Origin of the sequence: Flavobacterium rhamnosiphilum (assembly GCF_004349195.1) — a bacterium.
Classification (GTDB): Bacteria; Bacteroidota; Bacteroidia; order Flavobacteriales; family Flavobacteriaceae; genus Flavobacterium; species Flavobacterium rhamnosiphilum.
Window position 1 is genome coordinate 1 of sequence record NZ_SMLG01000003.1, and the last position, 57,671, is coordinate 57,671.

The window sequence follows — 57,671 nt, forward strand, 5'->3', positions numbered from 1 at the left end:
TGTTTGTACTTGTTAAAGTGTTTCTCAAAGCGGGTGCAAAAGTGCAACTTCTTTTTTTAACTGGCAAGAAATTTTTGAAGTTTTTTTTGAAATTTTTATTTCCGTTTTTCTTCTCTTTTTCTTAGCAGTTTGTCAAGGAACTTCGCTTGTTTTGCGGGGTGCAAATGTAGCGAGCGTTTTCTAATCTCACAAGCTTTTTTGAATCTTTTTTGAAAATAAATTTTCTCTCTTAATTCGTATTACTTGCCAGTTTGTTAAAGAACGTCTGCGTCATTGCGGGTGCAAAACTACCACCTTTATCCCGTTATTCAAGCTTTTTAATCCCTTTTTTTTGATGTTTTCTTAACTCTCGCTTTAACTCACTGGAAACATGGTTTTTGGAATGAAAAGTTTTTTCCTCTCCCCGACCCTCTCCGAAGGAGAGTGAGACGAAATGGGTAAAAAATCGTGGATGCCATTATATATAGGGTATAGAAATATAGTATTCTAAGTAGATACTTCGTTCCTATATATAAGGTAACACATACCATACTGTGAATGAGCTTCCATTTTTGCCTAAATCACATAGTCGATGAAACGCTGCCCGCGTTAGGGATAAAAGCGAAAAGCCCACAGTAAAACGAAATGAAATGGAGTTTTGCGAGGACTTGTAGCGGATAGCCCGACTCATTATATAAAGAGAGGCAACTACCCGCTAAGATAATTGCCTCGCTTTATATAATCAGGAACGCCAAAAAGAATATTCTAATCGAAACGTATGGCTTTGACCGGTGAAATTTTGGTTATGATATAGGACGGAATTAATAATACCAGAAAACAAACGGTCACGGTAAGCAGATTTAATAAAAGTATGTATCCCCAATTGAGGTAGACAGGCGCTTGATTGACATAGTAGTTTTCAGGATTCAATTGGATTACGCCAAACTGTTGCTGGATTAGCAATAGTGATATTCCGATTAAATTTCCCCAGAGCAGTCCTCTTACTATAAGATAGAAGGCATTGTAAAGAAATATTTTTCTAACAGACCAATTATTAGCACCTAAAGCCTTTAGAATTCCTATCATTTGGGTTCGCTCGAGAATCAGCACCAATAGCGCCACTACCATATTTATTGTGGCAACAAGAATCATGACTGCTAATATTACGATGATGTTGAAATCGAATAGCTGAAGCCACTCGAATATATAACTGTATTTCTCGATTATGGTTTTGCTGTCTAATGTCGATGCTGTTTGTGCATAAACCTGCTCTCCGGTAGATTCTATAGTATTAAAATCGTCTACAAAAACTTCGAAAGCACCGATTTGATCTGGAGCCCATTTGTTGATGCGCTGCATGTGGCGAATATCTCCTATTATATAGGTAGCGTCGAATTCTTGAAAACCAGAATTGAAAATTCCAACAACATCAAAATTCCTCAGGTTATATCCTTTCTCTTTCATGAAGAAAGTATTGAATGCGTCACCTACTTTTAAATTCAATCTATTTGCAATAAACTGAGAAATCACAACTTCTTCATTTAAATCCCCTTTGCTATTTGGAATTCTCCCTTGAACAATGTACTCCTTTATATTATCCCATTTATAATCGTTCCCCACTCCTTTGAAGACAATTCCTTCGAAAGCAGTTTCGGTTCTAATAATTCCAGCTTTACTGGCAATGGCTTGGATATGGTTAACTTCAGGAACAGATGTGAACTTTGGATAAAAATCCTGTTTTTTAGAAATTGGAACTAATGTGACTTCGGATTGATTATTGTCGTAATTCGAAATAATGATATGTCCATTAAAGGCTGAAACTTTTTCACGGATTTTTTGCTGCAGTCCAATTCCGGTTGCTACCGAAACAATCATCATAATCATACCAATGGCAATTGCCGAGATTGCAATTTTTATAATTGGCGCAGATATGCTACTTTTATAATCTTTAGCAGTTATAAGTCGTTTGGCGATGAAATATTCTAAATTCAATTTGATTGCGTTTCTAATTTGGATTTGCTTCGCCAGTTTGCGTTGCTAAAGCCAAAAATACAGCTAAAACACGAATTACACTAATTGACATTAATTTTATTTGAACCTATATATGAACTCATTTTTTAAAATATCGCTTAGCTTTATATTCTTAACAATCATTTCGACTTCCTGTTCTGCCAGAAAAACAGATGCAAGGGAAAATGTAAAATCGGATTTAGAAATAGTTAAAGACAATCCAAAAACAGAAATAAAGACTGGGGCAGATAATTACAACAACTATTTACCATTATTAAAGGACAAGAAAATTGGAATTATAACCAATCAAACCGGTATTCTCTCTAACAAAATACATTTGGTCGATTTTCTTTTAGAAAAAAACATTGCTATCCAAAAAATATTCGCACCAGAACACGGTTTTCGTGGAACTGCTGATGCAGGCGAACATGTCGTTGACGGAAAAGATTCCAAAACTGGACTGCCGATTATTTCGCTTTATGGTGACAATAAAAAACCGAAAGCCGCGCAATTAGCTGGAATTGACATTATGGTTTTTGATTTACAAGATGTAGGCGCTCGATTTTACACCTATATCTCTTCGTTGCATTATATAATGGAAGCCTGTGCCGAAAATAATATTCCACTTTTAATTCTTGACCGACCAAATCCTAACGGAAGTATTGTAGACGGACCCATTTTAGAAACAGCATTTTCGAGTTTTGTGGGTATGCATCCAATTCCTTTGCTTCACGGAATGACAATTGGCGAATATGCTAAAATGACAAATGGTGAGAAATGGCTAAAGAATGGTGTACAATGCAAATTGACAGTAATTCCATGTATCAATTACAATCGAAAAATGAATTATAGTTTGCCTATAAAACCTTCGCCGAATCTTCCGAACGATCAAGCCATAAATCTTTATGCGAGTTTATGTCTTTTTGAAGGTACGAATGTAAGTGTAGGACGAGGAACTGAAAAACAGTTTCAAATTTATGGCTCTCCTTATTTACCGAAAAGTGGCTTTAGTTTTACTCCAAAACCAAATTTTGGCGCACAAAATCCTGTTTACAACGAAATCGAATGTTACGGAGAAGATTTATCTACAGCTCCAAAAGTAAATCGACTGGAATTAAAATGGTTGATTAAAGCCTATGCGTCGACAACTGACCAATCAAAATTCTTCAATCCTTTTTTTACAAAACTTGCAGGAACTAAAAAATTGCAACAGCAAATCGAAAATGGAATATCAGAAGATCAGATCAGAGAAAGTTGGAAGAAAGGGTTAATAGAGTTTAAAGAAATGAGATTGAAATATTTGATTTATTAAAAGAAGTAAGACCCTGCTATGATTAGTTATAATGGCATTTTCTTCTTCATTTCTTCTACAATATTAAATGCAGCTGGACAAATAGCTACGTTTTCCAATGTTAAGTCTGTGATTTGCTGAAACTTTTTTCTATCCGTATGCGGAAATTCTCTGCACGCTTTGGGACGGACATCATAAATCATACATGCATTTTCATTATCCAGAAAAGTACACGGCACACTTTGCAACACATAATCCCTGTCTTCGTCGATGCGAAGATATTGCTCAATAAACTGTTGTGGTTTTTGTCGTAAATATTTTGAAACACGCTCAATATCTGCATCCGTAAATAATGGCCCAGTAGTTTTACAGCAGTTCGCACACTTTAAACAATCCGTTTTCTTGAATTCAGCGTCATGCAAATCCTGCATCACGTAATCCAAATTCTTTGGCGTCTTCTTTTTCAGCTTATCGAAATACTTTTTGTTTTCGATATGCTTATCTTTGGCTTCTTTAGGAAGATTATTTAAAATATTGTTCATTCTTAGATTTGTTTTTTCGGTTATTCGATAAAACATTTCGCGAAATTACTTAAAACAAATCAACAAATTACCAAATTAACACATCAACTATAATGAAAGACCTTTTTGGCAAAGCCATACTTGATTTTCAAACTAATAATTCCCCAGAAGATTTAATCACTGAAACCTCCATTTCCGAAGAAGATGAAATGAGTGTTGAATATCTATTTCGTTCTTATAATGAAATGCCAAAACTGGAGCAGAAAGCCTTACAACTTGCGAAGGGAAAAGTTTTGGATGTAGGTTGTGGCGCGGGAAGTCATAGTTTGTATTTACAAAACGAGAGAAAACTTGACGTTCATTCGATTGATATTTCTCAAAATGCAATTGAGGCTTGTAAACTAAGAGGTTTGAAAAATACTCTAGTCCAAAACATTCTAGAAATGGACTCTGATAATCCTGAAAATAAATTTGACACCATTTTATTATTAATGAATGGTACCGGCATATTTGGAACACTGAAAGAGACCACTAAATTTTTACAGAAACTAAAAAGCTTGCTAAATCCAACCGGACAAATTCTTATTGACTCTTCGGATATAATTTATATGTTTGACAATGACGAAGATGGTGGAAAATGGATTCCAAGTAACGGATATTATGGCGAATTGACTTTTACAATACGCTATAAAAATGAAAAAGAAGACCAATTTCCTTGGCTCTACTTAGATTATAACACTTTACAAAATGCGACTTTCGCCAATGGATTACAAAGCGAGTTAATTCTTGAAGGGGAACATTATGACTATTTAGCGAAGCTTTCGATTTAACAGAACACATTATAGTATGGAAAATTCAACATTAGAAAAATTACGTTATCCTATCGGCAAATTTATTGCCCCGGAAATTTATTCTAGCGATTATCTCAATACTAAAATAGCAGAAATCGCCAGTTTCCCAGAACGCTTGAAGAAAGAAGTACTTCATTTAACCGAGGAACAACTCGAAACACCGTATCGACAAGATGGCTGGACTATTCGCCAAGTGATTCATCATTGCGCTGACAGTCACATGAATTGTTTCATTAGAATCAAATGGGCACTGACCGAAGATAATCCAACAATAAAATTCTATCATGAAGATCGTTGGGCAGAATTACATGATAATTTAACAATGCCCATCCAGCCTACTCTTTCTTTTCTGGACGGTTTACACTTTCGCTTGGCTTATTTAATGAATAGTTTATCTGAATCAGATTTAGAAAAAACCTTTATTCATCCTGAAAACAACAAGGAATTTAAAATTAAGGAAATAATAGGAACTTATGCTTGGCATGGAAACCACCACTTAGCACATATTACAGCATTAAAAAAACAAAAAGGTTGGTGATTTAGGAGCTTTTTCCAGCTATCCACTATATCTTTTTTATCTCATTAAAAAAATGAGATAAAAAAGGCTACTATCTGGGCTAGGCAACAAGACAGCAGGAAGTAAACATGCCGAAATTAATTAGTAAATTATATTAATTTTAAAACCCCCAAACAGCAATTGTTGATTGGGGGTTTTAAGTTTTAAGGAATATTCAAATATTTATGTGTTTGTAAAGAAACGCGCCATTTCGGATTGTTCATCACATAATCTACAATCAGCGGAGTCATTTCTTCCTTTTTACTCCATTCTGGCTGCAGGAATAAAATAGCATTGTCATTCACTTTTTCAGCTTGCTCTTCGGCAAAAATAAAATCGTGTTTATTGTAAATAATAACTTTCAACTCATGTGCATTATCATAAACAGTTTGTGTCGGTAATTTATTCTTCTTTGGAGACAAACAAATCCAATCCCAAGTTCCAGTAAGCGGATACGCTCCTGAAGTTTCAATATGAACTTTTCTATTATTTTCTTTTAACTTTTGCGTCAGCAAATTCATATCCCACATCAAAGGTTCACCACCAGTAACGACAACAGTTTCTGAATATTTGCTTGCATTTGTAACTATTAAATCAATACCTGTCGGAGGATGTAATTCAGCATTCCAGCTTTCCTTAACATCACACCAATGACAACCCACATCACATCCGCCTATTCTAATGAAGTATGCAGCAGTTCCTGTATGAAATCCTTCCCCTTGAATAGTATAGAATTCTTCCATTAACGGAAGCATAGCACCTTTATTAACTTCTAATTGTATTTCTTTTGATAACATTATTTAATTTTAAAGTGCAAAGATAGTTAATTTGAAAATGAGACAATTTGAAAACAGGAACTAAAACAATAAACTTTAAAAAACAGAAGTTTACGGTCTATAATGATTCAACAAAAAAGAATCTAACTTGGTTATTTTAAAATAGTATTTCGAATACCACTAAAAATAAAAAAACCGATAGTCAAAAAACTATCGGTTTAATATGTAAGGAACAAATATCTTATTTCAATGTTTTCAATGATTCAGTTGCATAAGCATTAGCAGGATCAAGCGCTAATGTTTTTTTGAAATATTCCATCGCCTTTGCTTTATCGGTATTAGCATAACTGGCTGCAATATTATTGTATGACTCAATGATTTTAGCTTTCACCGCAGGTTTTGCAGCTTCTTCAGCACCTAAAGCAGTAACTTTAGCTACATACTCTTCATAATTTTTGGTCATAACATCATCTTTTTCAAGCAATCTATTCGTTCTTGCTCTGTAAAGGTATGCTTCATGATATGTTGGCGATGCCACTAATACTTTTTCGAAAGCAGCATCCGCTTTTTGTAAAGCAATAACATCTGGTTTTGCATCTTTACTGTTATTAGCATAATAATTTGATAAACCATAATAAACATTATCATCAAGATATGTTTTTGAATCCATAACATTAGATCCAAATTCAAAAATTGAAGCAGCTTCTTTGTACAATTTTTGTGAAAATAATTTTTTACCAACTTCACTTAAATCTTGAACTGCCAAAGGCTCCATTTCAACTGCCTTTTTAATATCTACTAAACCAGCGTTAAGAGCAACTGGATCAATTGATAGTCCATCAGCACTAGTTCCTTTTTTAATTTTGGTTAAACCCAAATATAAATAATCTAAAGCGATTGCTTTATTTCCAGGAGCATTGATAAAGCTTTCCAATGATTTAATAGCGACATCAACATTACCATTTTTATAAGCAGCATATCCTAAATAACGGTAGATTCTTGGATTAACTTTATCTAATTCAATCATCTTATTTGCTTCAACTTCAAGAGCTGCATAATCTTCTACCAAGATAAGGAAGTCAGCACGACGCATTCTTGAATGAATAGAATAATCTGTTAAAGACATGTATTTATCATAATACCCTATCGCCGTTTTATAATTTGCAGCAGCTTGAGAAGGCTTGTTACGTGCAATTTTATAATATGTTTCAGCTAATTCTCTGTAAACTGGTCCATAATTAGGATTTATTGCAATAACTTCATTGTATGCTTTTAAAGCTTCGTCATAAGATTTAGCACCTTTCAACAAAACACCTAATTGCATTTTAGCTCTTAACAAAGTATTATCTGTTTGAAAAGCACTTCTGTAAGCTACATAAGCTTCATTTTGTTTTCCATCACCATAATAAGCATCTCCTAAGGCAAGTTGCAATTGAGCATCTTGAGAATTTTTTATCGCAGCTTGATTCAAAATTGCAATAGCACTTTTATAATCTGGTTTTGCAACATTCATGTAAGCTCTAGCAATATAAACATACTCTTGTACGTCTTTCTTTTTTATGTCTTTAGTAGCCAAATCAAATTTAGCTTTTGCACCAGTCACATCATTTTTATCTAGATCTATTTGACCTAAACCAATATAATTCAATTTAGCCCCTTCAGATGTATTTAATCCGTTTTGAAAATAAATTTTTGCAGAATCTTCCACACTTTGAGTAAGGTACACATTTCCTAACGTAAAGAAAGCTGCACCATTACTTGGTTTTGCTTTGATAATCGATTTTAATATCGATTTAGCACTTTCAAATTGCTCTGCATCGATAGCCTTTTTTGCCTGATTAATATCTTGTGCTTGACTCGCAAAAGCGGAAGCCAACAATGCAACACTAAAAATTTTTAATTTATTCATTTTGATTGTAGTTAATTTATTTTTTATCATTTTCGTTTTTACCAATTATCGTAAACTTCCTTGCGGGAATACGAACAGGTAATAATCCAGATTTTAAAATTATTCTTTGTCCGACATCTCCGGCAACAAATGAAGCAAAGCCCATTCCTAATCCAGAAAAACCTTGACAATTGATTATATACAAATCACGTGCCAAAGGATATTTTTTTTCTGCTATGTTATTTTGTGATGGAATATAATAGTTATCACTTTTAAGCCCTTTTACACCTAAAGTATTAACATTATCAACGTGTTTTTGCATTGCCGGAAGTGGTTGAGAAAGCCAATTAACACCCACTACTCCAATCATACCATCATTTTCTGAAACATATTTTATGACTTCATCATTAGATTTAAATGAAAAAACACCCTTTTCAGGGATTGCGTTTATTCCAGCCAAAGAATTCATATAACGTACCGTACTTGAGTTTAGGTTATCAAAAACTAATCCTTTAATTGAAGCTACTGGTTTCCCTTGCATAAAACTAATAACATCTTTTAACGCTACAAGAGTATCTTTATTGTTTTTATTAGAGATAAAAGCTACAGCATCGGTAGCAAAAACAGTTATTTTTGGATTAATTTTTCTTTGCTTAAAAATCTTCAATTCTTCAGTTGTCAAATTTCTAGACAAAATAGCTATTGCAGCTTTTTCATTAAATAAAGAATTAACCGTTTCAGATTCAGATTTAGCAACAAGTTTTACTTTAGCCTCATATTCATTTTCAAACACGGCTACTTGATCTTCAATAATAGGAGCTAAAGTCTCATCTACATAGATTGTGGTTGAACCTTTCAGTATAGTTTCATTTCCTTTTTTATTATTCGTTTGATTACAAGCAAATACCAATATTATTACTGAAAATAAAACAAAATACGGAAGTTTAGAATAATTTTTCATTATCTAGTTATTATTATCATTAATAATTCGAAAGAATCTAAAAGAAGCATATACGATAAGTAAAACTCCAAAAGCTACTCTATAAGTAGACCCCATTGCTAAAGGAAAATTCTTCATAAAGATAATAAATAAACCCAAAACAAGGTAAAGTAGAAAAAACAAAATTCCTAAAACAAGAAGAAATCGCTCTTTAAGCGATTTCTTCTTAATATTATTAAGTATGTTATTTAACATTATTCTGCAGATTGAATAGTAATTGGAAGAGAATAAAGCACTCTCACTTTTTTACCATTTTGCTCACCCGGTGTCCATTTAGGACATTTTTTCAAAACACGGATTGCTTCTTTTCCTGTTCCGTAACCGATATCTCTAATAACTTTAATATCAGTCAAAGAACCGTCTTTTTCAACTACAAAAGTAACATAAACTTTACCTTTTAATCCGTCTTCTTCTGGAGTTTGATAGTTATCCCCAACAAATTTGTAAAATTTATTGATACCTCCCGGAAAATCAGGTTTAACCTCAATACCTGCTGTGTTATAAATCTGGTTATCAACCTCTTCTACTACAGCTGCAGTTCCAGTACCTACCGGTTCAACCGTTAAAACAGCATCTGGATCTCCTTTTATAGTTTCAGCACCTAATTTTTTTTCTTTTAACTCGACAGTTTTAGGTGGTTCTTCAGTAACTTCCTCTGCTTTTGCAACCACTGGCTTAACAAATTTCACCTGATCCACTTTTGGTGGCGGTGGCGGTGGTGGCGGTATATTTTTCTTTATTTCCTCTTTGGGCGGCAACTTAATACTAACAATTTTAGTATCTAAAGTATCATCAACTTCCGAAGAATCAGGTAGTAAACTTAAAATAAGTGGCGCACTAACAGCTAGAGCAAAAACAATTGCACCAAAGATAAGTGCTCTAACAGCAGTCTTGTTATTTGATTTTCTTAGTTCGTAAGCTCCATACGCTTTGTTACGCCCCTCGAATACAATATCAAGCCATTGGTTTGTGAATATATCTAATTTCATTTTTCTTAATTATTAGGTTATAGAGTAAATACTAAAATCTTATTTACCTTCTAACAATTTTAGTTCCTCTGGAGAAAAATCATTTACAATCGCATTTGAAGGCACTCCTACAATAGCCATCTCATCTAGTATATCTACTAAATTACGATAATTTGATTTCTTACTTGGTTTGATAATTACTATTAAACCTTTGTCTTTGTTCCCAGTGTATTCAACTACTGATATTTTTCTTTTCAATAATTCTTTACGAATACCCTCTTTACCATAAGAAATGTCTTTAGGACCAGCAATTGGAGTTGCTAATAAACCCATATAATAAACCATCTTATCATTGTCTCCCAGTAAAACCGTTAAAGTACGGTTTTCATCAACCTTGATTGGTTTATCAGTAGGGTCATCTTCTTTATCAGGCAAACCCAAAGGCATCGATTGTGGTTTAGACAACGTAGTCGTAAGCATAAAGAATGTAATCAATAAGAATGCCAAATCCACCATAGCAGTTAAATCTACTTTTGAGTTTGACTTTTTACTTCTTACTTTTCCACCTTTTTTGCCTCCACCGTCGCCGGTATTTAATTCAGCCATTTTAGTGTATTTTTTTAATTATTTTTCTGTTGCTCTCAAACCTGTAACTAGAAAGAAGTTATTGATTTTTTGGTCTTGTAAAATATCCATAACTTTTTTAATTGCAGGATATTCTTCTTTTGCATCACCTTTTATAGAAAGTTGCAATTCTTTGTCATTCACATCAATATTTGCAATACGAGAATTGTATATCCACTCATGCAATTGATTATCCAATGAATCTTTAGGAATCCCTGGTTGTAAACCCGGTTTACTTCTGTCTGCAGTCTTCATTGCAATCAGTTGCTTAAGATTGATAATTGGAACTCCAATACCTTCCATTAAAGCAAATTTCGTAGATTCTTCTTCCGTAAATGCAATTCCGTACTTTTGACCCATTAACTCAAGTGCCTTTTTTCTAACTTCTCTACCCTTTAAGTCAAAGAAAACTTTTCCTTTTCCAACAGTTATAGTAGCTAAATTATCTTCCGGCAACTTTGATTGAACTTGTGACGCAGGCGTATCCACTGGCAATGCTTCCGGTATCTTAGCTGTTGCTGTCATTACAAAGAACGACAACAAAAGAAAAGCCACATCACACATAGCTGTCATATCAGTAGACCCTGCTTTTTTTTGCATTTTTATAGCCATTAATATATTTTTTTATACTTACAAGAAAATAGAATCTGTTTTACAGACCTCTATTTCCTTGTAAATTAAATTATTAATTATTTTTTTGTACTTCTGTAGTGTCTGTAAGTATTTACAATTGTATTACCAGCCTCATCAATAGAGTAAGTCAAAGTATCAATTTTAGAAGTAAAAAAGTTGTAAGCAATAATTGCCAACGCAGAAGTTGCAATACCTGTTGCGGTATTAATCAACGCTTCAGAAATACCGTTTGCAAGTGCAGCTTGATCCGGAGTACCAGCAGCAGATAATGCACTAAATGCTTTAATCATACCAGTTACCGTTCCTAACAAACCTGCAAGTGTACCTAATGATACCATTGTAGAAAGAATAGTCATGTGTTTCTCTAACATTGGCATTTCTAATGAAGTTACCTCTTCTATTTCTTTGTGAATCGTTTCAGCAGCAGCTTCGCTATCTAAACCTTCATTTTTAACTTCTTGGTATTTCAATAAAGCTGATTTTATTGGATTTGCAACAGATCCTTTTTGTTTGTCACATGAAGCTATAGCTCCTTCAATATTACCATCTTTAATATCTTTTTGTATGCTTGTCATGAATTTATCAAGATTTCCTGTACCTGCCGCTTTTGATATCACAGCATAACGCTCAAATGAGAACACAACAACCATTAATAATAATCCTAATAATACTGGTACAATAGGACCTCCTTTGTACACCATTGCTAACATATTTCCTGGTAATGGGTGACCTGTATTAACACCGCCTTCAAAATTTGCGCCATTACCCATTATAAATTGCCATATTAACCATCCTACAAAAATACATGCTACAATAATGATTCCTGAAATCATTCCTCCACCTTTTGAATCGTTTTGTTTTTTAACGTTTGCCATTTTTTTTAATTTTAATAGTTTTAAATAATTTATCTTTAGTTATAATAAACTTGTAGAGGAGCAAATTTATATTTTTAGTTTAAATAAAAAAACTTTTTTCAATTTTATTATAATTAAATTTATTTCAAAAATAGATTTACAATTCACAACATTACATTTATATCAAAATACTCAAACAAATCTACTCTTTTACAAAAAATAACGTATTTTTTTATGAATTATTAACATAATATTTCAATAACCACCTCTAATTAATCAAAATTAATATTTTATATTATTAACAATAAAAAAGCAGGAAAACTGCAGTATACACTAAAATTTCAGGTTTTAGAAAAAATATAATACCTTGCAAATGATTTAAATCTAAACCTATTATGAGCAGAAAAGAAGATTTTATACAGCAAATTACAGATGGATATAGTTCTAAAGGAGAAAGCATTACCCTTGGCGGAGCTATATTAGATGGCGAAGCTTTGCCCAATGCATATGTAAAAATACCCCTAAAAACCTTAAACCGTCATGGATTAATTGCTGGAGCTACCGGAACCGGAAAAACCAAAACTATCCAAGTACTTTCTGAACAATTATCATCCTTTGGAATTCCTGTATTAATGATGGATATAAAAGGTGATTTTAGCGGCATAGCCAAAGAAGGCGAAGAGAAACCATTTATAACTGAACGACACGCTAAAATAAACATCCCTTATACAACATCTCGTTTTCCGGTTGAATTATTGACTTTATCCGAACAAAATGGAGTTCGTCTTCGCGCTACTATCTCTGAGTTTGGACCGGTTTTGTTTTCAAGAATCCTAAATTTAAATGATACTCAAGCTGGCGTCGTTTCTGTTATCTTTAAATATTGCGACGACAACAAAATGCCTTTATTAGATTTAAAAGACATCAAAAAAATAATCAACTATATCACCGAAGAAGGAAAAGACGAAATTGAGGAACACTATGGCAAGATTTCTACTTCAACAACAGGCACAATTCTTAGAAAAATAATAGAATTAGAACAACAAGGAGCCGATTTGTTTTTTGGAGAAATGTCTTTTGACGTGGAGGATTTAATGCGCATTGACGAAAATGGGAAAGGCTACATCAACATCTTACGATTGACTGACATTCAAGACAAACCGAAATTATTTTCGACATTTATGTTGAGTTTATTGGCCGAAATCTACCAGCAAATGCCTGAAAAAGGAGATTCAGATCAACCAGAATTAGTTATTTTTATTGATGAAGCTCATTTGATTTTCAATGAAGCCAGCAACGCATTATTAGAACAAATAGAAACGATTGTAAAACTAATTCGCTCCAAGGGAATCGGGATTTACTTCATCACACAAAATCCAATGGACATCCCAAGTGGTGTTTTGGCACAATTAGGCTTAAAGATTCAACATGCATTGAGAGCTTTTACAGCAAATGATCGAAAAGCCATCAAACAAACTGCTGACAACTACCCTACTTCTGACTATTACAAAACTGATGAAGTTTTGACAAGTCTTGGAATTGGAGAGGCATTAGTCACTGCATTGAACGAAAAAGGAATTCCAACGCCACTTGCAGCAACGATGATGCGTGCGCCTATGAGTAGAATGGATATTTTAACCGAAAGTGAGATTCAGGAAATTAATAACAAATCTAAACTGGTAAAAAAATATAGCGAACTTATTGACCGTGAAAGTGCTTATGAAATGCTGAATAAAAAAATCACTGTTATTGAACAAGAAGTTGCTAAACAAGAACAGGAAAAAGCATCTGAAAAAGAAGAAAGTAAAGGCCCGAGTACAGCTAGTGTAGTAGGGAAATCAGTTTTAAAAGTATTAACAAGTGCTACTTTTATAAGAGGTGCTTTTGGTGTTTTAACAAAAATGTTTAAAAAGTAAATCCCAATGCAATATCAATGGCAATTTCAAAATTCAATTAAAAAAAACTAAATAATAACCAATCTTATTCGGATTGAATTTTGAAATTGCTATTCTAATAACTCTAAAATTTTCTTTTCTACCACTTCGCTATCCCAAATATTCTCGATGTTTTCCATTTTCAAAACTTCTTCCATAATAGCATTTTGATAATCCCCAATAGCCAAAGCTTCAGCATAAGGACGATCACTAAAGGTTACTCTGCTATAAAGCGGAATCCATTTTTCAGGATATTTATCTGAGAATGATTTTTCGATTTTCTTTTGCAATAGAAATTTTTCATCAGCCGTTTTAGAACTCATTTCCATAAAATTACGATAAGAAAGTTCCGCAATAGCATCTGCATTTGGTTTACGGGATTTTTGGTATTCAGAGAAAATCGTTTTCCAATCATCTCCATACTTTTCAATCATTTCATAAAGAATCGAAATATCCTCAAAACCTGCATTCATTCCTTGTCCGTAAAAAGGAACAATAGCATGACAAGCGTCGCCAATTAAAGCAATTTTATCTTCGTAAGTCCACGGAAAACATTTCATGGTCACTAAAGTACTTGTTGGATTTTTGAAAAAATCCTCCGTCAATTTTGGAATAACATCAATGGTATCCGCTAAGTTTTTCTCAAAAAAAGCTTCTACCTCTTTTTGGTCTTTTAATGAAGCGAAAGAATTTTCTCCTTCAAAAGGCATAAACAAAGTACACGTAAAACTACCATCTAAATTGGGTAACGCAATCAACATATATTCCCCACGTGGCCAAATATGAAAAGAATTCTTGTCTAATTTATGAGTTGCATCCGCGTTTGCAGGAATGTTTAATTCCTTATATCCAATAGGTAAAAATTCTTGCGAATAATCAAACATGCTTTGACGCTGCATGCGATGACGAATTCTGGAAAAAGCACCATCGGCACCAAAAACCATATCATACTTTTTTTCTTCCCAAGCACCTCTTTCGGTTTCACCGATGTGCAAAGTAGCATCATCTAAAGTTACATCCCAGATTTTATGTTCGAAAAAGAATTCCGCTCCTGCAGCTTCCGCCAAATCGATCATTTTTCTATTCAAAGTCCCTCTGGAAATCGAGTAAATAGATTCGCCTTCTTGTCCGTAATTTTGAAAATTAAGTTTATCTACAAGATGAATGGCGCGTTTGTCCATTGGAATTGCAATGGCTCGCACGGCATCGCCTACTCCCACACCGTCAAGTGCTTTCCAGCCTCGGTTAGACATGGCTAAATTAATAGAACGACCTGAAAACTGAATTTGTCTAATATCTGGGCTTCTATCGAAAACATGAACCGTATGACCCGCTTTGCGAAGATAAATAGCTAATAAAGATCCAACTAATCCAGAACCTACTACCGCTATTTTTTTGGAAATTTGCATTAATTTTTTATAAAAAGTTAGGCAAAATTACTGATTTTATTAGACTAAGAACTTTAAAACTATTAATTTTTATGTGGAATAAAAACCAATTTTGTTGAAGTTCTAACAATCTCTTCCTTGTTTAGCTTCATTCTTCTAAATTTTCCAGCATTATATAGCTCCGCTTGATCACTGTAATGCGCACTTAATGGATTCCCTGATTGCCCCGTCGGAAGTATACTCCAGCTGTTTTCTATATCCGAAAAATCAATAATCCTTCTCGTTGACGGACCTCCTTTTACAACATAATTTCCATCATCAGTAAAATCAAAAAACAGGTTATTAATAACTTCAGTGGAACCCGAAACTTCAAAAGGACCTACATTGAAAATTCTTCTTAAAGCAGCCACTTTGCCCAATGGATGCTGATGTTCTACCGTATGAACCTTATTCCAAGTCCAATCAGCAACCGAAGTTCCCAATTGTTTTCCTAAAGCTACAATCGACTCTTTAAACGATTGTGATATAATTTGACTTCGGGTTTCTTTTTCATTTTTAGTACTTACATTATCCCACCAAAGCGATTCTTTATTCCCGATTTGTTTTGCAATAATTTGCTTCATAATATGTGTCTCCAAAAATTGCTTGAAATTAGCTGCGCCAAGTTCGTCCTCGAAAGTATTTTTCAAATAATTAAAAACCCATTTATTGTAAATTGTTGGCGCTACATCAGTAAGATTATTGGAACCTTTCCAACTTTTCAGTATAACCAAAGCTTCTTTTTCATTTTCAGAAAGTGATTTCTGGTCCACATCCAAGATTAAATGCCTAACCACTTCCGGAGCAACTAATGACGTATTATCGAAAATCATTCTTCCCACAGCCGCTTTATCCCAATCCGATTTTGGATTTAATAACTGCGTGATTCGTTTTGCTCGATCTTCAGGAAGGTAATAGCCTGGATATAAAAATCCGTCTATAGGTTCCGGCTGGTTATTCGCAGAATACACATAATCCCATTTTGGATTTACCGCCGATGGGTTTTTGGAGAAATCCAGATATTCTTTAATATCATCTTTACCACTGGCGCCATCCAAAATAAAATTAGGATTTACTCCCGCATTATGCTTGTATAATTTTCCAGTTGCCCACCAAGCCACATTTCCTTTGGCATCGCCATACATTATATTTAAACCGGGCGCCGCAATCAAACTGACTCCTTTTTGGAAATCGGCTTTACTTTTAGCATGCGAAATTTTATAAACAGCATCCAGAATTTGTATGGGTTGTTGCGTATAAATCCAAGACATCGCAACGGGTTTATCTTGCTGCAAACCATCAATCAAATCATTCACGATTGGTCCGTGGCGCGTGATTTTTACATTCAAAACCACATCAGTAGAATCTTTTACTTTTATAATTTTTTTTCGAATTTCATACGCACTGAAACCGTTTGGTGTCTTGTAAGCATTGGCATCATTTGGATTATTCTCCTCTTGGTACAAATCAAGATCATCATTCTCAAACATCGTTAAACCATACGCATACTCGCGATTATGTCCTAACAAAGGATACGGAGTTCCAGCCAAATAACAGCCGTATAATTCAAAATCTGGCGTTACTACATGCGCTTCATACCAAGTTCCCGGTTGTGAAAACCCAATGTGTGGATCATTAGCAAAAATAACTTTCCCATTTTTAGTTTTCTTTGGCGCAATAACCCAACTGTTACTTCCTATAAACGGAGAAATTGGAGATTGTTCCAATAGCGAAGCTACCGACTTTGAAATAGCGATATATTCTTGTGATGTCTCTTTAGCATTTTTAATGCGGGTGGTATTAAACGAACCATCGATTCCAAAATCCTTAAGATATTCCATTCCGTATTTATTTCGAATATCAGTCAATAACGGGTCTGTTTGTTGAGCCATCGCAAAATTAAAAGACATGTAACCAAAAATATTATAAACGTCTTTAATCGTAAATTTCTCTTTCTTAACTCCTATTAAACTAAACTCTATTGGCGTTGTCCCTTCTTCCAAATATTGATTAATTCCATCTAAATAGGCCATTGTCAATTGATAACTTGGACTGTTTTTATCCAAAGCTGCAATCGCTTTTGCGGATGCTTCTTCGATTCCAAGTCCTGCAAAGAATGTATCATTTTTGAGTGCCACTGAACCAAAAATCTCCGATAATCGTCCCGGTGCAATACGACGCATCAGCTCCATTTGCCACAATCGATCTTGTGCATGAACATACCCCAAAGCCATCATCGCATCCTTTGAATTGGTCGCATAAATATGTGGAATCCCAAACTCATCAAAATAAACTGTCGTTTCTTTTTGAATATTTTTCAGTTGCAATTCACCTTCATATTTTGGTTTTAGATAAAACCCATAAATAATTAAAGCTACTGCTAAAACTGCTACTGTTGAAAGTAAAACGAGAAGAACTATTTTAAGTTTTTTCATATTTGAATAAATTGATAAACAAATATATAGGATTTGAAAGTTATTTAAAACAATTTATTTTCATTGTTTTTTTGGTACTAAACAAAAAGAGTGTTTAAATTCTATACGAACTTAAACACTCTCAATTATAATAAGAATAAATTTATTCCTTTTTACTTCCGTCTATAATAGCACCTGTTCCCGCACCTACACCAGCACCTGCGATACCGCCAATTATAGCTCCTTGAACCTTTTTCTTACTTATGATTGCTCCCGTTGCAGCACCAACTCCAGCACCAATAACAGCGCCTTTAGCAGTTCCGCTCCAACCTTTCTTTTTTGCCGTAGTGGTAGTTGTTGTAGCAGCTTGTTGATGGACAACAACAATTTCTTTTTGAGTTTCAATTTTGGCTTCTTCAATTTTAGCCATTTCAACCTGCATCGAATCAATAACTCTTTGTTTCTCTATTTCAACTTTCATGGAATCTACTGTAGCCTGTTTTGCCTTTTGAATTTCCATTTTTCCTTGATTTTGACAAGAAACAACAACTGCGGCTATAAGTATAAAATATAATGCTTTCATAATTTTAAATTTTTATAATTTTTAATTATACAAAGAAACACCTTAAGTGCGCCATAAACTTTATAGAATTTAAACTATTTCTTATATAATTCTGCGTCTGACTTATTTTAGAATTCCAGATTTCAATATTTGTCCAAAGTGATACATATCTTCAAAAGAACAATACAATGGAACTGGCGCTAATCGAATAACATTAGGTTCGCGCCAATCCGTTATCACACCATTTTTCATAAGATAATCAAACAAACTGCGTCCTTCCCCATGAAGCAACACTGATAATTGCGACGCTCTTTCCGATGGATTTGACGGCGTTATAATTTCGAAAGTACTATCGACTTCTTTGTCTATTTCGTGCAGAATGAACTCTAAATACGAAGTGATTTTATCTCTTTTTTGAATTAAAGCATCCATTCCTATTTCATCAAACATTTCTACTGAAGCCAAATAAGGTGCCAGAGAAAGTACCGGTAAATTACTGATTTGCCAACCATCAGCACCATGAACAGGATCAAAAGTTGGTTCCATCTTGAAACGACGTTCTTTATTGTGTCCCCACCATCCTGCAAATCTTGGTAAATCGTTATTGTTATGATGTTTTTCGTGAACGAAACATCCTGAAGCATTTCCAGGTCCAGAATTCATGTATTTATAACTGCACCAAGCTGCAAAATCCACATTCCAATCGTGCAATTCCAGTTTTATATTTCCTGCAGCGTGGGCTAAATCCCAACCTACTTTTGCGCCCGCTTTATGACCTGCTTCAGTTATCGTTTTAATGTCAAAAACTTGTCCTGTGTAATAGTTCACACCGCCAATTAAAACCAAAGCCAACTCATCACCTACTTCTTCAATTTTAGCCAAAACATCTTCTAAGCGAATGTTGTGTTCGCCTTCGCGACGCTTGATCTCAACAATCGCATCTTCTGGTTTGTAACCATGAAAATGAACCTGACTTTGAAACATATATTGGTCCGAAGGAAATGCTTTTTCCTCACAAATAATTTTATATCTGGTTTTTGTAGGTCGGTAAAAGGAAACCATCAACAAATGAAGATTGACCGTTAACGTATTCATCACGGTAACTTCACTTGGCAAAGCACCCACAATCTTACTCAACGGATTTGCAAATCGTTCGTGGTAATCCCACCATGGTTTTTCACTGTAAAAATGACCTTCAACAGCCAAATTTGCCCAGTCATTCATCACTTCATCTACATACGCTTTAGTACGTTTGGGCTGTAATCCCAATGAGTTTCCTGTGAAATAAATCACCTTTTTCCCATTTACCTGCGGAAAAATAAATTCATCTTGGTATTTATGTAATTGATCTTGTGAATCAAGTTGTTTTGCAAATTCAAGGGTATTTTCGAATGTCATGGTTTGTATTTTGTTTTGTAAAAGTAGTAAAAAAAGACAGATAGATAAAAGACTTTTAGTCGATTGACGACAGATAAAACAGTTAAAATTCCGGGTGAGAAAAAATAGTTCCCGAATACTATACGGAATTAAAAAACAACTCGTTATTTAACTATATTTGATTGAATTTAAAATTCTTAGCCATGCTTAAAAACAGTTTAAACGTTATTATTATTGCTATCGCCGTGGTAATTTCCTCCTATTTATTTTCGAATGCTTTTCAGAATCGAAATAAAAGTAATGACACCATAAGCGTAACCGGTTCCGGAAAGAAGGATTTCGTGTCGGATTTAATTGTCTGGAGTGGTTCTTTTTCTAAAAAAAGCATGACTTTGAAAGAAGCCTACGCAGCATTAGATTCCGACAGAGAGAAAATAAAAAGCTATTTATCAGGCAAAGGAATTGCTCCGAATGAAATGGTATTCTCAGCGGTGAATTTTAATAAAGATTTTGAAACTACCTATAACGAAAACGGAACGACAAGACAGCAAATTTTCACTGGATTTACCTTAACCCAAAGCGTGAGCATCCAATCTAAGGAAGTAAATAAAATTGAAGAATTATCTAGACAATCAAGTGAATTGATCAACTCAGGTGTGGAATTCTATTCTTCTCCTCCTGAATATTATTACACAAAACTTGCTGAGTTAAAAATAAAAATGATTGCCGAAGCTACAAAAGACGCGAGTATCAGAGCAAAAAGCATTGCTGAAAATGCAGATGCGAGTTTAGGAAATCTAAAAAAATCAGATATGGGTGTTTTTCAAATTACAGGTCAAAACTCATCGGAAGATTTTTCTTATGGCGGTTCATTCAATACGCAATCCAAAAACAAAACGGCTAATATTACGGTGCGACTCGTGTATCAAGTGAATTAGGAATACAAATCATAAATCATCCCGGAATTGTTTTGTGTGAGGGATGGAAGCGGCATCCTTTATTTTCTTTCTTTAAAAAAATAAAGATACAGCGTACAGCCCGACCCTTGGGGCACACCAAAAAAAATCTCGCCATTACTGACGAGATTTTGTTATTTAGAATCTGAAATAAATTCAGATTAAATTCAGATTAGATGATTAACATCGCGTCACCGTAAGAATAGAATTTATATCCTTCTTTGATTGCTTCCGCATACGCTCTTTTCATTAAATCATGTCCGCAAAATGCTGAAACCATCATTAATAAAGTTGATTTTGGCGTGTGGAAATTGGTAATCATACACGTTGGAATCGTAAACTCATGAGGAGGAAAAACGAATTTATTTGTCCATCCATCAAAAGGATTCAAGGTGTTTTGTGACGATACTGAGCTTTCAACGGCACGCATAGAAGTAGTTCCTACGGTACAAATACGTTTCTTTTTAGCTTTGGCTTCATTCACAATATCACACGCTTCTTGAGTGATTTTTAGTTCCTCAGAATCCATTTTATGTTTTGATAAATCCTCAACCTCAACTGGATTGAAAGTTCCTAAACCTACGTGAAGCGTTACTTCGGCAAATTTGACTCCTTTGATTTCCAGTTTTTTCAATAAATGTTTCGAGAAGTGCAATCCTGCAGTTGGCGCCGCAACAGCTCCTTCTTCTTTAGCATAAATGGTTTGGTAACGTTCCGCATCTTCCGGAGTTACGTCTCTTGAAATGTATTTTGGGATTGGAGTTTCTCCAAGTTCTGTTAATTTATTTCTGAATTCTTCATAAGAACCGTCGTAAAGGAAACGCAATGTTCTTCCACGAGAAGTCGTATTGTCGATAACCTCAGCAACTAATGAGTCGTCATCTCCAAAATATAATTTGTTACCAATTCTGATTTTACGGGCCGGATCAACTAAAACATCCCAAAGTCTTTGCTCAGAATTTAATTCTCTAAGTAAAAAAACTTCGATTCTTGCTCCTGTTTTCTCCTTGTTTCCATACAAACGTGCTGGAAAAACTTTGGTATTATTCAGAATTAAAACATCTCCGTCATCAAAATAATCGATAACATCTTTGAACATTTTATGTTCTATAGTTTGTTTCTTACGATCAATAACCATTAGACGAGCTTCGTCTCTGTTTTCAGCTGGATATTCGGCAAGAAGTTCTTTTGGTAAATCGAATTGAAAATGTGATAATTTCATTTGATAAAGTTATGAGTTATGAATTATAAGTTATGAGTTAAGCCTCAATAAATTATAATCGTTTGCAAATATACGATTGTGAGATAGGCGTTGTCAAGTGTTTTGCTGTTTATTTTCAAAAGTCCGTTGCCACAAAGGCGCAAGGGCACTAAGCAAAATTTCATTTACAAAATTTCAGACACATTACATCCTAATTTCTTCATGTCTTCCCAAAAATCAGGATATGATTTTGAAACTACTTCGGCATTTTCAATAATTATAGGCACTTTTAAAGCTAATGGGGCAAATGCCATCGCCATTCTGTGATCGTTATAAGTAGCGATTTTAATATTGTGATTGATTTCATCTGAAGCCACAAGTGTCAAGCTATCATTGGTAACTGCTATATTTGCTCCAAGTTTTGTCAGTTCAATTCGTAGTGCTTCCAGTCTATCAGTTTCTTTAATTTTCAAGGTATGAAGTCCTGTAAGATGGCAACCAATTCCTAATCCAAGGCAAGTGACAACTATTGTTTGGGCGATATCAGGCGTGTTATTTAATTCTAAGTTTAAAGTTTGAGGTTTAAATTCAGGCTGTTTAACCAAAATCATTTTGTTTCCTTCAAAATGCGTTTCAACTCCCATTTGTTTGTAGATTTCAACCAAAGCCGAATCGCCTTGCAAACTGGTTTCTTTATAACTCGTCAATGAAATAGAAGCATTTTCAGCCAAAGCAGCCAAACTAAAAAAGTACGACGCAGAACTCCAATCGGATTCTACGGTCATTACTTTTGATTCTACTTCTTGTTTTGGATAAACGGTAATTACATTTCCTTCAAAACTGGTTTTAATATCCAAATCATTCAACAAAGCCAAGGTCATCTTGATATAAGGAACCGAAGTGATTTCACCGACTAAAGTGATTTCAATACCGTTTTCCAGTTTTGGTGCCACTAATAACAATGCCGATATGTATTGACTGCTTACATTTGCAGGAATAGTAACCTTAGAAGCTGTGATTTTTTGTCCTTTGATTCGAATAGGCGGATACCCTGCTTCTTTCTCATAGGAGATTTTCGCACCCAATTGCTCCAACGCTTCCACCAAAACTTTTATTGGACGTTCGGTCATTCGTTGAGAGCCAGTCAACACTACTTCGCGACCTTCGTTTACTGCAAAATAAGCCGTTAGAAATCGCATCGCCGTTCCCGCATGATGAATATCTACTATTTCCTCATTTCCTTTCAATGCTTTTTGCATGACTTCACTGTCATCTGAGTTGGATGTATTGGCTAAAGTGATATTGGGAAACAACGCTTGCAACAATAATAGTCGGTTGGTTTCGCTTTTTGAACCAGTAACTGCAATTTGAGCTTGTAAATTGGAATGGGAAGTTTGTAACAGTAAATTCATTTTTGGTAATTGTTTGGTATGTTTTGGCAAATTTATTTTAAAAAAAGCATGTACCAAAGCTTTACCTCGACATATAACATTATTTTAGTTTATCGTTGTTTTTGTGGCGGTCTTTGTCGCGAATGGATTTCAAATCCATCTTTTTATCGAATGCAGCCTGCAAATCGATTCCGGTTTGATTCGCTAAGCACAATACCACAAAAACCACATCGGATAATTCTTCACCAAGGTCTTTATTTTTATCGCTTTCTTTTTCGGATTGTTCTCCATAACGGCGGGCAATAATTCGGGCCACTTCACCTACTTCTTCCGTAAGTTGTGCCATATTTGTGAGTTCATTAAAATAACGAACACCGTGTTCTTTTATCCAAGTGTCAACGTCTAGTTGGGAATTTTTCAGGTTCATCTTATTCTCTATTTTTACTGTCAATTACTATTGTTACTGGACCATCATTTAATAAAAGTACTTTCATATCCGCACCAAAAATACCCGTTTGTACTTTTTTACCAATTTCTTTCTCCATCTGAATTACAAAGTTTTCGTATAACGGAATGGCAACTTCTGGTTTTGAAGCTTTTATATAAGACGGACGATTGCCTTTTTTGGTGGAAGCATGAAGCGTAAACTGGCTTACTACAATTATATCACCATTTACATCTTTAACCGATAAATTCATGACATGATTTTCATCGCCAAAAATGCGAAGATTTGCAATTTTACCAACTAACCAATTACTGTCTTCTTGCGTATCGGTATCTTCTATTCCCACTAAGATCAATAATCCTTTTTGGATATCGGCTACAATTTTATTATCGATGGTTACGGAAGCAGAGGAAACTCTTTGAATTACAACTTTCAAAATAATGGTGAATTATGAATGATAAATTATGAATGGTAAATATTCATAATTATTTTTTTAAATTGTTTTTAGTTGAAATAATAATTGAAGCTAAAATTTTATTAATCTCAACTATGTCGGAGTTTAAAGACTGGAATTGAGATTGGTTCAAATATTCAGATTGAAACAATAATTCTAACCAATAATCACTTTCATTAGCTTCTTTTTGTGCAATTGCAAGTTTATGAATAAAATCTGATTTACTTTCTGCGTGTTCTGACTCTCTTACCAATGCACCAATTGAAGTCCCACTACGTAATAATTGTTTACTTAAAACAAATTCCTTCTTTTCAGTACTTAAAAATTGATATAATTTTACAATTCGTAAAGCAAAATCAAATGATTTTATTTTTATAATATTACTTGCCATAATTCATAATTTACCATTCACAATTCAGAACTATTCCCTCGTTTTATCACTGATTATTCGATCCTCATTATGAATATCAGTACGATAATGTTCATCGTCTCCTTCCAGAATTTTAAGATAACTTCTATAACGTGACCAAGCGATTTCGTCTTTTTCTAATGCGGCTTTAATAGCGCAATGCGGTTCGTCTTTATGCAAACAATTATTGAATTTACACTGATCTTTCAACTTAAAAAACTCAGGAAAATAACCACTCACTTCTTCCTTTTCCATGTCCACAATTCCAAAACCTTTGATACCCGGCGTATCGATGATTCTGGCATTAAAAGACAAATCATACATTTCTGCAAAAGTCGTTGTATGCTGTCCTTGTTTACTTGCTTCAGAAATCGTTTTTGTTTTTAAATGCAAAGAAGGTTCCATTGCATTTACCAAAGTTGATTTTCCAACACCGGAATGTCCGGAGAACATGCTCACTTTTCCAATCATCATTTCTTTCAACTCCTCAATCCCTTTCATTTCAGTAGAAGAAACACGCAAACATTTGTATCCAATTTCCTGATATACATGCTGCATGTACAATTGTTCGTCAAGCGTGGCATCGTCAAAAGTATCTATTTTATTAAAAACCAATATCGTTTCAATTCCGTATGCTTCGGCTGTAACCAGAAAACGGTCAATAAAATTAAAAGTTGTTGGCGGATTATTAATGGTGACTAACAAGAAAACCCGATCAATATTAGACGCAATAATATGCATCTGATGGGATAAATTCACTGATTTACGTACGATATAATTTTTTCTGTCGTGAATTTTATAAATGGTTCCCGTAACGGTGTCTGATGTTTCTTCGAGTTCATAATCCACAATATCACCAACAGCAATAGGATTGGTGCTTTTGATTCCTTTAATTCGGAATTTCCCTTTCATACGGCATTCGATAAAATCACCTTGTTCGGATTTTACCGTGTACCAACTTCCTGTAGATTTGTATACTAGTCCTGTCATTTTTTAATTTACAATTTATGAATTCGGTTTTTTGATTTAAAACCTTAGACTTTGCAAAGGTAATTCTTTGTTTTAGGTTTGAAGTTCAAAGTTTAAAGTTTTTCACTTTGAATAACATTACTCCTAACTACAAATAGAAAATCCCCACAACTTTTTTGACAAAAGCTGTGGAGATTGTTTAGTCATGAATACAGATTCCAAAGGTTAATCCAGTACTGCGTCCGCTTAACTTATAACCTCTAATTCTAATTTATGCGTTCAATACTTTTTCTTGGTGACCAATACTTTCCTGGTGAATTGCTTTGAACATTTTTAGCACAAACTCTTCAGTCAATCCTTTTTTCTCCCCTTCTAAAATCATTTTTCCTAGAATTTCGTTCCAACGATTATTTTGTAATACAGCAACGTTAGCGTCTTTTTTCACCTGACCTATTTCGTCAGCTACTTTCATACGTTTTCCTAATAAATCCAATAAAGTAGCATCTAAAACATCTATATTAGCTCTTAATTTAGCCATTTTTTGAGTAAACTCATCTGATACATCATTTACTTTTCTTACTTTCAAATCAATAAAAATTTGTTTCAGTGCAGTCGGAGTTACTTGTTGTGCAGCATCACTCCAAGCATTGTCTGGATCAAAGTGTGTTTCGATAATCATACCGTCATAATTCAAATCCAATGCTTCTTGCGTTACTTCAAGAATCATGTTACGGTCTCCCGTAATGTGCGAAGGATCGATGATTAATGGTAAATCAGGGAATTTGTTTTGTAATTCGATAGCAATCTGCCATTCTGGAATGTTTCTGTATTTTGTTTTTTCGTACGTAGAAAAACCTCTGTGAATTACCCCTAATTTTTCGATCCCCGCATTGTGCAAACGCTCTACTCCGCCTAACCACAAAGATAAATCTGGATTTACCGGATTCTTAACCAATACGATTTTTTTAGTTCCTGCTAAAGCATCTGCAATTTCCTGCATTGCAAAAGGATTTACAGTTGTTCTGGCACCAATCCACAATACATCGATATCATATTCCAAAGCTAATTTTACGTGAGCCGCATTTGCCACTTCCGTTCCCATTAACAATCCTGTTTGTTCTTTAGCTTTTTTCAACCATTTCAACCCTATTTCTCCCACTCCTTCAAATCCTCCCGGACGCGTTCTTGGTTTCCAAATTCCTGCTCTAAAAACACTTACATCAGAATCTTTCAATTCATGTGCAATTTTCAATACTTGCTCTTCTGTTTCAGCACTACAAGGTCCTGCGATCACAAATGGATGAGTCAAATTGAATTCATTCAACCAATTTCTCATTTCTTTCTTGTTTTCCATCTTTTCTAAATTTTATTTTTTATTATGTGTTGTTCTTCTTTTTAAAACTGTTTTCTGAGACTGCGCCTCTCTACTGAAAACGGCTTACTTTTTTACATTAATTCCGTTTAATATTTCTTTTATTTTATTGACACTTTGCATTTCATTATAAATTGCATCGTAATCTTCTTTTTCTAATAATTCTTTAAATTTTGATAAATTCGAAATGTATTCATCCAATGTTTTTACAACCTGTTTCCTGTTTTGTTTAAAAATAGGCGTCCACATTGCTGGGGAACTTTTGGCCAAACGAACCGTACTTTCAAAACCAGAACCTGCCATATCAAAAATATCCTGTTCGTCTTTCTCTTTATTGATTACCGTTTTCCCAAGCATAAAGGCGCTGATATGCGATAAATGAGACACATAAGCGATATGTTTGTCATGTGATTTTGGATCCATGTAACGGATTCTCATTCCCATTGCCGTAAAAAGCTGCAACGCCTTTTCCTGTAATTTGAAAGTCGTTTTCTCTACTTCACAAATGATATTCGTTTTCCCTTGAAACAATCCTTTTATCGCTGCCGATGGCCCTGAAAACTCCGTTCCTGCAATAGGATGCGTGGCAATAAAATTCCTTCTTTTAGGATGATTGGCAACCACTTCACAAATCGGCATTTTAGTAGAACCTACTTCAAAAACAATCGTGTTATTATCAACAACATCTAAAACTCTTGGTAAAACAGTCAGCGCTACATCAACTGGAACCGAAACGATTACAAAGTCTGCATCAACTAAATCATCAAAAGTAGCGCCCGCATCAACAACTCCTAATGCAATTGCTTCCTGTAAATGGCTTTCATTAGTATCAATTCCATAAATTTTGGCTTCCGGATGCAGCGTTTTAATGTCCAATGCCATCGAACCTCCAATTAATCCTATTCCTATTATGTATATTTTCATTTTTTATTCAATTTCAATGTCAATTGCAAAAATCAATGTCAATGTCAAAAATTAATACGGACAAATCTAAATCCCTTTTTACCCGCTTCGGCTCCCCCTCCTTCGGAGGGGGTTGGGGGGAGGACTAAATTCTCTCTATCGCCTCTTGTACTTTTTCCTCTTTTACACAAAGTGCAAATCGTATGTATCCTTCTCCATTAGAACCAAAAATGGTTCCCGGCGTAATAAAGATAGATTTGTCATATAAAATTTCATCAATGAATTTCTCTGCTGATGTAATTCCGTCAGGCAATTTTGCCCAAACAAATAATCCAACTCCTTCCTTATAAACTTTACAACCTAATTTCTCAGCCAATTGTTCGGTAAGGATTCGGCGTTTTCTATAAATCGTATTCATCGATTCAAACCAAGCCTTGTCACTTTTCAAAGCTTCAATTGCTCCTTTTTGAATCCCGTAAAACATTCCGCTGTCCATGTTGCTTTTTACTTTTAGTACGGCATCAATACAAGCTGCATTTCCTAAAACCATTCCAACTCTCCAGCCGGCCATGTTAAAAGTCTTGCTCAAAGAATTCAATTCTAAAGCCACTTCTTTGGCGCCTTCCACTTGCAACAAACTCATCGGATTGTCATTCAAAACAAAACTGTACGGATTGTCATTGACTAATAATATCTGATGTTTTTTGGCGAAAGCCACCAATTTTTCAAATAATTGTAGACTTCCTCTTGCTCCTGTTGGCATGTGCGGATAACCAATCCACATGATTTTCACTTTCGATACATCCAATTTTTCCAAAGCTTCAAAATCAGGCTCCCAATTATTCGCTTCTTTTAAATCATAATAAACCGGCACAGCTCCTACTAAATTCGTCACCGAAGTATAAGTGGGATAGCCTGGATTTGGAATCAACACCTGATCGCCTTCATTCAAAAAAGCCAGTGAAATATGTATAATCCCTTCTTTGGAACCCATTAAAGGCAAAATTTCGTTAGCTGGATTCAACGCTACCTGAAAGTTGTTCTGATAAAAATCAGCTATACCTTGTCGCAATTCCGGCACCCCTTGATAACTTTGGTATTGATGTGCATTTTCATCTTGCATGGCTAGAACCACTGCATCAATCACCGCTTGTGAAGGTTGCAAATCAGGGCTTCCAATTCCCATATTGATGATTGGTTTCCCCTCAGAAGCCAGTTGTCTTACTTCTCTTAACTTGGATGAAAAATAGTATTCTTCAATTATATCCAGACGTTTCGCTGTGTTAATCATGGTTTTGTGTTTTTATATTCGCCTAAAACTTTAAAATATTCTGCCATAATCGCTAATAATGCTTTGGCTTTGGCATAATCTTCATATTCTTCAAAAGTGACATCTACAAAAAAAGAATATTTCCACGGCGTTTCTATTTTTGGCAAAGATTGTATCTTGGTCAAATTCAATTTGCAATCACTCATAACATTCAGAACTGCTGCCAAACTGCCTCGTTTATGATCCAGTTCGAATTTAATAGAAGCCCTGTTAATTTCTTTTTCTGCCACAAATGAATTCTCTTTTTTCAAAATTACAAATCGAGTCATATTATTATTAATCGTTTGTATTTCGGGGAACAAAATTTCTAAATCATACAATTCCGAAGCCGTTTTACTCGCAATTGCAGCAATTCCTTTCAATTGTTTTTGGTGTATTCTTCGTGCTGTTTCGGCAGTATCCTTGTCTTCAACTAATTTTATGTTTGGGTATTTTTTCAGGAATTCCATACATTGCAATAGTGCCATAGGATGTGAATGTACTTCCTGAATATCTTCCATTTTTTGACCTTTTAATGCCATTAAATTCTGATGAATATTCAAATAATGCTCACCTATAATGTGCAAATTATTTTTATCTATCAAAGCGTAATTTGGTATTATCGGCCCTGCAATAGAGTTTTCTATCGCCATAACCGCCTGATCTGACTTACCTGATAAGAGGCTGTCAACCAACTCTTCAAACGACAAACATTCATCAACAGCTACATTCTGATTGAAATATTCCTGTGCCACCTGATGATGAAAAGAACCCGTTATGCCTTGTATTCCAATTATTTCATTCATTTTACAAACTTTTAAGCAAAAAAAAATCCCGATTTGCATCGGGATTGTATATTTATATTATCAATTTAATTTTATAATTAAATAACCATACAACAATCCCTTTCAACTTTCCAGAAGAAATAATAAGAGTTGCTAAAATAAAATCGGTTATTCAACATGATGTTGTTTTTTGTATTAATTTCTATGCAAATGTAGAACATATTTTAACCCAACCAAAAAAAACATTTGATTATATGTAACAAAAAAAGAATTCTTTGTGAAAACTACTTTTTATTACAAAATACCTAAAAAAGAGACTTCTAACCTACCGCTTATTACCGATTTCTAAATGCTTTTTTCAACTAATTCTAACTCAAAAAGCATTTAAACGGTTAAATTCGCCGAAAGCCATTTTTTTCCTTCAGAAATTCGGGTTACTACCATTGCCGAAACCAAATCGCCATTCGCGTTCAATAATGTTGCCATAGGATCAACCAAAGTCCCCACTATCATCGCGGCCGGCAAAGCTTGCTCCATAGGAAACCCATAGACGGTTATCGCCAGAATTTCTCCTATATAACCTCCATTTGGAATTCCGCCCTCGACTACTGAAACAATTACCGTAATTCCCAATGCCACTAGTAAATTATAAGGATCCGTGAAATCTTTACCAAACATGGCAAAAATAACCGCGATTTTTATAATGGACGACATACTCGAACCGTCTTTGTGCAAAGGTGCACCAAGTGGAATAACTACATTCCTGATATGACTCGGGATATTCATTCGTTCCGCGCCTTCCAGATTAGCAGGAATTGTCGCAATGCTGCTGCAGGTTCCCAATGCTGTTAATGAAGGCGTAATATTATTTTTCCAAAATACTTTAAATCCTAATTTCCCTCCGGCGATAAAAGCATACAAACTAAAAAATACGACAAAGTAAAAAGCACAAACCGCATAATAAAGTCCTAAAGGTTTTGCGTAAGCACCAAATAATTGCGGTCCAAAAATCCCGACCTGATACGCAAAATAAGCACCCAAACCTATTGGAGCCGTTTTCATAATCATGTGTAACAATTGCTTCATCACTTCATTTCCTGAATTTAGGAAACGACTGAAATCTTTCCCTTTTTCTCCCGAATGCAAACTGGCAAATCCTATTAAAAAAGAAAATATAATGAGCGCCAGCATATTTTTTCGAGACAACAGTTCAAAGAAGTCACTTGCAGTAAGCAACTGGGTAATTTGTGAACCCGCAGAACTTTCCTGAATGCTTTCCAATGGAATTTTGGAAATGATAATGTCTTGCTGAATGGGAAATAACAACACACCAACAATCATCAAAATGGCCGAAATCAATACTGTACTTAAAAACACGCCAATGACAATTACAAACAATTTTCCAAGTTTCTCTGATTTTTCTAAATTAGCAATCGAAGATGCAATCGTAAAAAATATCAATGGAATGATTGCTGTAAACAATAAATTCAGAAATATATCTCCCAAAGGTTTAATCACTTCTACTCCTTTCCCAAAAACTAAACCTAATATACTTCCTGCCAGAATACCGCCAAGTAGCAATAAAATACTTTTGTAGTTTTTCAAGAAACTGCCCGACTGTGTATTTTTCATATTTATATAGTTTATGGTAAATATATAAATCTAAAATAGAATATCATCTCGCTTTGTAAAACTTTGAAAAAGGTCTTTTTAGCTATTGGGCTACAAAAAACAATAAATCAATACTTTTTCTGTTTACTTTTGTAACAAAATATATTCCATGTCAATAGAAGTTAATAATATATCCAAAAGCTATGGTGCCCAAAAAGCACTGGATAACATTTCATTTTCCATTAATAAAGGAGAAATAGTTGGATTTTTAGGTCCAAACGGAGCCGGGAAATCGACTTTAATGAAAATATTGACCACGTATATTAATGCTGATGAAGGTTCTGCAATCGTAAATGGAAACGATGTAAACACCCAACAAAAAGCCGTTCAGCTTTCCATTGGCTATTTACCGGAACACAATCCGTTGTACTTGGATTTATATGTACGTGAATATTTAGCTTTTAACGCTGATGTGTACAAAGTAGCTAAATCCAGGATCGAAGAAGTAATTCAATTGACAGGTTTAAGTGCCGAAAGTCATAAAAAAATAGGACAATTATCCAAAGGATATCGCCAACGCGTAGGTCTTGCCAATGCGTTATTACACAATCCCGATGTTTTGATTTTGGACGAACCAACAACTGGTTTAGATCCGAACCAATTGATGGAAATTCGTAATGTTATTAAAAACGTAGGAAAAGACAAAACCGTTTTTCTATCTACGCACATTATGCAGGAAGTCGAAGCCATTTGTGACCGCGTTATTATCATCAATAACGGTAAAATTGTTACCGATAAAAAACTGGACAACTTAATTTCTGAAGATGCAGTACAAGTTATCGAAGTAGAATTTGATTATAAAATCGAAGAAGAAGCTATTGCTAAAATCGAAAATCTTGTTTCTTATAGAAATACGCACGATATGATTTGGGAATTGACTTTCAAAGCGGATAAAGACATGCGCCCGGCAGTTTTTGATTTTGCCAATGCCAATGGTTTGAAAACTTTACAACTCAATCAGAAGAATAAAAACTTGGAGGCCGTATTTAGAGAGATTACGAAGTAGTTTACAACTAAAAAAAGCTCGTTTAAATTCATTTTAAACGAGCTTTTTTTTTATGAAATACGATTGAAAATTAAAAAACCTTACTCGCTATTTGTCGAATATTCTCTGATTTTCCCATTGAATAATAATGCAAAACAGGAACACCAGCAGCCTTAAGTTCAAGCGATTGTTGGATTGCCCATTCAATTCCTACTTGTCTGATGTCTGCATTATTTTTGCATTGATCCACGGCGTGAATCAAATCTTCGGGCAAATCGATTCTAAAAATTTGCGGTAATATTTGCAAATGTCTTTGTACCGCAATAGGTTTTATTCCCGGAATAATAGGAACCGTGATTCCCATTTCTCTGGCTTTAGCGACAAACTCGAAATATTTTGCATTGTCAAAAAACATTTGGGTCACCACATAATCGGCACCTGCATCTACTTTTTCTTTCAATCTTTTTAAATCAGATTGTAATGACGGAGATTCCAGATGTTTTTCTGGATAACCCGCAACTCCAATACAAAAATTGGATTTGTTGTCCACCTCCATTACATCATGCAAGTATTTCCCGTTATTCAATTGATAGATTTGTTTTACCAAATCGACTGCAAAATCATTCCCTCCTTGTTTTGGAATAAAATATTGTTCGTCTTTCATGGCATCACCTCGCAAAGCCATCACGTTATCAATTCCCAGATAATGACAATCGACCAATAAATACTCCGTTTCTTCTTTGGTGAAACCTCCACAAAGTACATGCGGAATAGTATCTACATTGTATTTGTGTTTTATGGAAGCGCAAATTCCCAGTGTTCCGGGGCGCATTCTGGTCAGTCTTTTGTCTAATAAGCCGTTGCCTTTGTCAATATAAATAAACTCTTCTCTCGAAGTCGTTACATCTATAAAAGGAGGTTTGAACTCCATCAACGGATCAATATTATCGTATAATTCCTGAATACTTTTTCCCTTTTGTGGCGGAATAATTTCAAATGAGAATAATGTTTTCTCTTTTGCGTCTTCTATATGTTGTGTTACCTTCATGTTTTTAGTTTGTTGTTTATGGTTTGTTGTTGTTCGTTCTGGTTCTAAAACCATAAACTATAAACCAACAACCATAAACCGTTCTTAATCTGCTATATTCGGATTCAGCCATTTCATGGCTTTATCGGTCGAAATACTTCTTCGTTTGGCGTAATCAATGACTTGGTCTTCTTTTATTTTTCCGAGTCCAAAATACTTGCTTTCGGGATTTCCAAAATAATAACCTGAAACAGAAGAAGCAGGCCACATCGCCATACTTTCCGTTAAAGTCACTCCAATTTCTTTTTCAACATTTAATAATTTCCAAATCGTTGGTTTTTCTAAATGGTCGGGACAAGCCGGATAACCTGGTGCTGGACGAATTCCTTTGTACACTTCATCAATCATTGCTTCGGTAGTTAAAGCCTCATCGGCAGCATAACCCCAAATTTCTTTTCTTACTTTTTCATGCAAATATTCGGCAAAGGCTTCCGCAAAACGATCCGCCAATGCTTTGACCATAATCGAGTTATAATCGTCTAAATCTCTTTCAAATTCAGCCGCCCATTCATCTACACCAAAACCGGTCGTCACACAAAATGCACCCATATAATCGGTTTTACCGCTGTCTTTCGGAGCAATAAAATCAGACAAAGCAATGTTTGGAGCTCCTTTCGTTTTTTGTGATTGCTGACGCAACGTCAAGAATTTCTCTAATACTTTTCCGTTTTCATCACTCAATTCAATATCATCATCATTCACTTGATTGGCAGGAAAAATTCCGTAAATACCTTTGGCAGTTAGTTTCTTTTCTCTCAAAATCACTTCCAACATTTCCTGCGCATCCGCAAAAACCGAAGTGGCTTGTTCGCCTACCACTTCATCCGTTAAAATCGCTGGATATTTTCCGAACAATTCCCAAGTTCTAAAAAACGGAGTCCAGTCAATATACGGAACCAAAACATCCAAATCGACTTCGATGGTTTGTTCTCCAATTATATTTGGTTTTACAGGAGTAAAATTCTCCCAATCCAATTGCAATTTATTTTTACGAGCTTGCTCAATGGTCAAGAAATTTTTGTCGCGCGAACGGTTCAAAAACGTCTCTCTAAACGCATCGTATTCTGCTCTAATATCACTTGCGTATAATTTTTTATCCTTGTTCAATAAACTTCCAGCAACCGTTACGGCTCTCGAAGCATCATTTACGTGAATAACCGTTTCTCTATATTGTGGCGCAATTTTCACCGCTGTATGCGCACGCGAAGTCGTTGCCCCACCGATCATTATTGGAATTTTCAGCCCTCTTTTATCTAATTCCTTGGCGAGATAAACCATTTCGTCTAGTGACGGTGTGATCAATCCGCTTAACCCGATAATATCCACATTGTGTTCTATGGCCGCAGCAATAATTTTTTCGGGAGGCACCATTACGCCCAAATCTACAATCTCATAATTATTACACGCAAGCACCACGCTTACAATGTTTTTACCAATATCGTGTACATCTCCTTTTACGGTTGCCATCAGGATTTTTCCATTCCCTTGTTTGTCGCCAGCCTGTTTACTTGCTTCAATATAAGGCAACAAATAGGCCACGGCTTTTTTCATTACCCGAGCCGATTTTACCACTTGCGGCAAAAACATTTTACCCGAACCAAACAAATCCCCAACAACATTCATTCCTGTCATTAAGTTGATTTCAATAACTTCGATGGGTTTTGTAGCTTCCAATCGAGCTTCTTCAACATCAATTTCTATAAAGGCATCAACCCCTTTTACAAGTGAGTGCGTGATACGCTCTTGAACCGTTCCCGAACGCCATTCTTGAACCGCTTTCTCATTGCTCTTTACATCTCCTTTTACATTTTCGGCAAAGTCCAAAAGTCTTTCCGTTGCATCGTCTCGTCTGTTTAGAATTACATCTTCAACGTGTTCTAATAAATCCTTTGGAATTTCGTCATAAATAGACAACATTTCAGGATTTACGATTCCCATCGTCATTCCGTTTTGAATTGCGTGGTATAAAAACACCGAGTGCATTGCTTCCCGAACCGTGTCATTTCCTCTAAACGAGAACGAAACATTACTTACGCCTCCGCTAATATGCGCATGAGGAAGATTTTCCCTAACCCATTTTGTCCCTCTAAAGAAATCTAAAGCATTCAGGCGGTGCTCCTCCATACCTGTCGCAACTGGAAATATATTCAAATCGAAAATGATATCCTGTGGAGGAAAACCAACTTTGTTTACCAAAATGTCATATGACCGTTGGCAAATTTCTACTCTACGTTCGTAATTATCGGCTTGCCCGACCTCATCAAAAGCCATAATAATTGCCGCAGCTCCGTAGCGTTTAATCAATTTGGCGTGATGAATAAATTGTTCTTCCCCTTCTTTTAATGAAATAGAATTTACGACACTCTTTCCCTGAACTACTTTTAAACCCGCCTCGATAATATCCCATTTCGAGCTGTCAATCATTATCGGAACTCTAGAAATATCAGGTTCCGCAGCGATTAAATTCAGAAATTTTGTCATTGCATATTCACCATCAAGCATTCCTTCATCCATATTAATATCGATGATTTGTGCTCCTCCTTCCACTTGTTCTTTAGCTATGCTGAGTGCTTCTTCGTATTTTTCCTCCTTAATTAATCGAAGGAATTTTCTAGAACCCGTAACATTGGTTCGTTCACCAATGTTTACAAAAACGCTGTTGGGCGTAATGATTAAAGGCTCTAGTCCCGATAATACCAAGTTTTTTCTAGTTTCTGCGTGTGCCATTTTTGTTTTGTTTGATCCTGCAAGGTTTCTAAAACCTTGTAGGTTTAATCTTTTTATTGTTTTTTTGACTACAGCTTTTTAAAAACATATAGCTATCTTTTATCTTTATTCAATAACACTTTTTGGGCGTGTCCCAAGGGTCGGGCTATTCGTTTCAAGTCCTCGACAAATTCCGCTATCGCTTCATTTGTCTGTGGGCTTTTCACTGCTATCCCTCACGCGGGTTTGTGCATTGCATCAATGTTTTTATTTTCATCAACATCGGAATGAATTCCGCTGCAATTGACATTTTCTTTTTCAACCAATAGAATAAATTCCGTTCCTACAAAATGTACCGTTCCTACGGGACTCAAATCTCACCAACTCGTTTGTCATTCCGACGAAGGAGGAATCTCATTATGTGATTCCTCCTTCGTCGGAATGACAAAAATCACACTTTATATTTTTGTTCTCATTATCGGCGCGGATTGTAAATCCTCGCTATCAGAGTGATGTCTATCGAAAATCGTTTTACTTCGCTAAATAATATTTTACCGCAACTAGTGTTAAAGATTTTATCTTACCAATTTCCAAACTAGATTCCTTGTCATAAGAGAAAATACAACTAGATTTAGCCTCTATTTTCGAACAAGTAGAAATTGCACCATTTGAATAACCTCCAGAAGATTCTAGTCCATCAGCATCAACAGTTAGAACTGGAAACCCGTTTACCGAGAAATCACTTAAGTTATTCAGTTTAATTTCGAATTGCAATCTACTTGTATTTTTACCCGTGTCTGGGGTAAAATTAAAGCTCAACACTTCGTAAGAAAAATTCGTAAGTGTTTTCGATTCACTTATTGGTGTTATTACGTAATCACAAGAAACCTCTCTAGTACTTTCCGGGTAATAAGAAGACCCTGTTGGAGTGTGAATACTATAAGCAGGAATAGTAATTGTTTTCACACAATCTTTATCAGAGGAACATCCAAAAATAAAAACACCACTCATTAATGAGAATAATAATTTAGAAAATTTAGTCATTTTTTTTTTAAGATATTGAATTCGTTGTTTTTCATCAAATATAAGTAAAAGCGGAATTACAATCCGGACCCATTCCACTTGTTTCGTTTACATCGTCGCTGTCGAAACCCTCGGTTTATACTCCTTGGCTATGTCTGCGATCAACTTGATGTGTTCTGGGGTTGTTCCGCAACAACCGCCTATGATGTTTATTAAATTATCGTCTAAATATTCTTTGATGAAGGCTTGCATTTGTTCTGGAGTTTCATCGTATTCTCCAAAGGCATTTGGCAATCCTGCATTTGGATGTGCCGATACATTGAAGGAAGTGTTTTGCGCCAATGTTTGCAAGTACGGTTTCAACAAATCGGCTCCCAAAGCACAATTAAAACCTACGCTCAACAATGGAATATGCGAAACAGAAATCAAAAAAGCTTCTACCGTTTGACCCGAAAGTGTTCTTCCTGATGCATCGGTTATCGTACCTGAAACCATGATGGGAATATCGATATTGCGTTCGTCTTTGACTTCTTCTATAGCGAAAAGGGCTGCTTTTGCATTTAAGGTGTCAAAAATAGTTTCCACCAAAAGTAAATCGCAACCACCGTCCATCAAGGCTTCTACTTGTTGTTTGTAGGCAATGCGTAAATCATCAAATGTTACGGCTCTATATCCTGGATCGTTTACATCGGGTGACATGCTCGCCGTTCTGTTTGTTGGGCCTATTGAACCCGCCACAAAACGAGGTTTGTCTGGATTTTTTGCCGTAAATTCATCCGCTACTTCACGGGCTATTCGTGCCGATTCGTAGTTAAGTTCGTAAACGTATTCTTCCAGATAATAATCGGCCATACCGATGGTGGTTCCAGAAAAAGTGTTGGTTTCTACGATATCAGCTCCCGCTTCAAAATAGGCTGCGTGAACTGCTTTGATGGCTTGCGGTTGTGTGAGCGACAATAAATCGTTATTCCCTTTGAGAGAATGTGGAAAATCTTTGAAACGTTCGCCTCGAAAATCTTCCTCGGAGAAATTATAACGTTGCAACATGGTTCCCATTGCTCCATCGAGCACGAGTATTCTCTTTTTTATTTCTTCTTGAATTGTCCCCCTAACCCCCGAAGGGGAAACTCCTAAACTATCTTTTGAAATGTTTGACATAACTTTTTATTTCTTGTAAATCTCGATATGTATCGGGATTTATACTTTTGATTAATAATTACAAAGGTTCACTATTTTAGCTCTTTAGCCCCGATTACTTCACTTGATTTCTATTTTCATAGGAGTTCAGTGAACTACGTTTGCAGCGGTATCCTTTTTTTTATTTTACCCTGTCAGGGTTTAAAACCCTGACAGGGTAAAATAAAAAAAAGATATAGCGTAAAGCGGGAACGGTATTGGCAGAAAAACGCCAATTGTTCGCTCCTGATACTGAAATTAATTCAGTAAGCTAAATATCGATATGTTGTCAAGAAAAGGTTTGAGAAATACTAAGTGAGTATTCGTGTGTTATCTATCTTAGATACTGAAACTGGTTCCGTATAAAGTAGAATGTAGCACCTTCTTTAAAGATAAAGGGTTGCTAAGGTTTCATTGGGTCTTTCCCTCCGCCTTTCGTGATAACTTTCAATAAATATATGAACAGTGCAAAGTAAAGACATAGCGCTAATACTTGCAAGTATTAGCGCTATATTTTTTAACTAGTTTGTATTAAGTTGTTAAACTATGGCTTTCACCACGGCTTTTGGAGCTTCTTTACGGGTTCCGTCAAATCCGTCAACACCAGAAACTGTAGTATATTTCAATACATATTTTTTACCCGGGTTGATGATTTGGTACGCTGCCTGACACATTAAAGTCGCTTCGTGGAATCCGCAAAGGATCAACTTTAATTTTCCTGGATAGGTATTTACGTCACCAATGGCAAAAATTCCCGGAATATTCGTTTGATAATCCAAGGCATTATTTACTTTGATAGCATTTTTTTCGATTTCTAATCCCCAGTCTCCGATAGGTCCTAATTTTGGTGTTAATCCAAAAAGTGGAATAAAATAATCGGTAGGAATGGTTCTGTGCGCTCCATTTTCCTCAATGTCAATTGATTCTAAATGTTCGGCTCCATTCAAACCAACTACTTCTGCTGGTGTGATCATTTTTATTTTTCCTAAATTCTTCAATTCCTGCACTTTTTCTACCGAATCTAATGCGCCTCTAAATTCATTTCTACGGTGAATTAAAGTTACCTCAGAAGCTACATTCGACAAGAAAATACTCCAGTCTAAAGCTGAATCACCGCCTCCGGCAATCACGACTCTTTTGTCCCTGAATTTTTCCGGATTTTTGATGAAATACTTGATTCCTTTATCTTCGTAAAATTCGATATCTTCGATCAATGGTTTTCTTGGTTCAAAACTTCCTAATCCACCTGCAATCGCAATTACTGGTGCATGAAATCTTTTCCCTTTATTTGAGGTTACTATGAAACTTCCGTCTTCCTGTTTTTCGATTGTTTCGGCACGTTCTCCCAGCGTGAATCCCGGTTCAAACTGCTTGATTTGTTCCATTAAATTATCAACCAAATCACCCGCCAATACTTCAGGAAATCCTGGAATATCATAAATAGGTTTTTTTGGATATAATTCAGATAATTGCCCGCCGGCTTGTGGCAAGGCATCTAAAATATGGCATTTTAATTTTAACAATCCTGCTTCAAAAACTGCAAATAAACCTGTCGGTCCGGCTCCTATTATAAGTATGTCTGTTTTAACCATTTTATTTATTGTTTGTAATCATTCTTAATAAGTACAAATAAACGAATTATTATTATACATTTATATGATTTATATCATTCATTTATTTGTGACTGTTCTATTCTTTATTTTTTAATGCTTCTGTAATTTCATTCATTTTCTGCACTTTTTCTTCGAAATTCCCTTTCAAGGTTTTGCGATATTCATTTAGGTTTTCGACCATTTTGTTGATATCGTCCGGGATTATTTCTTCGAAAAACTCCCGTAATCTTTTGGCTGTTGTAGGTGATTTTCCGTTTGTCGAAATCGCAATTTTCACATTTCCTTTGGTTACAATGCCACCCAAATAATAGTCACATAAATCAGGTGTATCAGCAATATTGCAAATCAAGTATCTTTTTCTGGACAAATCAAACACTCTTTTATTGACTTTCAAATCATCGGTACAGGCAATAACCATGTGCCTTTTCTTCAACATTTTTTTCTTGAACTTGGCTTTAGTCAATTTCACCGAAGGATGTTTTTCAACCAACTCTTCCAATTCTGGCAAAAACTTTGGCGCCACCACCTCAACATTTGCATTTGGACTGGATTTCAGCATAAATGATAACTTTTCTAAACCCACATTTCCTCCGCCTACAATAAGCACATTGAGGTTGTGTAGTTTTAAAAAAATAGGATATAATTCGTTCCTGTCCATTGTTATCTTATTTCTGATGCTATAAATTCTTCGTAAAATCCTTTCAACTTATTACTTTCTCTAACCACTTCACCAATAACAATTATTGCCGGCGAACTTAATTTGTTCTCAGTGACAACCTGTTGAATGGTATCTATAGTCCCAACGCCTATTTTTTCATCTGGCATAGTTCCGTTTTGAATGATCGCTACGGGAGTTTCCCCTTTGGATTCCTTTTGAAACAAGGCAATAATTTGTTCCAATTTGCTCATCCCCATCAAGATTACCACTGTTGCCGAAGACTGTGCTGCCAAAGCAACATCGTTCGATAATTTCCTGGCGGAGGTCGTGCCGGTTATTACCCAAAAACTTTCGGACACTCCTCTTTTGGTCAAAGAAATCCCTTGATAAGCGGGAACTGCAATGGATGAAGAGATCCCAGGAATAACAAAGGTAGGAATTCCAAAGCTTTCTACATACTCTATTTCTTCGCTTCCTCGTCCAAATATAAATGGATCACCGCCTTTTAATCGAACCACATTTCCATACGTAAGCGCATTATCCACAATCAACTGATTGATTTGATCTTGCGAATATTCATGACAGCCTTTTCTTTTTCCAACAAATATTTTAATGGATTTCTTTGGCGCATAAGTCAAGATTTCCTCATTAGCCAAAGCATCATACAAAACCACTTGAGCTTCGGCAAGTGCTTTTGCGCCTTTGATGGTAAGCAAATCAGGATCTCCCGGACCTGCTCCAACTAAGGTTACGAATGGTTTTACTTTATTTCTCATCTGCTAAATCTTTTGCTCTATACGATTCTATATTTTCAAAAAAGGCTGCTGCTTCTTGAATGTATTTTTGTGCAAATTCCCCCGAAGGTTCATTTTGGTTGATTTGATATACCAAATCTCTTAACGAAGACTCCAATACAATTTTATTGGTTTCAATAAAAACAGTATCAAACAAATCGATAATTCCTGCGTGATTATTGGTCTTTTGATTTTCGGCAAGCAATAATGCTTTGGCACCATTTACAAAACCGGCATACGCCAAATAAATAGCATCTGCCCATTTTTTGTCATCAAAAGCTTCTTGAGCAAACGTTAATTTGTCTTTAGCTTCAAATAATAATGTAGTTACTAAATCAATTACAACACCCGCACATTCACCAACTCCAACTGCTTTTACGTAATTATCGGCATTTCCCCAATCCACGAAATCAGCTTCGGTCAAATTAGTCACATCGGCTAATGGTTTCAAGAACTCATAGAAATACTTCTCTCCTTTGGCATCATAATAATTCAAGAATGATTGTCCGTTTGCATTCGCTTCAAAATCATTTAAGATAAAACGCAACGCATCAGGTCCTCTTCTGCTTGGAATTTTGATCACTTTATCCGAAAATCTTCCTGATCCATTTCCTAAATTTCCTCCGCCTAATAAAACTTGTAACGCAGGCGCCACTAATTTCCCTGCATTAATAGACATTCCCTGGAAACCAATTTCGGCCATATTGTGTTGTCCACAAGCATTCATACAACCACTGATTTTAATCGTGATTTCTTGATTGTTGCTGTATTGTGGATATTCTGTTTCCAAAACTCTTTCCAGTTCTACTGCAATTCCGGTGCTGCTTGCAATCCCAAGATTACACGTATCCGTTCCCGGACAAGCGGTGATATCGGCTGTGGAATTGTATCCTAAATCAACAAAATTAAGCTTAGCCAATTCTTGGTAGAAAAATGGTAAATTTTCTTCTTTTACATGGCGAATCAAAATATCCTGTCTCAAAGTAAAACGCAATTCATTAGCTGCATAATTTTTTATCAATTCGGCTAATAATCTTGCTTTGTCTGTATAAAAATCTCCTAAAAGCACTTTAATTCCAATCGCTACATAACCCACTTGTTTCTGAGGAAAAACATTTGATTTTTTCCAAGCTTCGAAAGCAGCAGTATCTTCAAGTACTACTTTTGGAGCTTCCAATAAAGGAGCTGGAATTTCACTATCAAAAGCAGTCGTATCGATTTCGACCGTTTGGTAAGACAAGGCTTTTTTCTCTTCTTCCACCAATCGCAAAAATTCGTCTCTCCCAATATCCTTGATTAAGAATTTCATACGGGCTTTCAAACGTTTCGCTCTTTCGCCATAGCGATCAAAAATTCTCAAAACGCCTTCGGTTGTTGGGATAATTTGGTTTACCGGAATAAATTCCGATAATAATTCCGCATGACTGGGTTGAGAACCTAATCCACCACCAAGCATTACTTTGAAACCTCTTTCGCCATTTACAATTTTTGGAATAAAACCTAAATCATGTAAATAACTCAATCCTGTATCTTTATCCGAAGAAGAAAATGACATTTTGAATTTACGTCCCATTTCCTGACAAACTGGGTTTCTCAAGAAAAATTGAAACAAAGCGTGTGCATAAGGCGATACATCAAAAGGTTCATCCACATCAATTCCCGCTGTTTCACTGGCCGTAATATTTCTTACTGTATTTCCACAAGCTTCTCTCAAAGTAACATCATCTTTCTCTAATTCAGCCCAAAGTTCTGGCGTTCTGTCCAAACTTACGTAGTGAATCTGAATATCCTGACGCGTTGTAATGTGTAAACGCCCAGTTGAATATTCATCAGAAACTTTAGTAATACGCAACAATTGTTCGCTTGTCACTTTTCCAAATGGCAATTTGATACGAATCATTTGGACACCTTCCTGACGCTGACCGTAAACTCCTCTCGCCAAACGAAGGCTTCGGAAACGTTCGTCATCAATTTTTCCTTCTTTGAATAAACGTATCTTTTTCTCTAAATCGATGATGTCTTTTTGGACAATCGGATCTTCTATTTCGTTTCTAAAACTTTGCATCTGTAGTTATGTTTATCCTCCCCCCGGCCCCCTCCGAAGGAGGGGGAGCCGAAACTGGAAATATTATTATACTTTATTTTACTCTTTTTGTAAAAGGTTGAATCCTTAACTACTGGAATATTCTTTATCCAGTATGGCACCCTTCCCTTCGGGGAGGGCTGGGGTGGGGATTTAGTTTATAAAACCAACTCCTGCGGTTGTATTGGTTGCAGCATCAATTAAAATAAAAGCTCCGTTTGATTTGTTGTCATGATAGGCATCAAAATACAGAGCTTTACTCAACTTAATATTCACTTCACCAATTTCATTAATGGCTAATTGAGTGGCCGGAGTTGCTCCTGAATAATCTGTTGCAATTACATTTTTTACACTTTCAATTTTTGCCAAAACTCTATTGGTATTGTGCTGAATAAAATATTTTGTCCCCGGAACTAACTTTTTGCTGTCCATCCAACAAATTGTGGTATTGATATCTTTTTCAATTCTTGGAAGCTCATTCGATTTTACAATCATATCACCTCTAGTCACGTTAATGTCATTTTCCAACTCAATTGTTATAGAAGAACCTGCTGTCGCTTCGTCGAATTGTTTATCGAAAAAATGAATGTTAGTCACTTTCGATTCTGTCAAAGAAGGAAGAACGGTTACCGCATCACCTACTTTAATATTATCTCCATACAATTTTCCTGCATACCCTCTAAAGTCGTGATATTCCTCAGTTTTTGGTCTAATTACCGTTTGAACGGGGAAACGCGCTTGTCCTTTTTCGTATACATCTTTTGGCTCTAAAGCCTCTAAATGTTCCAATACCGTTTGCCCAGTGTACCAAGGCATATTTTCTGATTTATCAACTACATTCCCACCGTTGATCGCACTTAACGGAATGTAACTAACCGTTTGTTCTTTGAAAGTGCTTTTTGCGTTTAAGGCCTGAAAATCAGCTTTGATTTTGTTGTACACTTCTTCCGAATAATCAACCAAATCCATTTTGTTTACCGCAACGATCACTTCTTTTACACGCAATAAATTATTGATGAAAAAGTGACGGTACGTTTGCTCAATAACTCCTTTTCTGGCGTCAATCAAAATGATTGAAACCTGTGAAGTCGAAGCTCCGGTAACCATGTTACGTGTATATTCTACATGACCTGGAGTATCGGCAATAATGTAACTTTTCTTTGCTGTCGAAAAATAAATATGCGCTACGTCAATCGTGATTCCTTGCTCTCTTTCGGCAACCAAACCATCGGTAGCCAATGAAAAATCTAAGTAATCGTATCCTTTTTGCTTGCTGCTTTTTTCTATTGCTTCAATCTTATCTGTAGTCAATGACTTTGTATCGTACAATAATCTTCCGATTAATGTGCTTTTCCCGTCATCTACACTTCCTGCTGTTGCTATTTTTAAAACTTCCATGTTTTATTTTGAGTTTAAAGTTTTCCTCACCCCAGCCCTCTCCTTTGGAGAGGGAGCCGAGAGTGGAAATAATAATTTTGTATTTGCTCTTGCTCCGCAAAGTCTCTGACTTTGAGGATATGTTGAGCGGTCTTAGACCGCATTATAATAATGAAGGTCAAAGACCTTTGTACACTTTCTCAAAGTCGGAGACTTTGCGAAGCTTATTCCTAAAAGTACCCTTGTTGTTTTCTTTTTTCCATTGCGGCTTCAGAACGCTTATCATCTATTCTGGCACCTCTTTCGGAAATAGTTGAAGATCTAATTTCCCCAACCACTTCTTTGATAGTAGCCGCATATGAATCAACGGCAGCAGTACAACTCATGTCTCCAACGGTTCTAAAACGAACAACTCTTTCTTCGATTTCTTCGTCTTCTTCTTGAAACACAAATGGAGAATGCGACCAAATCATGCCATCTCTCAAGAATACTTTACGTTTGTGTGAAAAGTAAATAGATGGGATTTCGATTTGTTCTTCCTCGATATAACTCCAAACATCCAATTCTGTCCAGTTCGAAATTGGAAAAACACGAACGTTTTGACCATTTTCAATTTTTCCGTTCAAAATATCAAACAATTCCGGACGTTGGTTTTTCTCATCCCATTGACCAAAATCATCACGAACAGAGAAAATACGCTCTTTTGCTCTTGCTTTTTCTTCGTCTCTACGCGCTCCACCAATACAAGCATCAAATTTGAATTCTTCAATAGCATCCAAAAGTGTTGTGGTTTGCAAACTGTTTCTGCTTGAATATTTACCAGACTCTTCTATTACTTTACCTTCATCAATAGCGTCTTGGACATTACGAACGATTAATTCTAATCCTAATTCAGCTACTAATTTGTCTCTAAAAGCAATGGTTTCAGGAAAATTATGCCCTGTATCTACGTGTAAAAGTGGAAACGGAATTTTAGCAGGAAAAAATGCTTTTTGTGCCAAACGCACCAATGTAATTGAATCTTTTCCACCAGAGAAAAGTAAAACTGGTTTGTCAAATTGAGAAATAACTTCTCTAAATATGTATATCGCTTCGCTTTCTAAAGCATTTGTTTTTAATAGTGTGCTCATCTGTATTTTGTTTAAAAGTTTCAGTCTTAAAGCTTTAGACCGTTGCAGTCTAAACTAAAATCTCTTAACTATTATTGTTTTTTCTATTCTCTTTATTCTATTTTCTAAAATCTGCCTTCTAACCTCTATTTCTGGTGTAAACCACATTCTTTATGGCTTGATTCCCACCACCATCTTCCGGCTCTTATGTCTTCGCCAGGAGCAATCGCTCTGGTACATGGAGCACAACCTATGCTTATAAACCCTTTTTTGTGCAGTGCGTTTTGCGGCACATTATTATCATCAATATATTTTTGAACTTCTTCTAAAGTCCATTTCAATAATGGGTTGAATTTTATAAGTTTAAAATTGGTATCGTATTCAAATACCGCTAAATCATTTCTGTTTTCTGATTGCTCGGCACGCAAACCAGTAATCCAAATTTCATTTCCTTTTAAAGCTTTAGTCAACGGCGCTACTTTTCGAATAAAACAACATTCTTTTCTGTTCTCAACCGATTCGTAAAAGCTGTTTGGTCCTTTTTGGTTCAGCAAATTTTCTACAGCAGAAGCTTCCGGAAAATAAACTTCGATGTGTTTTTTATATTTCTTTAATGTCTTATGAAAAACATCATATGTCTCTTGAAATAATCTTCCTGTATCTAAAGTAAAAATGGTAATTGGCAAATCGTTTTTAGCAATTAAATCCGTAATCACTTGGTCTTCCTGTCCAAAAGAAGTCGAAAAAACCACTTTGTCTTTGTATTCATTAGCCAAAAAAGCAAGCGTTTCTTCTATAGTGAAGGCCGCTGTTTTTTCTAATAAAGAATTTATAATTGTTGCACTCATAATTTGATTGTTATAACCCTTTCAGGGTTCAAAACCCTAAAAGGGTTCAAAACCCTAAAAGGGTTCTTTTATATTAATTTAGACAGTGTTTTTAAACTCAAAACAATAATTAAAACGCCTACCAAAATCATCATAGGCTTTCTCTTTATTTTATTGACTAAAATAGCGGCAATTGGAGCGGCTATCACACCACCTAAAATCAACCCTATAATCACTTGCCATCCTTGAATTCCTCCAAAAAGCATAAATGTTACACCACTGGCAAAAGCTACTGCAAACTCGGCTGCATTTACAGAACCGATAGTATATCTAGGATTTCTACCACGTCCTAATAAGGTAGAAGTAACAATTGGTCCCCAGCCACCACCACCAACAGCATCCATAAAACCTCCGAAAGAAGCTAGAATATTCAATCTTTTGGTTTTCTTTTTAATGATGTTTTTTTGCATTGCTTTTCTGATAATTATAACTGCCAGCGCAATCATATACACCGCAATAAAAGGCTTTATCGCATCCCCGTCAATTACATCCGACAATAAATAAGCACCTGCAATAGAACCCAAAACACCCGGAATCAACAAATGTCTCACTAGTTTTTTATTGATATTCCCAAATCGATGATGAGAAATGGCAGAAGCTCCGGTCGTAAACATTTCAGCAACGTGAACACCTGTACTGCTGATTGCCGGCGGAATTCCATAGGCCAATAAAAAAGAAGTAGAAGTTGCTCCATAACCCATTCCTAAAGTTCCATCCACTAATTGCGCAAATATCCCGATACAGAAAAAGATTAAAAATTCCTGATTGAAGCCAGCCAAAAAGCCATTCCAGGAAAACTCAGCATAATGATTGTACACTAATGTCGAAAACAACCCTACCAACAAAACAACAGGAATTACAACCCATAAACGTTCCGCGAAAGTAGTTCCCGATTTTACATTGATATTAATCTCTTTCAATTCTTTGCCCATGCTTTTAAAATTCAACTATTTATTAAAATCTATTACCCCATCGGAATGGTAGATTATTATGCAAAAATAGAACTTTTAACTTAACTACAAAATTTATTTTGTGATTTATTATCTAAAATGCAATATCAGCCAGTGTATTGTTTTCCAATATCATAAGCGTATTGTCACGAACTTCTGTCATAAGCTTACGAACTGCACAAGTGGCCTCATCCGTACAGTCGTCACATGGCTCATAAAAATTGTGGCTGGCACAAGGAAGTAATGCAATTGGCCCTTCGAGAATTCGATAGACATGGGCCATATTTATTTCCTTAGGATCTTTTATCAAATAATACCCTCCACCTTTTCCTTTTTTTGCTCCTAAAAACCCAGAATGGCGTAACAGTAGTAAAATACTTTCCAAAAACTTAATCGAAATATGTTCACTCTTTGCTATTTCAGCAATTTGTATCGGCGTTTGATCTTTCTGGCGTGCCAAAAAAGTCAAAGCCTTTATTCCGTATTTTGTTTTTTTTGAAAGCATTTAAAAGATTTTTGATTGAAGAATTATGATTAACGATTTTAGATTTCAAAGTAATCTGAAATCTACATGTCTTTTATATTGTAACAACAAAAATATACTTTTTGATTTAAGAATAGTGAATGAAGATTAACGATTTTTGATTTGTCCTAAATCTGCAATGCTTTGCCAGTTCGCTATCGCTCGGGTCAAAAATCGTTAATCTTAATTCAAAAATCTATTTAAGCGCTTGCTCTAAATCAGCAATTACATCTTTCACTGTTTCCAATCCTACTGAAACACGCACTAAACCATCAGTAATACTGACTGCCAAACGTTCTTCAACAGATAATTTGCTATGTGTTGTTGATGCCGGATGTGTAACAATTGTTCTGGTATCTCCCAAATTTGGCGATAAAGAGCATAGTTTTAATTTATCCAAAAAGTTTCTTCCGGCTTCAAGACCGCCTTTTATTTCAAAAGCTACAATGTTTCCACCCAACTTCATTTGCTTTTGAGCAATTTCGTATTGCGGATGCGATTTCAAAAAAGGATACTTCACTTTATTAACCTGAGGATGACTTTCCAGAAACTCCGCTACTTTCAAGGCATTTTCACAATGTCTGTCTAAACGAATCGCTAAAGTTTCTAAACTTTTTGATAACACCCAAGCGTTAAATGGCGATAAAGAAGGCCCTGTAAGTCGAGAAAATAAATAGATTTTTTGTATCAATTCAGCATCACCAACTGTTATTCCTCCCAAAACTCTGCCTTGACCGTCCATTAACTTTGTAGCGGAATGTACCACTAAATGCGCACCCCATTTTATCGGTTGTTGCAGATAAGGTGTTGCAAAACAGTTATCAATTACCAAAATCAAATTATGTTTTTTGGCAATAGCTCCTAACAGTTCTAAATCGATAATATCAACAGCAGGATTGGTAGGTGATTCAGCAAAAAGAATCTTTGTATTTGGTGTGATGAAACTTTCAATTGTTTCCGGCTTATTAATATCAAAATAAGAGGTTTCAATATTCCATTTTGGAAAATAATTGATAAATAAAGAATGTGTCGCTCCAAAAACACTACTAGAAGAAACAATATGATCTCCAGATTTCAATAAAGCTGTCAAGGTTGAATACACTGCTGCCATTCCTGAAGCAAAGGCAAAACCAGCTGCTGCACCTTCCATTTTGCACACTTTATCAACAAATTCGTTCGTGTTTGGGTTGCTGTATCTGCTATAAATATTTCTATCTTTCTCCTCGGCAAAGGAAGCGCGCATGTCTTCGGCATCTTCAAACACAAAACTTGACGTTAAGTACAAAGGCACTGAATGCTCTAAATATTGCGTTCGTTCTAATTGGGTACGGATGGCTTGGGTTTCAAAACCAAATTCTTGTTCGTTCATTTTTTAAAGTTAGAAATTAGAAGTTAGAAGTTGTTGAAATTGATTACTTACGCCAATTCAACTCCGTTCAAAACTACTTTATAATGTATCGTTGCGGTTGGTTCCAATGTTTTTGAAACCGAGCAGTATTTCTCAAAAGAAAGTTGAGCCGCTCTTGCTGCTTTTTCTTCGTTGATTGCTCCTTCCAAATAAAACACCACGTGAATATCTTTGAATGGTTTCGCTTCTCCTACTTGTACCCGTTCCCCTTCAACTTCTGCTTTGAAAGAAGTGATTTCCTGACGTTGTTTTTTTAAAATCGAAATCATATCAATCGCGCTACATCCTGCAACACCCATTAATACCAATTCCATTGGACTTGCGCCCATATCATTCCCTCCAAATTCTGGTCGGCTATCTACATTTACTAAGTGACCACGTTCATTTTTTAATTCAAAGTGGAAGTTGTCGTTTACTCTTTCTAATGTTATTTTCATTGAGTTTATTTGTTTTTATATCGTATCTATTTTTGCTCAACCCCAAGTACAAAAACATCCATTCCTAAATAATTTGTTTCATACAAAATGGTCATGTCATTTTTCTTTGCTACGTTTATAGAGGCTGTATTCTCTTTTGCAATGATGGAAACAAACCGATTTGAAATGCCGTTTTCAAGTCCGAATTTCTTTAAATGTGCTGCAATTTCAGTGGCATAACCTTTACCCCAAAACTCTTGTTTTAATGAATAGGCTATTTCCATTTCATTTTTACCATCAACTTCTCGAGGTATTATCCCGCTCATTCCTATGAGATTCCCTGTTTGCTTTTCGACAACAGCAAGATGTCCTAATCCATGTGATTCGTAACGTTTTAATTGTCTCGAAATCCATTCTGTTGCTAGAACTTCTGGCTCTTTTGTCATATCAATTCCCACAAACTTGAGCATCTCATTATTTATAAAAAATTCACTCCAAATTTCCACATCAGACATGGTCACTTTTCTAAATAAAACTCTTTCTGTTTCTTGATTGAAATATTTCATTACTTTTTACTTTTAAATCATGCTTCATAAAACATTGCTTTTTTTAATACTTCTAAAAATCTTAAATCATTACCCTTTATCCGACAATCTCAAAATATCTCCAAAAACACCTCTCGCCGTCACTGCTGATCCTGCGCCTGCGCCTTGAATCACAATTGGTCTGTCGCCATATGATTCCGTGTAAATTTCGAAGAAAGAATCAGAACCTTTCAATCCGCCTAAAGCCGTATCTGATGGTACAGAAACTAGTTTTACTTCCAGATTTCCTTTATCATTTTGCAAATCGCCTGACAATTCACCTATATATCGCAACACGTGGTTTGGTTTTTGTTCCTCTTTTATTTTAGCATAAATCGGATCAAATTCAGTCAGTTTATTTAGAAAATCAGAAACATCACCTTCCCGTAAATGCTCTGGGATTAAATTTTGAATATCAACTTCTTCAAACTCATTTTGCAAGTCTAATTCTCTTGCCAAAATCAATAATTTTCGACCAACATCATTCCCACATAAATCTTCTCTTGGATCTGGCTCGGTGTATCCATTATCAATTGCTTCCTTCAATATTTCGCTGAACGAAGCGTCTTTTGCAGAAAAATTATTGAACAAATAACTCAATGTTCCAGAGAAAACACCTTTAATCTTCGTGATATTTTCACCTGAAAGGTGCAATAATTTAATCGTATCAATCAACGGTAATCCAGCTCCAACATTGGTTTCATAAAGATAACTCTTTTGATTATCCGCTAATACTTTTCGCAATTTTTTATAAAAACTATAACTTAGCGTATTGGCAACTTTATTAGAAGAAATCAAATCGAAACTGCTTTCTGCCAGAGGAATATAATTTTCAACAAATGTGGCACTTGCCGTGTTATCAATCGCAATCAAGTTCTCCAAATGATGCTCATTTGCGTAAGCAATTACATCATCAATAGTGTAAGAAAAGCCATTGTTTTGAATTTCATTTTTCCAATTTGGAGTAACGCCGTTTTTATTTAAAAGTACATTACTTGAATTCGCAATAGCAAAAACATTCAGTTTGATGTCTTTTCTTTTCTCGATAGTTGCTGCCGATTCCAATATTTGGTTAATCAAAGTTCCGCCTACTAATCCATGTCCGAAAATAGCGATATTGATTTTCTTTGAAACTCCAAAAATCTCCCCGTGAATCACGTTTAAGGCTTTGTTCAGTTGCGATTTTTTGACAACTAAACTCACGTTTTTGCCCGTAACCGTATTATTGAAAAGAATCGGGACAATTTTATTTTTTATCAACGCCGTATATGGCTTGTGAAACGTACTCAAATCCTGGCCAATGATAGAAATTACCGAAACATTATCGGTTACCGTGATTTTATTCACATCTTTTGAATAGAAATCATTTTCGAATTCTTTCTCTAATTCAATCATTGCTTTAGTTGCTTTATCAGCGGCAACTACCAAACCAATCCCTCTTTCTGAAGAACCTTGAGAAATGATGCTTACGCTAATATCATTGTCTCCCATCACTCTAAAAATACGGGCATCAACGCCAGTTTTTCCCAGCAATCCTCTTCCTTCCAGATTCACTAACGAAACATTTTCAAGTACCGAAAGTGTTTTAATTCCTTCTTTGTTAGAATTGGATGTGATTAATGTTCCTTTATTCTCGTGGTTGAATGTGTTCAAAATACGAAGTGGAATGTTTTTTTCCAACAAAGGAATAATGGTTTTTGCATGAAGAATTGTCGCGCCAAAATTAGCCAACTCATTCGCCTCGTTAAAAGTCAAATGGTCAATTTTTTTAGCATCAAGCACTAAATCCGGATTCGCGGTATAAATTCCGTCTACGTGTGTATAATTCTGTAATTCGTCCGCATTTAAGTAATTCGCAATTAAGGAAGCGGTGTAATTACTGCCATTTCTTCCTAAAGTGGTCGTGTCATTATTGTTATTAGAACCTATGAAACCCGTAACAATGTTTACGGTTGTTCCGTTATTTTGTTTGAAATAATTGATTACATTTTTCTTCGAAATTTGTTCCAAAGGTTGTGCATCACCAAATTTCGAATCGGTTTTTATCAATTCTCGAGTATCGGCAAAACGGGCATTTATTCCATTTTCAACCAAAATAGCCGTCAGTAATTTTGCAGAAAGCAATTCTCCTTTTGATAAAATCTGGTCTTTAATTTTATTACTGTAATCGCCAATTAAACTAACGCCTTCGAATAATTTTTCCAAAACATTGAATTCCTCAGACAAATCTACTTCTTGGTAATCGTCTTGTTGGTATTTTTTGAAATCCTCAAAAAGCGGTTTGTAGTCTCCGTTTTTAGAAGCAATATCCAAAATTTCTTCCAACTCATCTGTAGCATTTCCACGTGCCGATACTACAATAGCAATTTGCTCTCCTTGATTTACTTTATCTGTAATAATTGTAACTACTTTATTTATTCCGTCGCCATTTGATAAAGATTTACCTCCAAATTTTAATATTTTCATTGTGTTGTGTTTTTTTGGCTTAGAATATATCCTGAAGCAAATTGTCTAATTGTTTGTATTCTATCAAAAAAGCGTCGTGTCCGTGAATGGAAACGATTTCCTGATAGGTGACATTATTTTTATATTTTTTTAATTCCTCGTATGTTGCTTTGTTTTCATTTGCCGTAAAAAACAAGTCTGAATTGATTCCGATGATATGGATATTAGCTTCAATTTTTGACGTTATTTCCTCGAATGAAAAGCTATTTCTAGTAATATCTATCGTCTTCAACAATTGATTCATCATTTTATAAGATGAAATTTGAAAACGTTTTTGAAGCTTTTTACCGTGATGATCCAGCCAACTTTCTACATTGAAAATGGCTAATTTCTCATTGGTGGTTCTCTGAAATTTTGCAGCAAAAGATTCTGGAGTTCGGTAGCAAAGCATCGCATGAATTCGAGCATCTTCAATAGGTTTTGAAGAATTATTCAAAATTTGTTCCTGCAAAAAACAATTGGCAATTAACCAATCCGTCGATTTCCAATCAGTTGCAATAGGAATTAAATGTTGCGTGATTTTTGGCTCTAAAGCCACCAATTCCCAAGCTATTCCTCCGCCTACAGAACCGCCAATAATAGCATAAAGTCGTTCTATTTTAAGAAAACGAATGCCTTCAATAAAAATTCTGGCAATGTCTCTGGTATTAAAATCCGAATAATTTTCAATGGTAGCATCATCAAAACCATTTCCCGGAACATTAAAAGCCAGTATTGTATATTTATTGGTATCGATGGTTTTGTGTGCACCAATTAAATCATTCCACCAGCCTTTGTCTCCCACAACTTGGGAATTTCCAGTCAATGCATGATTTACCAAAACGATAGGAGCTGTATGTAACGCCGGTCCAAAAACTTGAAAACTTAAGTTTAAGATAGCATAAAAAGCCCCACTTTCGGTGGTGAAATTTTGTAATGTAATAGATGTTGGTTTATTTTCCAATTTCAAATCTTTTATGATTTTTGATTTGTGTCTGGAAATATTAGAAAGAAAGCTAGAAGTGAACTAGAAGAATTCTTTGTGTTATCTTTCCTTTAGATTCTGAAATAATTCAGAATAAAGGTAGAATGCAGCACCTTCTTCGATAAATCGAAGGGTTGCTAAGGCTTCATCGGGTCTAATCCCTCTGCCTTTCTTTATAACATTTCAATACGTTTTTGAACTTAAAGGCACAAATTAACTACTATTTTTTTTAACAACCAAATTTTTATCAAATTGGTTCTAATTGATTTATTGCAAATTGACTTAAAAAAATCACACGTACAATCATTATCCCGACGAAAGAGAAAACACAAGACCATGGTTTTATCTTTCGTCGAAATCATAATTTGAGATTTACTATCGAAGATTCAAAAGCTAAAATAACGATCACTTTTTTAAATAAAAAGTTCTTCATTTTCTTTTGAATACATTTGAAATAGTAATGAACTCGGCACTATTTTTTGTGCCAAAGGATCATTTTTTGATATTTCAAATCTTGGATGTGTCAATTCGTTTTTTGAATTGCTTTCCTTTTCTGTTCTGGTTCTGAAACTAAAGCTTTTTAGTAGCCGTAATGTCTTTGGGAAATGTTTTAATGTGCTCATACTATTTGAATTTACGATGTTAGTTTTGTTTTAAATTGTTTTTGAATTCTGAAATCTTCTTATACTTGCAAACTAATTTTAATGAAAAAACCCCTTTTAGATACGTATCCAAAAGGGGTTTTAAGTTATGTTATAAACTTATACTTTTGGAATCAACAGACACGAATGCACATAATGGCATTGGCACAAATCATATTTTTGACTTTAAAATTATTTGTATTCTGGATTTTCAGGTTATTCATTCTATAATTAATATTGTTTTGTTTTAAGCTAAATAGAGTTCAAAAAAAAAGCCTCCCATTTTCTTGGGAGGCTTTTGCTATATAAATTTTAATTTAAGCAATAGACGACCCACAGGATTTTTCCTGAATGGCTTTTGACATATTACACACATTAAATTTCATCTTTCGTTTTTTGTTGTAACAAATATGCTAACTATTTCTGAATTTTCCAAATAAGTTTCAAAAAAAATATAAAGAAAAACGAACCCCACACTCTCTTTTATATTTATATAAGCAGATGAAAAGATTTATCAGCAAAAAAAAGTTAAGATTAATTTGCAATTCAAAATGGTTTCATACATTTGCACCCGAATACAAGAGGAAAAATTTGAACTGATTGCAACCTCTTCATAATGAAATCAATTCATTATGAATACTGAAAATTTTTCAGTAGAAAAAATGCTAAAGCAGAAACTCTTCTTTAGTCCTTTTCAGCAATTATTTTTTCTCGCTTAATTTTAAAATAATAATTATTATGGCCTATTTATTTACGTCAGAATCTGTAAGCGAAGGACATCCAGACAAAATTGCAGATCAAATTTCGGATGCATTAATTGATAATTTTTTGGCATTTGATGCTGACTCAAAAGTAGCTTGCGAAACTTTAGTAACTACTGGTCAGGTAATTTTGGCTGGTGAAGTAAAATCAAATACATATTTAGACGTGCAACAAATCGCTCGTGATGTAATCCGAAAAATTGGTTACACAAAAAGCGAATACATGTTTGAAGCCAATTCTTGTGGAATTCTTTCTGCTATTCACGAACAATCTGCTGATATCAATCAAGGTGTTGACAGAGCAAATCCAGAAGAACAAGGTGCTGGTGACCAAGGAATGATGTTTGGTTACGCTACAAATGAAACAGCAAATTACATGCCATTGGCACTTGATTTATCTCATAAATTATTGCAGGAATTAGCTATTTTAAGACGTGAAAATAATGAAATCACGTATTTGCGTCCTGATGCTAAATCACAAGTAACTTTAGAATATAGTGATGACAATAAGCCAACTCGTATTGATGCTATTGTAATCTCGACACAACATGATGATTTTGATGAAGAAGCAACGATGCTTGCAAAAATCAAAAAAGACATCATCGAAATATTGATTCCAAGAATCATTGCAAAAAATCCTGCTAGCGCGCATTTATTCAATGATAAAATTCAATACCATATCAACCCAACAGGGAAATTCGTAATTGGAGGACCTCACGGAGATACCGGATTGACAGGAAGAAAAATCATTGTGGATACTTACGGTGGAAAAGGGGCTCACGGTGGTGGTGCATTCTCAGGAAAAGACCCAAGTAAAGTAGACAGAAGTGCTGCTTATGCTACCCGTCATATCGCTAAAAATTTAGTTGCAGCTGGTGTTGCTGACGAGATTTTAGTACAGGTTTCATATGCAATTGGAGTTGCTAAACCAATGGGTATTTTTATTGATACGTACGGAACTTCAAAAGTGAATTTGACCAATGGTGAAATTGCAAAAAAAGTAGAAGCTATTTTTGACATGCGTCCTTACTTTATTGAGCAACGTTTGAAATTAAGAAACCCAATCTATAGCGAAACTGCTGCTTACGGGCACATGGGTCGTACACCAGAAACAGTTACTAAAACTTTTTCTGCTCCAGGTGGAAACGAAAAAACAGTTACTGTTGAATTATTTACTTGGGAAAAACTAGATTTTGTTGCGCAAGTTAAAACAGCATTTGGATTGTAATTTTGGTTTTAGAATCATAGCAATTTAAATCCGATTATATATCAAACCCCGAATTCTGCTACTGCAGACTTCGGGGTTTTTGTTTGGCTATGTGCGGTATTATTCTTTACTTAGTAAAAAATAACTTACCAAAATTATGGCTAAATTCCCTTCTTTCCATAGCGTATTACTAGCTTCACAAAAAACCATTTTCAGATTCCCTCTGGAAACCATACTAACAATTTTAGGGACCGTATTCGCAATTTCACTCTCAGAGGAAAGAAATGATACAATGGAGAATTTTTATACTAAAAGCATCATGTGTTGCTCGCTGTGTTTGGTTTTATTTCTTTCCGTTAGTTTATATTTCTCCGCGACTCAGAAAAACAGTTGGATTCGATTTTTAACGAGTTTACTACTTGGCGGATTAGTAACTACTTTTATATTTAGCTTTTCGGAAAAAATAACGGATGTAGAAGCATTGCAATTTTTAGTACTCGATATTGCATTCCATTTACTGGTTTCGTTTGCTGGTTTTTTACCCAAAGCCTATGACCAAGAGGAATTTTGGGAATTCAACAAACAACTTTTCCTTCGTATTCTAACCGCTGGCTTGTATAGCGTTGTGCTGTATTCAGGATTATCCTTGGCTATTTTAGCGGTACATCATTTATTCAATGTAGA

Annotated in this window: 52 protein-coding genes and 2 riboswitches (1 of these 54 running past the window's edge); of the genes, 8 read left to right on the plus strand and 44 right to left on the minus strand. The window is 35.2% G+C overall.

Going from position 1 to position 57,671, the window contains the following annotated elements; translation table 11 throughout:
• Positions 1–744: 744 nt before the first annotated feature.
• Positions 745–1,971, minus strand: a complete 1,227-nt coding sequence (locus E0I26_RS05060; protein WP_131915414.1) for an ABC transporter permease — start codon at positions 1,969–1,971, stop codon at positions 745–747.
• Between the two features lie 112 nt (positions 1,972–2,083).
• Here E0I26_RS05060 and E0I26_RS05065 point away from each other — a divergent pair, with 112 nt between their 5' ends.
• The gene (locus E0I26_RS05065) at positions 2,084–3,301 is read left to right on the plus strand and encodes an exo-beta-N-acetylmuramidase NamZ family protein (RefSeq protein ID WP_131915415.1); all 1,218 of its coding nucleotides are present in this window, start codon (positions 2,084–2,086) and stop codon (positions 3,299–3,301) included.
• A gap of 26 nt (positions 3,302–3,327) precedes the next feature.
• On the opposite strand, the gene E0I26_RS05070 is transcribed toward E0I26_RS05065, so the two are convergent.
• Positions 3,328–3,822: a YkgJ family cysteine cluster protein gene (locus E0I26_RS05070; RefSeq protein WP_131915416.1), complete on the minus strand. Its 495-nt coding sequence runs from the start codon at positions 3,820–3,822 to the stop codon at positions 3,328–3,330.
• A gap of 92 nt (positions 3,823–3,914) precedes the next feature.
• Between E0I26_RS05070 and E0I26_RS05075 the strand changes: the two genes are divergently transcribed.
• Positions 3,915–4,631, plus strand: coding sequence for a class I SAM-dependent methyltransferase (locus E0I26_RS05075; RefSeq protein ID WP_131915417.1), 717 nt, complete (start codon positions 3,915–3,917; stop codon positions 4,629–4,631).
• Positions 4,632–4,647: 16 nt separating this feature from the next.
• The gene (locus E0I26_RS05080) at positions 4,648–5,190 is read left to right on the plus strand and encodes a YfiT family bacillithiol transferase (RefSeq protein ID WP_131915418.1); all 543 of its coding nucleotides are present in this window, start codon (positions 4,648–4,650) and stop codon (positions 5,188–5,190) included.
• Positions 5,191–5,372: 182 nt separating this feature from the next.
• On the opposite strand, the gene E0I26_RS05085 is transcribed toward E0I26_RS05080, so the two are convergent.
• From E0I26_RS05085 to E0I26_RS05120, 7 genes are all read right to left on the minus strand, one after another.
• Positions 5,373–6,005, minus strand: a complete 633-nt coding sequence (locus tag E0I26_RS05085; RefSeq protein ID WP_131915419.1) for a 7-carboxy-7-deazaguanine synthase QueE — start codon at positions 6,003–6,005, stop codon at positions 5,373–5,375.
• Between the two features lie 220 nt (positions 6,006–6,225).
• A complete protein-coding gene (locus E0I26_RS05090; RefSeq protein WP_131915420.1) occupies positions 6,226–7,893 on the minus strand; it encodes a tetratricopeptide repeat protein in 1,668 nt (555 codons plus the stop codon).
• A 16-nt stretch (positions 7,894–7,909) separates the two neighbouring features.
• Positions 7,910–8,833: a PstS family phosphate ABC transporter substrate-binding protein gene (locus E0I26_RS05095; protein WP_131915421.1), complete on the minus strand. Its 924-nt coding sequence runs from the start codon at positions 8,831–8,833 to the stop codon at positions 7,910–7,912.
• Between the two features lie 233 nt (positions 8,834–9,066).
• Positions 9,067–9,861 carry an energy transducer TonB gene (locus E0I26_RS05105; protein WP_131915423.1) on the minus strand — a complete coding sequence of 265 codons (795 nt, stop codon included), beginning with the start codon at positions 9,859–9,861 and terminating at the stop codon, positions 9,067–9,069.
• Positions 9,862–9,900: 39 nt separating this feature from the next.
• On the minus strand, positions 9,901–10,446 hold the full coding sequence (locus tag E0I26_RS05110) for an ExbD/TolR family protein (protein ID WP_131915424.1): 546 nt from the start codon (positions 10,444–10,446) through the stop codon (positions 9,901–9,903).
• An 18-nt stretch (positions 10,447–10,464) separates the two neighbouring features.
• Positions 10,465–11,064 carry an ExbD/TolR family protein gene (locus tag E0I26_RS05115; protein ID WP_235831715.1) on the minus strand — a complete coding sequence of 200 codons (600 nt, stop codon included), beginning with the start codon at positions 11,062–11,064 and terminating at the stop codon, positions 10,465–10,467.
• 89 nt (positions 11,065–11,153) lie between these two features.
• Positions 11,154–11,972: a MotA/TolQ/ExbB proton channel family protein gene (locus E0I26_RS05120; RefSeq protein ID WP_131915426.1), complete on the minus strand. Its 819-nt coding sequence runs from the start codon at positions 11,970–11,972 to the stop codon at positions 11,154–11,156.
• Between the two features lie 374 nt (positions 11,973–12,346).
• On the opposite strand from E0I26_RS05120, the gene E0I26_RS05125 reads away from it, so the two are divergent.
• On the plus strand, positions 12,347–13,867 hold the full coding sequence (locus E0I26_RS05125; RefSeq protein WP_131915427.1) for a helicase HerA-like domain-containing protein: 1,521 nt from the start codon (positions 12,347–12,349) through the stop codon (positions 13,865–13,867).
• An 89-nt stretch (positions 13,868–13,956) separates the two neighbouring features.
• Here E0I26_RS05125 and E0I26_RS05130 read toward each other — a convergent pair whose 3' ends face one another.
• The 4 genes from E0I26_RS05130 to kynU all read right to left on the minus strand — a co-directional run bounded on the left by E0I26_RS05130 (position 13,957) and on the right by kynU (position 19,686).
• Positions 13,957–15,294 (minus strand): FAD-dependent oxidoreductase, encoded by a 1,338-nt coding sequence (locus E0I26_RS05130; RefSeq protein WP_131915428.1) that lies wholly within the window; start codon positions 15,292–15,294, stop codon positions 13,957–13,959.
• A 62-nt stretch (positions 15,295–15,356) separates the two neighbouring features.
• A complete protein-coding gene (locus E0I26_RS05135; RefSeq protein WP_131915429.1) occupies positions 15,357–17,747 on the minus strand; it encodes a penicillin acylase family protein in 2,391 nt (796 codons plus the stop codon).
• 142 nt (positions 17,748–17,889) lie between these two features.
• Positions 17,890–18,309, minus strand: coding sequence for a glycine zipper family protein (locus tag E0I26_RS05140; RefSeq protein ID WP_131915430.1), 420 nt, complete (start codon positions 18,307–18,309; stop codon positions 17,890–17,892).
• A 102-nt stretch (positions 18,310–18,411) separates the two neighbouring features.
• The gene (gene kynU / locus E0I26_RS05145; protein ID WP_131915431.1) at positions 18,412–19,686 is read right to left on the minus strand and encodes a kynureninase; all 1,275 of its coding nucleotides are present in this window, start codon (positions 19,684–19,686) and stop codon (positions 18,412–18,414) included.
• Positions 19,687–19,868: 182 nt separating this feature from the next.
• Here kynU and E0I26_RS05150 point away from each other — a divergent pair, with 182 nt between their 5' ends.
• Positions 19,869–20,603, plus strand: a complete 735-nt coding sequence (locus tag E0I26_RS05150) for an SIMPL domain-containing protein (RefSeq protein WP_131915432.1) — start codon at positions 19,869–19,871, stop codon at positions 20,601–20,603.
• A 190-nt stretch (positions 20,604–20,793) separates the two neighbouring features.
• On the opposite strand, the gene queA is transcribed toward E0I26_RS05150, so the two are convergent.
• From queA to E0I26_RS05205, 11 genes are all read right to left on the minus strand, one after another.
• The gene (queA, locus tag E0I26_RS05155) at positions 20,794–21,843 is read right to left on the minus strand and encodes a tRNA preQ1(34) S-adenosylmethionine ribosyltransferase-isomerase QueA (RefSeq protein WP_131915433.1); all 1,050 of its coding nucleotides are present in this window, start codon (positions 21,841–21,843) and stop codon (positions 20,794–20,796) included.
• A 164-nt stretch (positions 21,844–22,007) separates the two neighbouring features.
• Complete coding sequence (aroA, locus tag E0I26_RS05160) at positions 22,008–23,234, minus strand: 3-phosphoshikimate 1-carboxyvinyltransferase (protein WP_131915434.1); 1,227 nt, start codon at positions 23,232–23,234, stop codon at positions 22,008–22,010.
• 79 nt (positions 23,235–23,313) lie between these two features.
• Positions 23,314–23,640, minus strand: a complete 327-nt coding sequence (locus E0I26_RS05165; protein ID WP_131915435.1) for a nucleotide pyrophosphohydrolase — start codon at positions 23,638–23,640, stop codon at positions 23,314–23,316.
• Position 23,641: 1 nt separating this feature from the next.
• A complete protein-coding gene (gene dtd / locus E0I26_RS05170; RefSeq protein ID WP_131915436.1) occupies positions 23,642–24,094 on the minus strand; it encodes a D-aminoacyl-tRNA deacylase in 453 nt (150 codons plus the stop codon).
• A 49-nt stretch (positions 24,095–24,143) separates the two neighbouring features.
• On the minus strand, positions 24,144–24,503 hold the full coding sequence (locus tag E0I26_RS05175; RefSeq protein ID WP_131915437.1) for a four helix bundle protein: 360 nt from the start codon (positions 24,501–24,503) through the stop codon (positions 24,144–24,146).
• A 30-nt stretch (positions 24,504–24,533) separates the two neighbouring features.
• The gene (rsgA, locus tag E0I26_RS05180) at positions 24,534–25,511 is read right to left on the minus strand and encodes a ribosome small subunit-dependent GTPase A (protein ID WP_131915438.1); all 978 of its coding nucleotides are present in this window, start codon (positions 25,509–25,511) and stop codon (positions 24,534–24,536) included.
• 250 nt (positions 25,512–25,761) lie between these two features.
• Positions 25,762–26,844: a bifunctional 3-deoxy-7-phosphoheptulonate synthase/chorismate mutase type II gene (locus tag E0I26_RS05185; protein WP_131915439.1), complete on the minus strand. Its 1,083-nt coding sequence runs from the start codon at positions 26,842–26,844 to the stop codon at positions 25,762–25,764.
• 84 nt (positions 26,845–26,928) lie between these two features.
• Complete coding sequence (locus E0I26_RS05190; RefSeq protein ID WP_131915440.1) at positions 26,929–27,786, minus strand: prephenate dehydrogenase; 858 nt, start codon at positions 27,784–27,786, stop codon at positions 26,929–26,931.
• A 124-nt stretch (positions 27,787–27,910) separates the two neighbouring features.
• Positions 27,911–29,056 (minus strand): pyridoxal phosphate-dependent aminotransferase, encoded by a 1,146-nt coding sequence (locus tag E0I26_RS05195; protein ID WP_131915441.1) that lies wholly within the window; start codon positions 29,054–29,056, stop codon positions 27,911–27,913.
• On the minus strand, positions 29,053–29,880 hold the full coding sequence (locus E0I26_RS05200; protein WP_131915442.1) for a prephenate dehydratase: 828 nt from the start codon (positions 29,878–29,880) through the stop codon (positions 29,053–29,055). The genes E0I26_RS05195 and E0I26_RS05200 overlap by 4 nt, the downstream gene beginning before the upstream one ends.
• A 363-nt stretch (positions 29,881–30,243) precedes the next feature.
• Positions 30,244–31,491, minus strand: a complete 1,248-nt coding sequence (locus E0I26_RS05205) for a dicarboxylate/amino acid:cation symporter (protein ID WP_131915443.1) — start codon at positions 31,489–31,491, stop codon at positions 30,244–30,246.
• Between the two features lie 148 nt (positions 31,492–31,639).
• Between E0I26_RS05205 and gldA the strand changes: the two genes are divergently transcribed.
• A complete protein-coding gene (gldA, locus tag E0I26_RS05210) occupies positions 31,640–32,536 on the plus strand; it encodes a gliding motility-associated ABC transporter ATP-binding subunit GldA (protein WP_131915444.1) in 897 nt (298 codons plus the stop codon).
• A 70-nt stretch (positions 32,537–32,606) separates the two neighbouring features.
• Here gldA and metF read toward each other — a convergent pair whose 3' ends face one another.
• From metF to E0I26_RS05305, 20 genes are all read right to left on the minus strand, one after another.
• Complete coding sequence (metF, locus tag E0I26_RS05215) at positions 32,607–33,563, minus strand: methylenetetrahydrofolate reductase [NAD(P)H] (RefSeq protein ID WP_131915445.1); 957 nt, start codon at positions 33,561–33,563, stop codon at positions 32,607–32,609.
• Between the two features lie 84 nt (positions 33,564–33,647).
• On the minus strand, positions 33,648–36,329 hold the full coding sequence (gene metH / locus E0I26_RS05220; RefSeq protein WP_131915446.1) for a methionine synthase: 2,682 nt from the start codon (positions 36,327–36,329) through the stop codon (positions 33,648–33,650).
• A gap of 215 nt (positions 36,330–36,544) precedes the next feature.
• The gene (locus E0I26_RS16465) at positions 36,545–36,682 is read right to left on the minus strand and encodes a hypothetical protein (RefSeq protein ID WP_165929410.1); all 138 of its coding nucleotides are present in this window, start codon (positions 36,680–36,682) and stop codon (positions 36,545–36,547) included.
• Between the two features lie 157 nt (positions 36,683–36,839).
• On the minus strand, positions 36,840–37,352 hold the full coding sequence (locus E0I26_RS05225) for a hypothetical protein (protein ID WP_131915447.1): 513 nt from the start codon (positions 37,350–37,352) through the stop codon (positions 36,840–36,842).
• 87 nt (positions 37,353–37,439) lie between these two features.
• Positions 37,440–38,489 carry a homocysteine S-methyltransferase family protein gene (locus tag E0I26_RS05230; protein ID WP_131915448.1) on the minus strand — a complete coding sequence of 350 codons (1,050 nt, stop codon included), beginning with the start codon at positions 38,487–38,489 and terminating at the stop codon, positions 37,440–37,442.
• Between the two features lie 345 nt (positions 38,490–38,834).
• A riboswitch (SAM riboswitch) is annotated at positions 38,835–38,954 on the minus strand.
• Positions 38,955–39,046: 92 nt separating this feature from the next.
• Entirely contained in the window at positions 39,047–40,099 is a 1,053-nt protein-coding gene (locus tag E0I26_RS05235; RefSeq protein WP_131915449.1) for an NAD(P)/FAD-dependent oxidoreductase, read from the minus strand.
• Between the two features lie 97 nt (positions 40,100–40,196).
• The gene (locus E0I26_RS05240) at positions 40,197–40,778 is read right to left on the minus strand and encodes a precorrin-2 dehydrogenase/sirohydrochlorin ferrochelatase family protein (RefSeq protein ID WP_131915450.1); all 582 of its coding nucleotides are present in this window, start codon (positions 40,776–40,778) and stop codon (positions 40,197–40,199) included.
• Positions 40,779–40,780: 2 nt separating this feature from the next.
• Positions 40,781–41,554: a uroporphyrinogen-III C-methyltransferase gene (gene cobA, locus E0I26_RS05245; protein ID WP_131915451.1), complete on the minus strand. Its 774-nt coding sequence runs from the start codon at positions 41,552–41,554 to the stop codon at positions 40,781–40,783.
• Positions 41,544–43,637, minus strand: a complete 2,094-nt coding sequence (locus tag E0I26_RS05250) for a HEPN domain-containing protein (protein ID WP_131915452.1) — start codon at positions 43,635–43,637, stop codon at positions 41,544–41,546. The genes cobA and E0I26_RS05250 overlap by 11 nt, the downstream gene beginning before the upstream one ends.
• Positions 43,638–43,808: 171 nt before the next feature.
• Positions 43,809–45,053: a sulfate adenylyltransferase subunit 1 gene (locus tag E0I26_RS05255; RefSeq protein WP_131915453.1), complete on the minus strand. Its 1,245-nt coding sequence runs from the start codon at positions 45,051–45,053 to the stop codon at positions 43,809–43,811.
• Between the two features lie 209 nt (positions 45,054–45,262).
• Positions 45,263–46,162, minus strand: coding sequence for a sulfate adenylyltransferase subunit CysD (gene cysD / locus E0I26_RS05260; RefSeq protein WP_131915454.1), 900 nt, complete (start codon positions 46,160–46,162; stop codon positions 45,263–45,265).
• 125 nt (positions 46,163–46,287) lie between these two features.
• The gene (locus E0I26_RS05265; protein WP_131915455.1) at positions 46,288–46,989 is read right to left on the minus strand and encodes a phosphoadenylyl-sulfate reductase; all 702 of its coding nucleotides are present in this window, start codon (positions 46,987–46,989) and stop codon (positions 46,288–46,290) included.
• A 68-nt stretch (positions 46,990–47,057) separates the two neighbouring features.
• Positions 47,058–47,960 carry a sulfite exporter TauE/SafE family protein gene (locus tag E0I26_RS05270; protein WP_131915456.1) on the minus strand — a complete coding sequence of 301 codons (903 nt, stop codon included), beginning with the start codon at positions 47,958–47,960 and terminating at the stop codon, positions 47,058–47,060.
• 112 nt (positions 47,961–48,072) lie between these two features.
• Positions 48,073–48,483 (minus strand): RrF2 family transcriptional regulator, encoded by a 411-nt coding sequence (locus E0I26_RS05275; RefSeq protein ID WP_099713589.1) that lies wholly within the window; start codon positions 48,481–48,483, stop codon positions 48,073–48,075.
• Between the two features lie 214 nt (positions 48,484–48,697).
• Entirely contained in the window at positions 48,698–49,870 is a 1,173-nt protein-coding gene (locus tag E0I26_RS05280; RefSeq protein WP_131915457.1) for a trans-sulfuration enzyme family protein, read from the minus strand.
• 47 nt (positions 49,871–49,917) lie between these two features.
• Positions 49,918–50,346 (minus strand): OsmC family protein, encoded by a 429-nt coding sequence (locus E0I26_RS05285; protein ID WP_131915458.1) that lies wholly within the window; start codon positions 50,344–50,346, stop codon positions 49,918–49,920.
• A gap of 26 nt (positions 50,347–50,372) precedes the next feature.
• Positions 50,373–50,891, minus strand: a complete 519-nt coding sequence (locus E0I26_RS05290) for a GNAT family N-acetyltransferase (RefSeq protein WP_131915459.1) — start codon at positions 50,889–50,891, stop codon at positions 50,373–50,375.
• Positions 50,892–50,960: 69 nt separating this feature from the next.
• On the minus strand, positions 50,961–53,375 hold the full coding sequence (thrA, locus tag E0I26_RS05295; RefSeq protein WP_131915460.1) for a bifunctional aspartate kinase/homoserine dehydrogenase I: 2,415 nt from the start codon (positions 53,373–53,375) through the stop codon (positions 50,961–50,963).
• Positions 53,376–53,394: 19 nt separating this feature from the next.
• Positions 53,395–54,357 (minus strand): alpha/beta fold hydrolase, encoded by a 963-nt coding sequence (locus tag E0I26_RS05300; protein WP_235831716.1) that lies wholly within the window; start codon positions 54,355–54,357, stop codon positions 53,395–53,397.
• Positions 54,358–54,435: 78 nt separating this feature from the next.
• A riboswitch (SAM riboswitch) is annotated at positions 54,436–54,560 on the minus strand.
• Positions 54,561–54,791: 231 nt separating this feature from the next.
• Positions 54,792–55,001, minus strand: coding sequence for a hypothetical protein (locus E0I26_RS05305; RefSeq protein ID WP_131915462.1), 210 nt, complete (start codon positions 54,999–55,001; stop codon positions 54,792–54,794).
• A gap of 756 nt (positions 55,002–55,757) precedes the next feature.
• Between E0I26_RS05305 and metK the strand changes: the two genes are divergently transcribed.
• Together metK and E0I26_RS05315 are read left to right on the plus strand one after the other, a co-directional pair.
• Positions 55,758–57,008 carry a methionine adenosyltransferase gene (metK, locus tag E0I26_RS05310; protein ID WP_131915463.1) on the plus strand — a complete coding sequence of 417 codons (1,251 nt, stop codon included), beginning with the start codon at positions 55,758–55,760 and terminating at the stop codon, positions 57,006–57,008.
• Positions 57,009–57,144: 136 nt separating this feature from the next.
• Positions 57,145–57,671: the 5' portion of a DUF4153 domain-containing protein gene (locus E0I26_RS05315; RefSeq protein ID WP_131915464.1), read on the plus strand. It continues 1,246 nt past the right edge of the window; the window shows 527 of its 1,773 coding nt (coding positions 1–527); the start codon lies at positions 57,145–57,147; its stop codon lies beyond the right edge, outside the window.

Coding starts and splice junctions, on each gene's coding strand:
- E0I26_RS05065 (WP_131915415.1), top strand. CDS start 2,084: ATGAACTCATTTTTTAAAATATCGCTTAGCTTTATATTCTTAACAATC.
- E0I26_RS05070 (WP_131915416.1), bottom strand. CDS start 3,822: ATGAACAATATTTTAAATAATCTTCCTAAAGAAGCCAAAGATAAGCAT.
- E0I26_RS05075 (WP_131915417.1), top strand. CDS start 3,915: ATGAAAGACCTTTTTGGCAAAGCCATACTTGATTTTCAAACTAATAAT.
- E0I26_RS05080 (WP_131915418.1), top strand. CDS start 4,648: ATGGAAAATTCAACATTAGAAAAATTACGTTATCCTATCGGCAAATTT.
- E0I26_RS05085 (WP_131915419.1), bottom strand. CDS start 6,005: ATGTTATCAAAAGAAATACAATTAGAAGTTAATAAAGGTGCTATGCTT.
- E0I26_RS05090 (WP_131915420.1), bottom strand. CDS start 7,893: ATGAATAAATTAAAAATTTTTAGTGTTGCATTGTTGGCTTCCGCTTTT.
- E0I26_RS05095 (WP_131915421.1), bottom strand. CDS start 8,833: ATGAAAAATTATTCTAAACTTCCGTATTTTGTTTTATTTTCAGTAATA.
- E0I26_RS05105 (WP_131915423.1), bottom strand. CDS start 9,861: ATGAAATTAGATATATTCACAAACCAATGGCTTGATATTGTATTCGAG.
- E0I26_RS05110 (WP_131915424.1), bottom strand. CDS start 10,446: ATGGCTGAATTAAATACCGGCGACGGTGGAGGCAAAAAAGGTGGAAAA.
- E0I26_RS05115 (WP_235831715.1), bottom strand. CDS start 11,064: ATGCAAAAAAAAGCAGGGTCTACTGATATGACAGCTATGTGTGATGTG.
- E0I26_RS05120 (WP_131915426.1), bottom strand. CDS start 11,972: ATGGCAAACGTTAAAAAACAAAACGATTCAAAAGGTGGAGGAATGATT.
- E0I26_RS05125 (WP_131915427.1), top strand. CDS start 12,347: ATGAGCAGAAAAGAAGATTTTATACAGCAAATTACAGATGGATATAGT.
- E0I26_RS05130 (WP_131915428.1), bottom strand. CDS start 15,294: ATGCAAATTTCCAAAAAAATAGCGGTAGTAGGTTCTGGATTAGTTGGA.
- E0I26_RS05135 (WP_131915429.1), bottom strand. CDS start 17,747: ATGAAAAAACTTAAAATAGTTCTTCTCGTTTTACTTTCAACAGTAGCA.
- E0I26_RS05140 (WP_131915430.1), bottom strand. CDS start 18,309: ATGAAAGCATTATATTTTATACTTATAGCCGCAGTTGTTGTTTCTTGT.
- kynU (WP_131915431.1), bottom strand. CDS start 19,686: ATGACATTCGAAAATACCCTTGAATTTGCAAAACAACTTGATTCACAA.
- E0I26_RS05150 (WP_131915432.1), top strand. CDS start 19,869: ATGCTTAAAAACAGTTTAAACGTTATTATTATTGCTATCGCCGTGGTA.
- queA (WP_131915433.1), bottom strand. CDS start 21,843: ATGAAATTATCACATTTTCAATTCGATTTACCAAAAGAACTTCTTGCC.
- aroA (WP_131915434.1), bottom strand. CDS start 23,234: ATGAATTTACTGTTACAAACTTCCCATTCCAATTTACAAGCTCAAATT.
- E0I26_RS05165 (WP_131915435.1), bottom strand. CDS start 23,640: ATGAACCTGAAAAATTCCCAACTAGACGTTGACACTTGGATAAAAGAA.
- E0I26_RS05175 (WP_131915437.1), bottom strand. CDS start 24,503: ATGGCAAGTAATATTATAAAAATAAAATCATTTGATTTTGCTTTACGA.
- rsgA (WP_131915438.1), bottom strand. CDS start 25,511: ATGACAGGACTAGTATACAAATCTACAGGAAGTTGGTACACGGTAAAA.
- E0I26_RS05185 (WP_131915439.1), bottom strand. CDS start 26,844: ATGGAAAACAAGAAAGAAATGAGAAATTGGTTGAATGAATTCAATTTG.
- E0I26_RS05190 (WP_131915440.1), bottom strand. CDS start 27,786: ATGAAAATATACATAATAGGAATAGGATTAATTGGAGGTTCGATGGCA.
- E0I26_RS05195 (WP_131915441.1), bottom strand. CDS start 29,056: ATGATTAACACAGCGAAACGTCTGGATATAATTGAAGAATACTATTTT.
- E0I26_RS05200 (WP_131915442.1), bottom strand. CDS start 29,880: ATGAATGAAATAATTGGAATACAAGGCATAACGGGTTCTTTTCATCAT.
- E0I26_RS05205 (WP_131915443.1), bottom strand. CDS start 31,491: ATGAAAAATACACAGTCGGGCAGTTTCTTGAAAAACTACAAAAGTATT.
- gldA (WP_131915444.1), top strand. CDS start 31,640: ATGTCAATAGAAGTTAATAATATATCCAAAAGCTATGGTGCCCAAAAA.
- metF (WP_131915445.1), bottom strand. CDS start 33,563: ATGAAGGTAACACAACATATAGAAGACGCAAAAGAGAAAACATTATTC.
- metH (WP_131915446.1), bottom strand. CDS start 36,329: ATGGCACACGCAGAAACTAGAAAAAACTTGGTATTATCGGGACTAGAG.
- E0I26_RS05225 (WP_131915447.1), bottom strand. CDS start 37,352: ATGACTAAATTTTCTAAATTATTATTCTCATTAATGAGTGGTGTTTTT.
- E0I26_RS05230 (WP_131915448.1), bottom strand. CDS start 38,489: ATGTCAAACATTTCAAAAGATAGTTTAGGAGTTTCCCCTTCGGGGGTT.
- E0I26_RS05235 (WP_131915449.1), bottom strand. CDS start 40,099: ATGGTTAAAACAGACATACTTATAATAGGAGCCGGACCGACAGGTTTA.
- E0I26_RS05240 (WP_131915450.1), bottom strand. CDS start 40,778: ATGGACAGGAACGAATTATATCCTATTTTTTTAAAACTACACAACCTC.
- cobA (WP_131915451.1), bottom strand. CDS start 41,554: ATGAGAAATAAAGTAAAACCATTCGTAACCTTAGTTGGAGCAGGTCCG.
- E0I26_RS05250 (WP_131915452.1), bottom strand. CDS start 43,637: ATGCAAAGTTTTAGAAACGAAATAGAAGATCCGATTGTCCAAAAAGAC.
- E0I26_RS05255 (WP_131915453.1), bottom strand. CDS start 45,053: ATGGAAGTTTTAAAAATAGCAACAGCAGGAAGTGTAGATGACGGGAAA.
- cysD (WP_131915454.1), bottom strand. CDS start 46,162: ATGAGCACACTATTAAAAACAAATGCTTTAGAAAGCGAAGCGATATAC.
- E0I26_RS05265 (WP_131915455.1), bottom strand. CDS start 46,989: ATGAGTGCAACAATTATAAATTCTTTATTAGAAAAAACAGCGGCCTTC.
- E0I26_RS05270 (WP_131915456.1), bottom strand. CDS start 47,960: ATGGGCAAAGAATTGAAAGAGATTAATATCAATGTAAAATCGGGAACT.
- E0I26_RS05275 (WP_099713589.1), bottom strand. CDS start 48,483: ATGCTTTCAAAAAAAACAAAATACGGAATAAAGGCTTTGACTTTTTTG.
- E0I26_RS05280 (WP_131915457.1), bottom strand. CDS start 49,870: ATGAACGAACAAGAATTTGGTTTTGAAACCCAAGCCATCCGTACCCAA.
- E0I26_RS05285 (WP_131915458.1), bottom strand. CDS start 50,346: ATGAAAATAACATTAGAAAGAGTAAACGACAACTTCCACTTTGAATTA.
- E0I26_RS05290 (WP_131915459.1), bottom strand. CDS start 50,891: ATGAAATATTTCAATCAAGAAACAGAAAGAGTTTTATTTAGAAAAGTG.
- thrA (WP_131915460.1), bottom strand. CDS start 53,375: ATGAAAATATTAAAATTTGGAGGTAAATCTTTATCAAATGGCGACGGA.
- E0I26_RS05305 (WP_131915462.1), bottom strand. CDS start 55,001: ATGAGCACATTAAAACATTTCCCAAAGACATTACGGCTACTAAAAAGC.
- metK (WP_131915463.1), top strand. CDS start 55,758: ATGGCCTATTTATTTACGTCAGAATCTGTAAGCGAAGGACATCCAGAC.